The organism is Vibrio chagasii, assembly GCA_041879415.1.
GTDB lineage: Bacteria > Pseudomonadota > Gammaproteobacteria > Enterobacterales > Vibrionaceae > Vibrio.
Genome location: CP090851.1, coordinates 2,304,825 through 2,362,495, shown reverse-complemented (window position 1 = coordinate 2,362,495; position 57,671 = coordinate 2,304,825). Strand labels below are relative to the sequence as shown.

The 57,671-nt window shown below is 45.3% G+C and carries 50 protein-coding genes, 3 tRNA genes and 3 rRNA genes (2 of these 56 cut by a window edge); 43 read left to right on the top strand and 13 right to left on the bottom strand.

All coding sequences use genetic code 11. From position 1 onward, the window contains the following. The 9 genes from clpB to L0991_10635 form a co-directional block, all read left to right on the top strand. Positions 1-47: the final stretch of an ATP-dependent chaperone ClpB gene (clpB, locus tag L0991_10675; protein XGB61872.1), read on the top strand. The gene continues 2,527 nt to the left of window position 1, outside the view; the window shows 47 of its 2,574 coding nt (coding positions 2,528-2,574); its start codon lies beyond the left edge, outside the window; the stop codon is at positions 45-47. A gap of 539 nt (positions 48-586) precedes the next feature. Continuing rightward, positions 587-2,141: ribosomal RNA gene (locus L0991_10670) — 16S ribosomal RNA — on the top strand. Between the two features lie 78 nt (positions 2,142-2,219). Then, positions 2,220-2,295: transfer RNA gene (locus L0991_10665), tRNA-Ala, on the top strand. Between the two features lie 295 nt (positions 2,296-2,590). Next, a 23S ribosomal RNA gene (locus L0991_10660) occupies positions 2,591-5,481 on the top strand. 93 nt (positions 5,482-5,574) lie between these two features. After that, positions 5,575-5,690, top strand: a 5S ribosomal RNA gene (rrf, locus tag L0991_10655). The 16S, 23S and 5S rRNA genes sit together here with 3 tRNA genes alongside, the layout of an rRNA operon. A gap of 81 nt (positions 5,691-5,771) precedes the next feature. Further along, positions 5,772-5,848: transfer RNA gene (locus L0991_10650), tRNA-Asp, on the top strand. A 34-nt stretch (positions 5,849-5,882) separates the two neighbouring features. Then, positions 5,883-5,959, top strand: a tRNA-Trp gene (locus tag L0991_10645). A 311-nt stretch (positions 5,960-6,270) separates the two neighbouring features. Then, complete coding sequence (gene mepA / locus L0991_10640) at positions 6,271-7,110, top strand: penicillin-insensitive murein endopeptidase (protein ID XGB63888.1); 840 nt, start codon at positions 6,271-6,273, stop codon at positions 7,108-7,110. A 264-nt stretch (positions 7,111-7,374) separates the two neighbouring features. Further along, positions 7,375-7,683 carry a hypothetical protein gene (locus L0991_10635; GenBank protein XGB61871.1) on the top strand — a complete coding sequence of 103 codons (309 nt, stop codon included), beginning with the start codon at positions 7,375-7,377 and terminating at the stop codon, positions 7,681-7,683. Between the two features lie 42 nt (positions 7,684-7,725). Here L0991_10635 and L0991_10630 read toward each other — a convergent pair whose 3' ends face one another. The 3 genes from L0991_10630 to rdgC form a co-directional block, all read right to left on the bottom strand. Continuing rightward, positions 7,726-7,980: a YfhL family 4Fe-4S dicluster ferredoxin gene (locus L0991_10630; GenBank protein XGB61870.1), complete on the bottom strand. Its 255-nt coding sequence runs from the start codon at positions 7,978-7,980 to the stop codon at positions 7,726-7,728. Between the two features lie 28 nt (positions 7,981-8,008). Further along, positions 8,009-9,412, bottom strand: coding sequence for a tRNA 5-hydroxyuridine modification protein YegQ (gene yegQ / locus L0991_10625; protein XGB61869.1), 1,404 nt, complete (start codon positions 9,410-9,412; stop codon positions 8,009-8,011). A 204-nt stretch (positions 9,413-9,616) separates the two neighbouring features. Then, on the bottom strand, positions 9,617-10,531 hold the full coding sequence (gene rdgC, locus L0991_10620) for a recombination-associated protein RdgC (GenBank protein ID XGB61868.1): 915 nt from the start codon (positions 10,529-10,531) through the stop codon (positions 9,617-9,619). 194 nt (positions 10,532-10,725) lie between these two features. Here rdgC and phoB point away from each other — a divergent pair, with 194 nt between their 5' ends. The 3 genes from phoB to L0991_10605 are packed head-to-tail and all read left to right on the top strand — an operon-like array spanning position 10,726 to position 13,721. Next, positions 10,726-11,415: a phosphate regulon transcriptional regulator PhoB gene (phoB, locus tag L0991_10615; protein ID XGB61867.1), complete on the top strand. Its 690-nt coding sequence runs from the start codon at positions 10,726-10,728 to the stop codon at positions 11,413-11,415. A gap of 33 nt (positions 11,416-11,448) precedes the next feature. Beyond that, positions 11,449-12,747 carry a phosphate regulon sensor histidine kinase PhoR gene (gene phoR / locus L0991_10610; protein ID XGB61866.1) on the top strand — a complete coding sequence of 433 codons (1,299 nt, stop codon included), beginning with the start codon at positions 11,449-11,451 and terminating at the stop codon, positions 12,745-12,747. A gap of 17 nt (positions 12,748-12,764) precedes the next feature. After that, positions 12,765-13,721 carry a phosphate ABC transporter substrate-binding protein gene (locus L0991_10605; GenBank protein ID XGB63887.1) on the top strand — a complete coding sequence of 319 codons (957 nt, stop codon included), beginning with the start codon at positions 12,765-12,767 and terminating at the stop codon, positions 13,719-13,721. 46 nt (positions 13,722-13,767) lie between these two features. Here the strand turns inward: L0991_10605 and ppx are convergent, their stop codons facing one another. Both ppx and ppk1 read right to left on the bottom strand, forming a co-directional pair. Continuing rightward, complete coding sequence (gene ppx, locus L0991_10600) at positions 13,768-15,279, bottom strand: exopolyphosphatase (protein ID XGB61865.1); 1,512 nt, start codon at positions 15,277-15,279, stop codon at positions 13,768-13,770. Continuing rightward, the gene (gene ppk1, locus L0991_10595) at positions 15,270-17,366 is read right to left on the bottom strand and encodes a polyphosphate kinase 1 (protein ID XGB61864.1); all 2,097 of its coding nucleotides are present in this window, start codon (positions 17,364-17,366) and stop codon (positions 15,270-15,272) included. The genes ppx and ppk1 overlap by 10 nt, the downstream gene beginning before the upstream one ends. A 200-nt stretch (positions 17,367-17,566) precedes the next feature. Between ppk1 and L0991_10590 the strand changes: the two genes are divergently transcribed. From L0991_10590 to phoU, 4 genes are all read left to right on the top strand, one after another. Continuing rightward, on the top strand, positions 17,567-19,783 hold the full coding sequence (locus L0991_10590) for an ABC transporter permease subunit (GenBank protein XGB61863.1): 2,217 nt from the start codon (positions 17,567-17,569) through the stop codon (positions 19,781-19,783). A gap of 101 nt (positions 19,784-19,884) precedes the next feature. Further along, a complete protein-coding gene (gene pstA / locus L0991_10585) occupies positions 19,885-21,594 on the top strand; it encodes a phosphate ABC transporter permease PstA (protein ID XGB63886.1) in 1,710 nt (569 codons plus the stop codon). 1 nt (position 21,595) lies between these two features. Then, positions 21,596-22,414: a phosphate ABC transporter ATP-binding protein PstB gene (pstB, locus tag L0991_10580; protein XGB61862.1), complete on the top strand. Its 819-nt coding sequence runs from the start codon at positions 21,596-21,598 to the stop codon at positions 22,412-22,414. Positions 22,415-22,488: 74 nt separating this feature from the next. Beyond that, positions 22,489-23,187, top strand: a complete 699-nt coding sequence (gene phoU, locus L0991_10575; GenBank protein ID XGB61861.1) for a phosphate signaling complex protein PhoU — start codon at positions 22,489-22,491, stop codon at positions 23,185-23,187. A 9-nt stretch (positions 23,188-23,196) separates the two neighbouring features. Here the strand turns inward: phoU and L0991_10570 are convergent, their stop codons facing one another. The 5 genes from L0991_10570 to L0991_10550 all read right to left on the bottom strand — a co-directional run bounded on the left by L0991_10570 (position 23,197) and on the right by L0991_10550 (position 27,287). Continuing rightward, entirely contained in the window at positions 23,197-23,688 is a 492-nt protein-coding gene (locus L0991_10570) for a hypothetical protein (protein ID XGB61860.1), read from the bottom strand. A gap of 190 nt (positions 23,689-23,878) precedes the next feature. Next, positions 23,879-24,433 carry a YadA-like family protein gene (locus tag L0991_10565; GenBank protein XGB61859.1) on the bottom strand — a complete coding sequence of 185 codons (555 nt, stop codon included), beginning with the start codon at positions 24,431-24,433 and terminating at the stop codon, positions 23,879-23,881. 138 nt (positions 24,434-24,571) lie between these two features. Further along, the gene (locus L0991_10560) at positions 24,572-25,519 is read right to left on the bottom strand and encodes a LysR family transcriptional regulator (GenBank protein XGB61858.1); all 948 of its coding nucleotides are present in this window, start codon (positions 25,517-25,519) and stop codon (positions 24,572-24,574) included. A 100-nt stretch (positions 25,520-25,619) separates the two neighbouring features. Further along, entirely contained in the window at positions 25,620-26,363 is a 744-nt protein-coding gene (locus L0991_10555) for a copper homeostasis protein CutC (protein XGB61857.1), read from the bottom strand. A 315-nt stretch (positions 26,364-26,678) separates the two neighbouring features. Then, positions 26,679-27,287 (bottom strand): peroxiredoxin C, encoded by a 609-nt coding sequence (locus L0991_10550; protein XGB61856.1) that lies wholly within the window; start codon positions 27,285-27,287, stop codon positions 26,679-26,681. Between the two features lie 210 nt (positions 27,288-27,497). Between L0991_10550 and L0991_10545 the strand changes: the two genes are divergently transcribed. Further along, positions 27,498-28,403, top strand: a complete 906-nt coding sequence (locus L0991_10545) for a hydrogen peroxide-inducible genes activator (protein XGB61855.1) — start codon at positions 27,498-27,500, stop codon at positions 28,401-28,403. Positions 28,404-28,482: 79 nt separating this feature from the next. On the opposite strand, the gene L0991_10540 is transcribed toward L0991_10545, so the two are convergent. Then, a complete protein-coding gene (locus L0991_10540; protein ID XGB61854.1) occupies positions 28,483-28,929 on the bottom strand; it encodes a CBS domain-containing protein in 447 nt (148 codons plus the stop codon). Between the two features lie 258 nt (positions 28,930-29,187). Between L0991_10540 and queA the strand changes: the two genes are divergently transcribed. The 5 genes from queA to secF all read left to right on the top strand — a co-directional run bounded on the left by queA (position 29,188) and on the right by secF (position 34,838). Continuing rightward, the gene (gene queA / locus L0991_10535) at positions 29,188-30,240 is read left to right on the top strand and encodes a tRNA preQ1(34) S-adenosylmethionine ribosyltransferase-isomerase QueA (protein XGB61853.1); all 1,053 of its coding nucleotides are present in this window, start codon (positions 29,188-29,190) and stop codon (positions 30,238-30,240) included. Between the two features lie 181 nt (positions 30,241-30,421). Continuing rightward, on the top strand, positions 30,422-31,558 hold the full coding sequence (gene tgt, locus L0991_10530) for a tRNA guanosine(34) transglycosylase Tgt (GenBank protein XGB61852.1): 1,137 nt from the start codon (positions 30,422-30,424) through the stop codon (positions 31,556-31,558). 111 nt (positions 31,559-31,669) lie between these two features. Next, positions 31,670-31,999 (top strand): preprotein translocase subunit YajC, encoded by a 330-nt coding sequence (gene yajC, locus L0991_10525; GenBank protein ID XGB61851.1) that lies wholly within the window; start codon positions 31,670-31,672, stop codon positions 31,997-31,999. Positions 32,000-32,052: 53 nt separating this feature from the next. Continuing rightward, positions 32,053-33,876 carry a protein translocase subunit SecD gene (gene secD, locus L0991_10520; protein XGB63885.1) on the top strand — a complete coding sequence of 608 codons (1,824 nt, stop codon included), beginning with the start codon at positions 32,053-32,055 and terminating at the stop codon, positions 33,874-33,876. A gap of 14 nt (positions 33,877-33,890) precedes the next feature. Further along, on the top strand, positions 33,891-34,838 hold the full coding sequence (gene secF, locus L0991_10515; protein ID XGB61850.1) for a protein translocase subunit SecF: 948 nt from the start codon (positions 33,891-33,893) through the stop codon (positions 34,836-34,838). Between the two features lie 308 nt (positions 34,839-35,146). On the opposite strand, the gene suhB is transcribed toward secF, so the two are convergent. Beyond that, positions 35,147-35,950 (bottom strand): inositol-1-monophosphatase, encoded by an 804-nt coding sequence (gene suhB, locus L0991_10510; GenBank protein ID XGB61849.1) that lies wholly within the window; start codon positions 35,948-35,950, stop codon positions 35,147-35,149. Positions 35,951-36,131: 181 nt separating this feature from the next. On the opposite strand from suhB, the gene trmJ reads away from it, so the two are divergent. From trmJ to L0991_10405, 21 genes are all read left to right on the top strand, one after another. After that, positions 36,132-36,860 (top strand): tRNA (cytosine(32)/uridine(32)-2'-O)-methyltransferase TrmJ, encoded by a 729-nt coding sequence (trmJ, locus tag L0991_10505; GenBank protein XGB61848.1) that lies wholly within the window; start codon positions 36,132-36,134, stop codon positions 36,858-36,860. Positions 36,861-36,977: 117 nt separating this feature from the next. Further along, entirely contained in the window at positions 36,978-37,499 is a 522-nt protein-coding gene (gene iscR / locus L0991_10500; GenBank protein XGB61847.1) for a Fe-S cluster assembly transcriptional regulator IscR, read from the top strand. Positions 37,500-37,526: 27 nt separating this feature from the next. Then, positions 37,527-38,741 carry an IscS subfamily cysteine desulfurase gene (locus L0991_10495; protein ID XGB61846.1) on the top strand — a complete coding sequence of 405 codons (1,215 nt, stop codon included), beginning with the start codon at positions 37,527-37,529 and terminating at the stop codon, positions 38,739-38,741. Between the two features lie 33 nt (positions 38,742-38,774). Continuing rightward, positions 38,775-39,152 (top strand): Fe-S cluster assembly scaffold IscU, encoded by a 378-nt coding sequence (iscU, locus tag L0991_10490; GenBank protein ID XGB61845.1) that lies wholly within the window; start codon positions 38,775-38,777, stop codon positions 39,150-39,152. Positions 39,153-39,249: 97 nt separating this feature from the next. Further along, on the top strand, positions 39,250-39,573 hold the full coding sequence (iscA, locus tag L0991_10485; protein XGB61844.1) for an iron-sulfur cluster assembly protein IscA: 324 nt from the start codon (positions 39,250-39,252) through the stop codon (positions 39,571-39,573). A gap of 84 nt (positions 39,574-39,657) precedes the next feature. Then, a complete protein-coding gene (gene hscB / locus L0991_10480; GenBank protein ID XGB61843.1) occupies positions 39,658-40,173 on the top strand; it encodes a co-chaperone HscB in 516 nt (171 codons plus the stop codon). A gap of 22 nt (positions 40,174-40,195) precedes the next feature. Further along, the gene (gene hscA, locus L0991_10475; protein ID XGB61842.1) at positions 40,196-42,046 is read left to right on the top strand and encodes a Fe-S protein assembly chaperone HscA; all 1,851 of its coding nucleotides are present in this window, start codon (positions 40,196-40,198) and stop codon (positions 42,044-42,046) included. A gap of 20 nt (positions 42,047-42,066) precedes the next feature. Continuing rightward, complete coding sequence (gene fdx, locus L0991_10470; GenBank protein XGB61841.1) at positions 42,067-42,405, top strand: ISC system 2Fe-2S type ferredoxin; 339 nt, start codon at positions 42,067-42,069, stop codon at positions 42,403-42,405. A 118-nt stretch (positions 42,406-42,523) separates the two neighbouring features. Further along, the gene (gene iscX / locus L0991_10465; GenBank protein ID XGB61840.1) at positions 42,524-42,724 is read left to right on the top strand and encodes a Fe-S cluster assembly protein IscX; all 201 of its coding nucleotides are present in this window, start codon (positions 42,524-42,526) and stop codon (positions 42,722-42,724) included. 206 nt (positions 42,725-42,930) lie between these two features. Then, positions 42,931-44,226: an aminopeptidase PepB gene (gene pepB / locus L0991_10460; protein XGB61839.1), complete on the top strand. Its 1,296-nt coding sequence runs from the start codon at positions 42,931-42,933 to the stop codon at positions 44,224-44,226. A gap of 106 nt (positions 44,227-44,332) precedes the next feature. After that, a complete protein-coding gene (ndk, locus tag L0991_10455; GenBank protein XGB61838.1) occupies positions 44,333-44,767 on the top strand; it encodes a nucleoside-diphosphate kinase in 435 nt (144 codons plus the stop codon). A 441-nt stretch (positions 44,768-45,208) separates the two neighbouring features. Further along, positions 45,209-46,351 (top strand): bifunctional tRNA (adenosine(37)-C2)-methyltransferase TrmG/ribosomal RNA large subunit methyltransferase RlmN, encoded by a 1,143-nt coding sequence (locus L0991_10450; GenBank protein XGB61837.1) that lies wholly within the window; start codon positions 45,209-45,211, stop codon positions 46,349-46,351. A gap of 440 nt (positions 46,352-46,791) precedes the next feature. Further along, the gene (gene rodZ, locus L0991_10445) at positions 46,792-47,745 is read left to right on the top strand and encodes a cytoskeleton protein RodZ (GenBank protein XGB61836.1); all 954 of its coding nucleotides are present in this window, start codon (positions 46,792-46,794) and stop codon (positions 47,743-47,745) included. A gap of 7 nt (positions 47,746-47,752) precedes the next feature. After that, the gene (ispG, locus tag L0991_10440) at positions 47,753-48,874 is read left to right on the top strand and encodes a flavodoxin-dependent (E)-4-hydroxy-3-methylbut-2-enyl-diphosphate synthase (GenBank protein XGB61835.1); all 1,122 of its coding nucleotides are present in this window, start codon (positions 47,753-47,755) and stop codon (positions 48,872-48,874) included. Between the two features lie 70 nt (positions 48,875-48,944). Then, the gene (gene hisS / locus L0991_10435) at positions 48,945-50,213 is read left to right on the top strand and encodes a histidine--tRNA ligase (GenBank protein XGB61834.1); all 1,269 of its coding nucleotides are present in this window, start codon (positions 48,945-48,947) and stop codon (positions 50,211-50,213) included. 79 nt (positions 50,214-50,292) lie between these two features. After that, the gene (locus L0991_10430; GenBank protein ID XGB61833.1) at positions 50,293-50,907 is read left to right on the top strand and encodes a YfgM family protein; all 615 of its coding nucleotides are present in this window, start codon (positions 50,293-50,295) and stop codon (positions 50,905-50,907) included. A gap of 10 nt (positions 50,908-50,917) precedes the next feature. Continuing rightward, positions 50,918-52,078, top strand: coding sequence for an outer membrane protein assembly factor BamB (bamB, locus tag L0991_10425; protein XGB61832.1), 1,161 nt, complete (start codon positions 50,918-50,920; stop codon positions 52,076-52,078). Between the two features lie 158 nt (positions 52,079-52,236). Continuing rightward, the gene (gene der / locus L0991_10420) at positions 52,237-53,718 is read left to right on the top strand and encodes a ribosome biogenesis GTPase Der (protein ID XGB61831.1); all 1,482 of its coding nucleotides are present in this window, start codon (positions 52,237-52,239) and stop codon (positions 53,716-53,718) included. 133 nt (positions 53,719-53,851) lie between these two features. After that, positions 53,852-54,751 (top strand): alanyl-tRNA editing protein, encoded by a 900-nt coding sequence (locus tag L0991_10415; GenBank protein ID XGB61830.1) that lies wholly within the window; start codon positions 53,852-53,854, stop codon positions 54,749-54,751. A gap of 289 nt (positions 54,752-55,040) precedes the next feature. Next, the gene (locus tag L0991_10410) at positions 55,041-56,042 is read left to right on the top strand and encodes a sensor domain-containing diguanylate cyclase (protein ID XGB61829.1); all 1,002 of its coding nucleotides are present in this window, start codon (positions 55,041-55,043) and stop codon (positions 56,040-56,042) included. A 36-nt stretch (positions 56,043-56,078) separates the two neighbouring features. Beyond that, the gene (locus tag L0991_10405; protein ID XGB61828.1) at positions 56,079-56,306 is read left to right on the top strand and encodes a zinc ribbon domain-containing protein; all 228 of its coding nucleotides are present in this window, start codon (positions 56,079-56,081) and stop codon (positions 56,304-56,306) included. Between the two features lie 89 nt (positions 56,307-56,395). Here L0991_10405 and xseA read toward each other — a convergent pair whose 3' ends face one another. Continuing rightward, positions 56,396-57,671: the 3' portion of an exodeoxyribonuclease VII large subunit gene (gene xseA / locus L0991_10400; protein ID XGB61827.1), read on the bottom strand. It continues 65 nt past the right edge of the window; 1,276 of the gene's 1,341 nt are visible here — the last part of the coding sequence; the start codon falls outside the window, past its right edge; the stop codon is at positions 56,396-56,398.

Sequence of the window (57,671 nt, the reverse complement as noted above, 5' to 3'; positions counted from 1 at the left end):
AAGTGCAGTTATTAGTTAATAACGACAGAATTATTGCTCACCAGTAATTGGCGCCGAAACAATAGGTACGATTCGCTAAATTTAGGCTAAATCGTACCTATTTCGAACGCTTTGTATAAATACTATTCGAACAGTCGCCAGTGGCGGCTTTTTTTCGTTTTAAGCCTTGTGCACAAGATTATTCTCTCTATAATGCGCCTCCGTTGTCAGGGATAACCAAGCGGTTTGAACAAAGCAACGAAACGGCAAATAAGCATTTAAGATGCTTGAAAAAATTAGCAGGAAAAAGTGTTTGACACTTAATCCTAATTCGCTAGAATGACCGTCCACTTCGAGAGGCTCCTTACTAAAAGGAACATTTAAGAAGTTAAGCTCTTTAACAATTTAAACCTATCAATCTGTGTGGGCACTCGTTGATGAATATCACTAAGTTTGTTTTCGCTTTTTAAAAGCAAAGACAAATGTGAAACTTCGGTTTCAACTTGATTTCAATGAACTGAGTGACCAATTCGAATCGTAAGATTCGGCACAGTCAATTCAACATTACTATGTAATGTAATCAGTATTCATTGAGTCACAAAATCTTAAATTGAAGAGTTTGATCATGGCTCAGATTGAACGCTGGCGGCAGGCCTAACACATGCAAGTCGAGCGGAAACGAGTTATCTGAACCTTCGGGGAACGATAACGGCGTCGAGCGGCGGACGGGTGAGTAATGCCTAGGAAATTGCCTTGATGTGGGGGATAACCATTGGAAACGATGGCTAATACCGCATAATGCCTACGGGCCAAAGAGGGGGACCTTCGGGCCTCTCGCGTCAAGATATGCCTAGGTGGGATTAGCTAGTTGGTGAGGTAATGGCTCACCAAGGCGACGATCCCTAGCTGGTCTGAGAGGATGATCAGCCACACTGGAACTGAGACACGGTCCAGACTCCTACGGGAGGCAGCAGTGGGGAATATTGCACAATGGGCGAAAGCCTGATGCAGCCATGCCGCGTGTATGAAGAAGGCCTTCGGGTTGTAAAGTACTTTCAGTTGTGAGGAAGGGGGTGTCGTTAATAGCGGCATCTCTTGACGTTAGCAACAGAAGAAGCACCGGCTAACTCCGTGCCAGCAGCCGCGGTAATACGGAGGGTGCGAGCGTTAATCGGAATTACTGGGCGTAAAGCGCATGCAGGTGGTTCATTAAGTCAGATGTGAAAGCCCGGGGCTCAACCTCGGAACTGCATTTGAAACTGGTGAACTAGAGTACTGTAGAGGGGGGTAGAATTTCAGGTGTAGCGGTGAAATGCGTAGAGATCTGAAGGAATACCAGTGGCGAAGGCGGCCCCCTGGACAGATACTGACACTCAGATGCGAAAGCGTGGGGAGCAAACAGGATTAGATACCCTGGTAGTCCACGCCGTAAACGATGTCTACTTGGAGGTTGTGGCCTTGAGCCGTGGCTTTCGGAGCTAACGCGTTAAGTAGACCGCCTGGGGAGTACGGTCGCAAGATTAAAACTCAAATGAATTGACGGGGGCCCGCACAAGCGGTGGAGCATGTGGTTTAATTCGATGCAACGCGAAGAACCTTACCTACTCTTGACATCCAGAGAAGCCAGCGGAGACGCAGGTGTGCCTTCGGGAGCTCTGAGACAGGTGCTGCATGGCTGTCGTCAGCTCGTGTTGTGAAATGTTGGGTTAAGTCCCGCAACGAGCGCAACCCTTATCCTTGTTTGCCAGCGAGTAATGTCGGGAACTCCAGGGAGACTGCCGGTGATAAACCGGAGGAAGGTGGGGACGACGTCAAGTCATCATGGCCCTTACGAGTAGGGCTACACACGTGCTACAATGGCGCATACAGAGGGCGGCGAACTTGCGAGAGTGAGCGAATCCCAAAAAGTGCGTCGTAGTCCGGATTGGAGTCTGCAACTCGACTCCATGAAGTCGGAATCGCTAGTAATCGTAGATCAGAATGCTACGGTGAATACGTTCCCGGGCCTTGTACACACCGCCCGTCACACCATGGGAGTGGGCTGCAAAAGAAGTGGGTAGTTTAACCTTTCGGGGAGGACGCTCACCACTTTGTGGTTCATGACTGGGGTGAAGTCGTAACAAGGTAGCCCTAGGGGAACCTGGGGCTGGATCACCTCCTTATACGAAGATATTTACGATAAGTGTCCACACAGATTGATACGGTTTAGAAAGTTAAGAGTAGGAAATACTTTTCCAGATGGGGCTATAGCTCAGCTGGGAGAGCGCCTCGCTGGCAGCGAGGAGGTCTGCGGTTCGATCCCGCATAGCTCCACCATCTTTAAGTATTCTTCCTTAAGAATCTTTAAAAATGGTTATTTCTTTTGAAATATCTAGCTCTTTAACAATTTGGAAAGCTGACTGATTAACTCTTAGAGTTAATCAAATTAAAAGTTCTCAATGTTTATCTTTTAGATAAACACAACACAAACACATTCAAGTGTCTTGTATTCGAATCAAACTTAGTTTGATTCACCATTGAGTCCGGCAAACACGTAATAAGAATTAACCCTTCTTGTTACAATCAAAAACCTTGGTTGTTTACCATACATAAAGACCTCTTCGGGTTGTATGGTTAAGTGACTAAGCGTACACGGTGGATGCCTTGGCAGTCAGAGGCGATGAAGGACGTATTAACTTGCGATAAGCCCAGATTAGACAGTAAAAGTCATTTGAGTCTGGGATTTCCGAATGGGGAAACCCACTTACATAAGTAAGTATCTTGTTGTGAATACATAGCAACAAGAGGCAAACCGGGGGAACTGAAACATCTAAGTACCCCGAGGAAGAGAAATCAACCGAGATTCCGAAAGTAGCGGCGAGCGAAATTGGATTAGCCCTTAAGCTTTTAATGAGACAGACGAAGGCTCTGGAAAGTGCCGCAATAAAGGGTGATAGCCCCGTAGTCGACATCTCATCATCAGTGAAAACGAGTAGGGCGGGACACGTGATATCCTGTCTGAATATGGGGGGACCATCCTCCAAGGCTAAATACTACTGACTGACCGATAGTGAACCAGTACCGTGAGGGAAAGGCGAAAAGAACCCCTGTGAGGGGAGTGAAATAGAACCTGAAACCGTGTACGTACAAGCAGTAGGAGCACCTTCGTGGTGTGACTGCGTACCTTTTGTATAATGGGTCAGCGACTTAATTTTAGTAGCAAGGTTAACCGTTTAGGGGAGCCGTAGGGAAACCGAGTCTTAACTGGGCGTACAGTTGCTAGGATTAGACCCGAAACCAGGTGATCTAGCCATGGGCAGGTTGAAGGTTGAGTAACATCAACTGGAGGACCGAACCGACTAATGTTGAAAAATTAGCGGATGACTTGTGGCTAGGGGTGAAAGGCCAATCAAACCTGGAGATAGCTGGTTCTCCCCGAAAGCTATTTAGGTAGCGCCTCGGACGAATACTACTGGGGGTAGAGCACTGTTAAGGCTAGGGGGTCATCCCGACTTACCAACCCTTTGCAAACTCCGAATACCAGTAAGTACTATCCGGGAGACACACGGCGGGTGCTAACGTCCGTCGTGGAGAGGGAAACAACCCAGACCGCCAGCTAAGGTCCCAAAGTATAGCTAAGTGGGAAACGATGTGGGAAGGCTCAGACAGCCAGGATGTTGGCTTAGAAGCAGCCATCATTTAAAGAAAGCGTAATAGCTCACTGGTCGAGTCGGCCTGCGCGGAAGATGTAACGGGGCTAAGCTATACACCGAAGCTGCGGCTACACACTTATGTGTGTGGGGTAGGGGAGCGTTCTGTAAGCCGTTGAAGGTGGTCTGTAAGGGCTGCTGGAGGTATCAGAAGTGCGAATGCTGACATGAGTAACGATAAAGGGAGTGAAAAACTCCCTCGCCGGAAGACCAAGGGTTCCTGTCCAACGTTAATCGGGGCAGGGTAAGTCGACCCCTAAGGCGAGGCCGAAAGGCGTAGTCGATGGGAAACGGGTTAATATTCCCGTACTTCTTACAATTGCGATGGGGGGACGGAGAAGGCTAGGTGGGCCTGGCGACGGTTGTCCAGGTTCAAGTACGTAGGCGGAAGAATTAGGTAAATCCGGTTCTTCTTAACGCTGAGATACGATGTCGAGCTACTACGGTAGTGAAGTCATTGATGCCATGCTTCCAGGAAAAGCCTCTAAGCTTCAGATTGTAAGGAATCGTACCCCAAACCGACACAGGTGGTCGGGTAGAGAATACCAAGGCGCTTGAGAGAACTCGGGTGAAGGAACTAGGCAAAATGGTACCGTAACTTCGGGAGAAGGTACGCTCTTATCAGTGAAGTCCCTTGCGGATGGAGCAGACGAGAGTCGCAGATACCAGGTGGCTGCAACTGTTTATTAAAAACACAGCACTGTGCAAAATCGTAAGATGACGTATACGGTGTGACGCCTGCCCGGTGCCGGAAGGTTAATTGATGGGGTTAGACTTCGGTCGAAGCTCTTGATCGAAGCCCCGGTAAACGGCGGCCGTAACTATAACGGTCCTAAGGTAGCGAAATTCCTTGTCGGGTAAGTTCCGACCTGCACGAATGGCGTAATGATGGCCACGCTGTCTCCACCCGAGACTCAGTGAAATTGAAATCGCTGTGAAGATGCAGTGTACCCGCGGCTAGACGGAAAGACCCCGTGAACCTTTACTACAGCTTGGCACTGAACATTGACCCTACATGTGTAGGATAGGTGGGAGACTTTGAAACCGCGTCGCCAGATGTGGTGGAGTCGTCCTTGAAATACCACCCTTGTAGTGTTGATGTTCTAACGTTGGCCCCTGAATCGGGGTTACGGACAGTGCCTGGTGGGTAGTTTGACTGGGGCGGTCTCCTCCCAAAGAGTAACGGAGGAGCACGAAGGTGGGCTAATCACGGTTGGACATCGTGAGGTTAGTGCAATGGCATAAGCCCGCTTGACTGCGAGAATGACAATTCGAGCAGGTGCGAAAGCAGGTCATAGTGATCCGGTGGTTCTGAATGGAAGGGCCATCGCTCAACGGATAAAAGGTACTCCGGGGATAACAGGCTGATACCGCCCAAGAGTTCATATCGACGGCGGTGTTTGGCACCTCGATGTCGGCTCATCACATCCTGGGGCTGAAGTCGGTCCCAAGGGTATGGCTGTTCGCCATTTAAAGTGGTACGCGAGCTGGGTTTAGAACGTCGTGAGACAGTTCGGTCCCTATCTGCCGTGGGCGTTGGAAAATTGAAGGGGGCTGCTCCTAGTACGAGAGGACCGGAGTGGACGAACCTCTGGTGTTCGGGTTGTCATGCCAATGGCATTGCCCGGTAGCTAAGTTCGGAATCGATAACCGCTGAAAGCATCTAAGCGGGAAGCGAGCCCTGAGATGAGTTTTCCCTGACGCTTTAAGTGTCCTAAAGGGTTGTTCAAGACTAGAACGTTGATAGGCAGGGTGTGTAAGCGCTGTGAGGCGTTGAGCTAACCTGTACTAATTGCCCGTGAGGCTTAACCATACAACACCCAAGGGGTTTTGATGGACTCAAAGATACAAACGCTTGAATGAGTTTGAAGAGAACAAGAAACAGCTTTCCGAATTTTAAAATTTGCTTGGCGACCATAGCATTGTGGACCCACCTGATTCCATGCCGAACTCAGAAGTGAAACACAATAGCGCCGATGGTAGTGTGGGGCTTCCCCATGTGAGAGTAGGACATCGCCAGGATCCAAATTTATTTTCACTTTTCAAAAGTGAAGACAAAAAGTGTTATGAACGACTTGTCAGCGACGACAAGTAGTCCACTGCGGAGTGGTAGTTCAGTTGGTTAGAATACCGGCCTGTCACGCCGGGGGTCGCGGGTTCGAGTCCCGTCCACTCCGCCACTTATTCAGAGTTTCAGCTCTTTAAAACTGAAATAGGGGTGTAGCTCCAATTGGCAGAGCAGCGGATTCCAAATCCGCGTGTTGGGAGTTCGAATCTCTCCACCCCTGCCATATTTAAGGCTCTAGTCGAAAGACTAGAGCCTTTTTGCTTTCTGGTGTTGATAAATTACCAATAAAGTAGCGGATTCCTCGGTTAACCAAAATAATGCGTGTTGGGAGCTCAATCGCTAGCCCGCATATTTAAGGCTCTAGTAGAAAGACTGGAGCTTTTTGCTTTCTGATGTCGAAATACTTCATTGCTCCATTCAGCTTCTCCCATCTCAAATAGCTCCCGTCTATCCCCAAAAAAGTAGCCAATAATCGGCAACTATTCATTAATGCCGACTAATATAGATAATATGCATCACTTACATGGAATGGTTATGAGGTTATCTTTTGTTTTGCTTGTCCTGTTTTATTCATTTTCTGCTTTGGCAACATCTTGGGAGAAAGAGAAAAGCCCGACGACAAACTCAACCTCATCGATAGGCAGTTATGCTAATGGCTGCCTGGACGGTGCACAGGCCTTGCCGATTGATGGTGTTGGCTATCAGATTATTCGTCCTCAAAGAGAGCGTTACTATGGTCATACAGAGGCTATTAAGTTTGTTGAAAGGCTCGGCGTGACAACAAGTGAGCAATTGAACACGAATCTATTGATTGGTGATATCTCACTTCCTCGTGGTGGGCGCTTTTCATCTGGTCATTCGAGCCATCAAACCGGATTGGATATTGATATATGGCTGAGGTTAACGGACAAAAGACTCTCTGAGAACGAACTCGCGGTTCCCAAGCCAGTCAGTGTTGTCGATCTTACTAACTACAAGCTTCGCAAGTCCAATTGGACAGACGACCACTTCCAGGTCATTCGCCATGCCGCTAAAGATGAAAAAGTGGTGCGCATTTTTGTTCATCCAGTGATTAAGGAGGCTCTTTGCGATCAGGAAGTCTCTGATGTTAAAGAAAGAGACTGGTTAGGCAAAATCAGGCCATGGTGGGGACATCACTCTCACTTTCATGTTCGCTTAAAGTGCCCAGAAGGTAGTGCCAATTGTATCCCTCAAGCTAAACCTCCTAAAGGTGATGGTTGTGGCGAAGAGCTCGCGAGTTGGGCGCCAAAAACAATCCCTGTCCCTCCACCTAAAAAGGTAGTTACCAAGAAGAAAAAAAAGAAAATTAAAGTCATGCCTAGTCAATGTTTAGCCTTGATTTCGAATAAGTAATCGAATTATCAATGGCTTATTAAGGTGGTAATGCCACTCGTTTTGTCGACTCTAAAAACTGGAGAAATGTCACACTTTTGTCTAGAGTTTATAAATACGAAATTAAGAATATCGTTTGATATTGAGAGCATTAATTTGAGAAAAACAGCGGCAATTTGACTGGGCTAGGTCAGGAGTATGTGTTTGGGGTGAAAGATGCGGCTTATGTGTAGTATGTGAAATCAGAGTCTGATGCCCGTAGATAGATAATTCAAGGATAAGACTATGACTATGATTTGTGCAAAGGAATTTTCAGAATGGTTAAGACATAGGTTCAGCACTGAGAATGCGGGTATTTCTATTTCAAGAGATGACATCAACCTATTAACAGGTAGGCAGCGATTAGATCCTAGCTTTGTTAACGATGTACATTATGAATTGATGCAGTATGGAATGGCATTTGTGACCGATACTGGGCGGGAAAACTTTTATCTAGTACCAGTATCACAGTCGATAAATTGGCGAGAGCGACTCGAATATCAGTTCGAAAAAGAGTTATTCTGCAACATTTATCCCATGGAAAAATCCGGATAAGAAAAAGGTTCAACTTATTGATTAAGTTGAACCTTTTCTCTTTTAGGTCAAGCCTTGAATGATAACAAACTTTTCTAGCAGCTCGTCTTCAGTTTCAATGTGGTTTGGATCAGTGATGATGCATTTGGTAATTGGGCATACAGACTGACACGTTGGCTTCTCATAGTGACCTTTACATTCAGTACATAAATCTGGGTCGATTTCGAAGATGCTGTCGCCCATAGTGATTGCGCCGTTTGGGCATTCAGGGTCACACATATCGCAGTTTATGCACTTGTCAGTGATTAACAGAGCCATTGCTTACTTCTCAGTTTTCTAAGTAAAGTTACTTACCAGATGCGTTGCGTGTGTCTTGGCCTTCGCTCAAGTTACGCATCAACAAGCCGTACTCTAAGTTTAGATCAGCTGGTACTGGGATGAATACAAAGTGACCGTTACCTTTTGCGTCTTCAACGGCTTCAGACTTACGGTTTTCCATCATCTCTAGTGTGAAAACAACGTTACCTTTCGGTGTCATCATTTCTAAGCTGTCACCTACTAGGAATTTGTTCTTCACTTCCACTTCCGCTAGATCGCCACGGCGTTTACCTGTGAATTCACCAACAAATTGTTGAGTATCAGAGATAGAGTAACCGTACTCGTAGTTTTGGTAAGTATCATGAGTGTGGCGACGTAGGAAGCCTTCAGTGTAGCCACGGTGCGCCAGGCTCTCTAGTGTACCCATTAGACTTTCATCAAATGGCTTGCCTGCTACAGCGTCATCGATAGCCTTACGGTAAACTTGTGCAGTACGAGCACAGTAGTAGAAAGACTTAGTGCGGCCTTCGATTTTCAGTGAGTGAACACCCATCTTCGTTAGACGTTCAACGTGTTGGATTGCGCGAAGGTCTTTAGAGTTCATGATGTAAGTACCATGCTCATCTTCAAACGCAGCCATTTTCTCTTCAGGCTTGTGCGACTCTGAAAGTAGAACCACTTCATCTGTTGGTTTACCTAGACCTAGTGTGTTGTCTGGACGTTCGTCTTGAACTTCAACATCCTGAATCTCAACACCAGTAGGGTTTGCTTCAACGATCTGACCGTTTTCGTCTTCTTTTGCCGCTTCTGTTTTGTATTCCCAACGACAAGCGTTAGTGCAAGTACCTTGGTTAGGATCGCGCTTGTTCATGTAACCAGAAAGTAGACAACGACCAGAGTACGCCATGCAAAGTGCACCGTGAACAAAGATCTCTAGCTCTGTCTCTGGACAGTGTTCGCGGATCTCTTCGATCTCTTCAAGTGATAGCTCACGAGATAGGATTACACGCTCAACGCCTTGTGTAGCCCAGAATTTTACCGTTGCCCAGTTTACAGCGTTAGCTTGAACTGAAAGGTGGATAGGCATTTCAGGGAATGCTTCACGAACCATCATAATAAGACCAGGATCAGACATGATAAGAGCGTCTGGGCCCATATCAACAACTGGTTTAAGGTCGCGAATGAAAGTTTTTAGTTTAGAGTTGTGTGGCTGAATGTTACATACAACATATAACTTTTTGCCTTGAGCATGAGCTTCATCGATACCGATTTGTAGGTTTTCGTGGTTGAACTCATTGTTACGAACGCGAAGGCTGTAACGTGGCTGGCCCGCGTAAACTGCATCTGCGCCGTAGGCGAATGCGTAACGCATGTTTTTAAGGCTTCCTGCCGGTGATAATAGTTCAGGTACAAATGGTTTTTGTGTAGTCATTGCTTCGTTCTCTAATCTGATCTCAAGTCAGGTTGATACCACCAAGTGATATCAAAGGGGCGCAAATTTTACGCTAAAATGAGTCTGGTTGATAGCCCTAAAGATAGCAATGATATTAAGAAGAGAGTGAAGGGATAAATATACAGCGGGAAATGTAGGGAAAATAAGCTCAGGTACGGAGCACCTGAGCTTTGGAGATACCGATTAAGCGTTCGGTTGAGTTAATCCACCTAGTGATTCGAATAGATTCGGAAGGAACACGCTGAACTCACCACATAGCAGTGAGAAATCTGCATCAAAGCGTGCAGCTTGGTCTTCGCGAGGAATATCGTCGTTCTCATCTTTAAGTTCATCGCTGAACTTCAGGCGTTTGATACTGCCGTCTTCAGCCAGGATGAATTCAATGCGATCTTGCCAGTTGATAAGCAGCTTGGTTACCACTTTATTTGCTTCGATGTGGTTTTTAATCTCGTCGGTTTCTAGCTCTTGTTTCTTTACTCGAACAATACCACCGTCTTCTTGGATTGATTTAAGCTCAGCTTCGTCAAGCATAGTAATGCCTTGAGGAGTATCGCCCGACTTAACCCATTCGGTTAGTGTTGTTTCGATCGCTTGCTCAGGAATTGCAGGAACAACAGGTAGGCTACCCATTGTTTTACGCAGCAGAGCTAACACGTCTTCTGCTTTTTTGTAGCTGCTTGCATCAACCACAATGAAGCCTTCTTTTGGCATGATCAGCGCGTATGTGAAGTTACTGCGGCTAAATGCACGAGGAAGAAGGTCAATGATGATGTCTTCTTTTAGGCTGTCTTTCTCTTTCTTTTTAAGAGGAGTGCCAGATTCTGCTTCAAGTGTTTCGACTTTTGCATTCAGTGACTCTTTAATCACAGATGCTGGAAGCATTTTCTCTTCTTTCTTTGCACAGATTAGAATGCGGTTCTCTGATACGTGCGTCATCATATCGCCATGTTTACCCATTGCGTGCACCCAGCCAAACTTCTGTTTGTCTTGGCTACCACACGGAGTAAAGCGGAATTCTTCAAGTTGTTTCTCTAGCTGATCTGCGTTGAAATCAATATCACGGTTGAAGCGATAGACTAGGCAATTTTTAAACCACATATATTTTTCTCATACCTTTTTAGAAGTGCCTCATGATATGAGATCTAATTCGATTTGTCCTTAGCTCTGTATCAAAAGTTATAAAGTGAAACGTTTGAGACAGTTATATGAAAATTTGTTTTCAAAGGTCACAAAAGTGTCATAATTAACTCAGATAATGCAATGCGTTGATTAAATACAAAGGCTATTCAATTATGTCGAGAAGGATTCTGGTCGTTGAAGATGAAGCACCTATTCGTGAGATGCTGTGTTTTGTACTTGAACAAAAAGGCTACCAAGCAGTAGAGGCTGAAGATTACGATACAGCGGTAAACAAGCTATGTGAACCTTTCCCAGATCTAGTATTACTAGATTGGATGCTACCTGGTGGTAGCGGGATAAACTTTATCAAGCACATGAAGCGTGAAGAGTTAACTCGCAACATCCCAGTGGTGATGCTAACGGCTCGTGGTGAAGAAGAAGACAAGGTTCGTGGTTTAGAAGTTGGTGCTGACGACTACATTACCAAACCATTTTCACCAAAAGAGCTTGTGGCTCGCCTAAAAGCGGTTATTCGTCGTGTAACACCAACGGCATTGGAAGATGTGATTGATGTTCAAGGTCTTAAATTAGACCCTGTATCACACCGCGTGACCGCTAGCGAAGGCCCGGTTGATATGGGACCAACAGAGTTCAAAATGCTGCATTTCTTTATGACACACCAAGAGCGTGTATACAGCCGAGAGCAGCTGCTTAACAATGTTTGGGGTACCAACGTTTATGTTGAAGACCGCACCGTTGATGTACATATTCGACGCCTGCGTAAAGCGCTTGAATCTGCAGGTCACGATAAGCTAATCCAAACGGTTCGTGGCGCTGGCTACCGTTTTTCTACAAAGGCTTAATGTGGCTTCGCTGCCCAGTTTACGGAGTCCTGAATGGTTGAAAAGTTAACCTGGAAAAAGCTGGCTTGGGAGCTGGCTTTTTTTTACGCACCATGGGTTTTAGTCGGATGGATATTCGGTTATCTACCTTGGTTACTGCTGGCTGCTACGGTATTGCAGCTCGGCTGGCATCTACACAACCAAATGCGTTTGTCCGCATGGCTGTGGGATGAGAAGCGTCTAACTCCACCTTCAGGCTCTGGTAACTGGGAATCTCTGTTTAACGGCATCTATCGTATGCAGCAGAGACAGCGTCGTAAACGCAAAGAGCTGACCAACCTTATTCGCCGTTTCCGTAATGGTGCAGAATCGCTTCCCGATGCCGTTGTGGTATTTCGCGGTGAAGGCAATATCGTTTGGTGTAACAAGCTGGCTCAGTATTTGTTGGGCTTTCGTTGGCCAGATGATTCAGGTCAACCGATCTCGAATTTGATTCGTACTCCAGATTTTATTAAGTACCTAAATAAGCAAGATTTCTCTGAGCCATTAGAGATGCCTTCTCCACTGAATGTGGAACGTATGCTAGAACTGCGTATTGTGCCGTATACCGAGGGTGAGCACCTGATGGTGGTGCGTGATGTGACCCAGCTTAAGCAACTAGAGGGCATGCGCCGTAACTTCTTCGCTAACGTTTCTCATGAGTTGCGTACACCAATGACCGTCCTTCAAGGTTATCTTGAAATGACGGAAGACCCAGACATGATCGTTGGCCCAATGTGGACCAAGGCGCATGGTGTCATGACTGAGCAGCTCAATCGAATGAACAGTCTGGTTAATCAGTTGCTCACGCTTTCAAAAATCGAAGCAGCGCCAATGCATGAGTTGGATGAAGTGGTCAACGTTCCTGCGATGCTGGAAGTTCTTGAGAAAGAGGCGGCGAGCCTTAGTGGTGAGCGAGAACATAAGCTTGAGTTTGATATCGATAAGAGTCTGCGAGTTCTTGCCGACGAAGACCAATTGAGAAGTGCGATTTCGAATTTGGTTTATAACGCGGTTAAATACACACCCGCAGGGGCAACGGTTAAAGTTCGTTGGTATCAAACCAGCCAAGGCGCATGCTTAGATGTGTCAGATACTGGTGATGGCATTGAACCTCAGCACTTACATCGACTCACAGAGCGCTTCTATCGTGTCGATAAAGCCCGCTCTCGTGATACCGGTGGTAGTGGTCTTGGATTGGCGATTGTAAAGCACGCACTTAGCCACCACGATTCACACCTCGAAATTCAAAGTGAAGTGGGCGTCGGCAGTCGTTTCCATTTCACGTTGCCAAACCGATTGACCGTGTCATGAGTGACTTAATACGCAGGATGCGTTTTCCTATTGGTTCTATGTTAGCGATGGTATTGGCGTGGCCAAGCTTCGCTGAACAGAGTGTTGAATCACTGCCTGATTATTCCAAGGTTCCAGGTATATCTGGAAGCTTGTTGTCGGTCGGTTCTGATACTTTGGCTGGGATGACAACACTCTGGGTTGAGGAGTTTAAATCCTATTATCCGAATGTGAATGCTCAAGTCCAAGCATCAGGTTCTTCTACTGCGCCTCCCGCATTGACGGAAGGGACAGCACACCTTGGCCCTATGAGCCGACCAATGCGCCTGCGTGAAGTGGAAGCTTTTGAAAGAGAGCATGGCTATAAACCAACTGCATTACGAGTCGCAATTGATGCAATAGGGCTATTTGTCCACCGAGATAACCCTATTGAAGGGCTTAACTTTCGTCAGATTGATGGCATCTTTTCTGAGACTTTACGGTGCGGAGCAACGAAGCCCCTCAATAACTGGCAAGATCTTGGAATCGATCAGCCATGGGCAAAACATAGATTCCAACTGTTCGGTCGCAATTCTGTATCGGGCACTTATGGATACTTCAAACAGAATGCACTGTGTGGTGGTGACTTTAAAAATCGCGTGAATGAGCAACCAGGTTCGGCTTCTGTCGTTCAGTCGGTCGCCTCATCCATTAGTGGGATTGGCTACTCAGGCATTGGCTACCGCGTAGCAGGGGTTAAGTTGATTCCTATTGCAGAGCACGGCTCTAATTATGTTGAGCCTACGCGTGCGAATATCTTGAGTGGTGATTACCCTTTATCTCGTTTTCTCTATGTGTATGTGAATAAGCACCCGGATAAACCACTTTCTCCGGTTGAGAGAGAGTTCCTTACTTTTGTATTCTCAAAGCAGGGACAGGAGCTTGTAGAAAAAGATGGCTATCTAGCGATACCGTCTGAATTTGCAGAACAAGAACTCGCGAAAGTTGGGTTATAGCTCAAACTCAATATACAGATAGCCTACTTGCGGTAGGCTATTTCCCTCATTTCAAATCTAAACACCAACCGGCACTTTTCCAGCGCTGCTGTTCTTCTTTTAACTCGTAATTGAGTAGTTGGTTTGTATCTAACCAGTCACTCTTTTTACCAGTCAAACACCAATGGTCATCCATCTTTATGGTTAGTTTTATATTGGGCACTGGTGCTTGGCTGCGTTGTCGATTGAGTAAGATTGCCAGCCTAAGAATTCGAATCATCAGCGTCACTTGTTGCAACGAAAACAGTGATAATGTTGGCAAGTCTTGCGGCTTGATCGCTTTTCTTTGACATCGAACGACGATAGAAATTAGACGTTGTTGCTCGGTATTAAAACCGGGCATGGTGGTGTGTTTAATTAGATACGCTGAATGGCGGTGATATCCTTGGAATGCCACGCTTTGGCCTACTTCATGTAGCAGTGCAGACCAACCAAGTAGGTCAAATAACTCAGAGTCTATAGTGCCTTTTAGTTGTGGTTTTGCTTGTAGTAATAGGGCGTTGGCTGTCTGTTTGACTTTTTCGGCATGTGTTAAGTCAACATGATAGCGAGAGAGTAATGTTTCTGCGGTACGAGACCTTATATCAAGGCTCTTGAACTTATCTTCCATGTCATAAAGCACGCCTTCTCTTAATGCTCCATCAGAGACATACAGCTCATCTATATTTAAGCTATCCATAACAGCGGAAAGAATCGTAACACCGGCAGCAAACACGGGCTTCCGCTCATCGCTCAAACCCAACAGTTTGATGCTCTCTACAGATGAAAACTCCGCTAGATGGTTTTTTAGATAAGTAAGCCGTTGTGGCGTGATGTGCTCATCGACAAAGCCCAAACCCTTGAGTACCTCTTTAATTGATTTCGCGGTGCCAGATGAGCCAAAAGCGATCTCCCAAGAGGCGGCTTGGTAGTTCTTAATGACAGGTGTTAACAGTTGAATCGCTGCGGTATACGCGGTAGCAAAATGCTGAGAAGTTAGCTGGTTATCACTGAAGAAACGTTGAGTAAAGCTGACGCACCCCATAGGTAAACTATGTATGACTTCGGGTGTGAAGCCCTGTCCGGTCACTATCTCAGTACTTCCTCCACCAATATCGATAACGAGCTTTGATTTGGATGCGGTCTGAGTATGTTCAACCCCGTTGTAGATCAATCGCGCTTCCTCTTGCCCTGAAATGATCTCGATGGGAAAAGGAAAAATGAGTTTGGCTTGTTCTATGAAGGTATTTGAGTTCTTTGCTTTTCGTAGAGTATGAGTAGCAACGACTCTAACATCATCTATCTCAAAATCAGTGAGTCGTTCTGCGAATACTTTTAGACAATCTAGCCCGCGATTAATCGCTTGATCTGATAGCTGGTGGCGATCATCCAGCCCATCGCCTAAGCGTACTTTCTGTTTATGTCGGCTGACGAGTTGTAGATGTTTGCCAAACACTTGAGCGACCACCATATGAAAGCTGTTCGAACCTAAATCGATGGCAGCAATGCATCTTGATTGTTTGTCGTCACTTAGCGGCATGATTTCTTCTCTTGCTTGTACTTCTTACGAGCTTGCTTCTCTATATGTTTAATATAGTGGTAAGTGGCGAGTTGTGATGTGGAATGCGTAAGTTGAGTGTTGGGTGACGGCTTATACTGATTGCTCATCGCATGATCGATCATCCGCGCCTTACGTTTATCGTCAAAATGAAACTCGGTGATATCGATGATGGTTTGCTTGATCTTCGAGTCTAGGATTGGTGTTGCTACTTCAATCCTATGGTCAAAGTTGCGAGTCATCCAATCAGCGGAAGATATGTAAACCTTAGGCTTTCCAGCATTGTGAAAGATCATCACTCTTGGGTGCTCAAGAAAACGATCGACGACACTGATGATCTCAATGTTGTCACTTATGTTGGGTATTCCCGGAACCAGTGAGCACATACCTCGAATGATCATTTTAACTTTTACGTTGGCTTGACTGGCTAGATAGAGCTTTTCAATGATTTCACGATCCACCAAGTTATTGAGCTTTAAAGTTATGCTCGCAGGCTTACCCTCTGAGGCATGCTGAATCTCTTTGTCGATCAGTTGATATAGACGCTTTCTAGTATTTTTAGGTGAGACTATCAGTTGTTTGAACTGCGTTTTCTGGTAAGGATTTTCGATGTATTTGAAGACTTGGCGAACTTCATCCGTGAGCTCTGGATTTGCGGTAAGCAAGGAGAAGTCGGTATAGATACGAGCGGTGATTTCATGAAAATTACCTGTACCTATATGAACATAATTCTCCATAGCCTTGCCGTCCTTACGCCTGATGAGCAGTAATTTTGAGTGTATTTTTAGGCTGGGGATGCCATAAACCACCTTCACTCCGGCTTCTTGAAGTGTCTTTGCCCACTGAATGTTAGCTTGCTCGTCAAAACGGGCTTGAAGCTCGACCACTACGGTGACTTTCTTGCCATTGTGGGCTGCATCAATGATCGAGTTAAGTAACTTAGAACCTTCAGCAACTCGGTAAACGTTGATTTTGATGACCGTTACCTTGGGATCAAACGAAGCCTGCCTGACCAGTTCGGTAATGTGATCGAAAGTATGGTACGGGTAGTGCAACAAGATATCGCGAGCTTTGATTGCTTCAAAATAGTTACTGTAATGAGCAAACGGCGCACACTTAATCGGTGAGAGAGGCACATTAACGAGATCATCTCGATTAAGGGCTGGGAAATCACAGAAGTGCTTAAAGTTTTGATAACGACCGCCAGAGAGTACGCTGTCATAATCGGATAGTTTGAGCTTGATTCGTAAGAAATTCAGCATCTCTTGTGGCATCTCGGATTCATAGATCAAGCGTATCGGCAGCGCTGTTAAACGTTGCTCAATGCCAATCGACATCGATTCTAAAAGGCTGCAGTTACTGTCTTCTTGTAGGTCATAGTCTGCATCTCGTGTCATTTTGATGGCGAAGCAACGCAGCGAATCGTATTCGAAAAAGCCTTTAAGTAAGTCGTCTAGGCAGAAGCGAACTATATTATCTAATAAGATCAGGGTAGTACGTTGTGAGTCTGACGGACTCGGCAGTTTGACAAATCGAGGTAAAGCGTCACATGGAATCTCTAACAGAGCGTATTGAGATGACCCATTGTGCTCAATATCGATAGCTAAGTAACTTTGTTCGTCTTTGAGGATATTGAGCAGTTGGCTATCTTCGTTGAGTAGCAAAGGCGTGAGATGCGGGAGTATTTTCTTTCTAAAGTATTTTTTAAGCCAATCACTCTGCTCGGTATTAATTTGCTGTTCATTAACCAAAAAAATACGATTACGTGCTAATTCGAGCAACAACTCTTTGTAAAGTGAATGAAAATGAACATCCAGCTCATTCGCCTTGTGTTGCATCTGAGTCAGCAAGTTTTTTGAGGTATCAGAGTTTGACTCAGGATCTTGCAATAAGATCTTGCGTTTTACGTCGGAAAATCGGACTTTGTAGAACTCATCGAGGTTTTTCGAGTAGATCCCCAGAAACCGAACTCTTTCGATCAAAGGGACAGACTTGTCAGCGGCCTCTTGAAGCACTCTTTCGTTAAACGATAACCAGCTAAGTTCTTTTGCGACATAGTCTTTTTCCATCGTATTGTTGATCCTTGAATGCTGACTATTGGGGTGACTAGTTTAATTTATAACGTTAGCGCTCACAAAAGTAATGATCTTTGGATAATAAAAAGGGTGAACAAAGTTGTTATTAGTTTCAGTTGTTTAACGTAGCTTGTAATATAATTGTCATCTAAGATACATATTATGTCAGCAGCTAAAAAAAGGTAGATAAACAGATGGCTTCAGCCCAATTTTCATTGAAAGAGCGCGACAAAAAAAGATGGTTGAAAGATCGTCTCGTCCGTTTTTCGGTGACATGTGGTGGTGTCAGTGTTTTAGCTGCCTTGGTTTTGATCTTCGTATATCTAGCAATGGTCATTTTACCGGTATTTTCCGATACTGGTTTAGAGACGGATCAAGCGGTTAAAACCGTAGCGGTAGATAAGCCTATCGCACTATCGGTTGATGAGTACGGTCAACACGCCTTTACTGTCGAAAAGTCTGGTTTGGTTCAGTTTTGGGACTTAGACTCGCAAAATACACACTCTTATTTCGAACGAAGTGTATTAGCAGATCCTATTGCGTTCTCTCGAAATACCCCTGCTGAAAATTGGTTTGCTTTTGCCGATAGCGCAAGCAATATCACTTTCTTCTACCCTGAGTATAGTGCGCCAGTACTCCAAAAGGGCGCTGAAGCTGAACCAAAAATCGAGCAAGTTGCTCTGCCTCACCCCTTCTTAGCCGACGAAACTGCGAACGGCGCGTTGATTGATAAATTCGTATTCTCTAAAAGCGGGCGCGATATTACTGTTGCCGCTCAGTTAACTGATCAACGAGTGCTAGTAAAGTGGTACCAAAGCGACTTAGCTGGTGGCTATGTATTAAAGAATAGTCAATGGTTATCGGATAAGCTTGGCGCGCAGCAGCAGTTATTGATGACACCTGACGGGCAGAGTTTATACCTTCGAGCAAAGTCTGACTTAGTGGTGCTAAAGCTCGCTGAAAAAGGGTTTGATGTTCGTGAGGTGATCGATCTGAGTTTGAATGACGCCAAACACGATGTGAAAAGTATCGATTTGTTGTCTGGTGCTTATTCGTTGTTGGTTACGCATCAGGATGGACAAGTCTCCCAGTGGTTTGATGTGCTGAAAGATGAAAAGCGTAGCCTAACCCATATTCGAGATTTCCAGCTCGCTGAAGAAGTACAATTTATCCTGCCAGATACCTACCGAAAAGGGTTCTACAGCTTCTACAAAAACGGCACATTACAGAGCCATTATACGACCAGCGAAAAGTTGTCTCTGTTTGAGCGTGCGTTTGATAAGTCACCTCAGTTAGCTGCTATGTCGGCCAATGAGCTACATTTGGCGACACTGATTGATGATAAAATCAGTGTGGCGAAAGTCGACAATGAATACCCTCAGATTTCATTCTCTTCACTATGGCAAAAAGTTTGGTATGAGAGTTATCCAGAGCCGCAGTATGTATGGCAATCAACCTCTGCCAATGATGACTTTGAAGAGAAGTTCAGTTTGGTTCCTATCACTTTTGGTACCATCAAAGCTGCGCTATTTGCCATGATGTTTGCGGTGCCTGTTGCAGTGTTAGGTGCAATTTATACCGCTTACTTTATGTCGCCACGCATGCGACGAGTAGTGAAGCCGTCGATTGAGTTAATGGAAGCTTTGCCTACCGTAATCATTGGTTTCCTCGCGGGTCTATGGTTTGCGCCAATCGTTGAAACTCACTTAACCGCTGTATTCTCTTTGATGGTGATGTTGCCTCTGAGCGCTTTGATTACAGGGCTTGTTTGGTTCTGTTTACCTAAGGTTGTGACAAGTCGTTTCTCTAATGGTTGGCACGCACTCATCTTGATTCCGGTACTGATTGCAACGGTCGTTATAGTATTCGCAGCGGGCAACAGTATCGAAGCCTTGTTGTTTGACGGTGATATACGCACTTTCCTAGCAGGCTATGGGATCGATTTTGACCAACGTAATGCTCTAGTAGTCGGTTTCGCTATGGGTTTTGCTGTTATCCCGACCATTTTTACGATTGCTGAAGATGCGATTTTCTCTGTGCCGAAGCACTTGTCTGATGGTTCACTCGCGCTTGGTGCAACCGCGTGGCAGACCCTGATTTATGTCGTTTTACTGACAGCCAGCCCCGGTATTTTTTCGGCGGTCATGATGGGATTAGGGCGAGCCGTTGGTGAAACCATGATCGTCCTGATGGCGACAGGCAACACGCCAATTCTTGATTGGAATATTTTAGAAGGGATGAGGACACTATCCGCGACCATTGCTGTCGAACTTCCAGAATCGGAAGTGGGTGGGTCGCATTTCCGTTTGCTGTTCTTAGCTGCGCTATTGCTGTTTATTTTTACCTTCGCTGTGAACTCGCTAGCGGAGTGGGTTCGACAAAGATTGAGAGATAAATATCGTGCTTTATAGTGTTAATGTGTCACCTCAATCTGAATCTATGCTTATAAATTTTGGGGGCTTGGCGAACTGCGTGCATCGTTACTCGCTGAATCACTCTCAGGTAGCACATGATGAATAGGCTCAAGTCATTGCTATCATGGGTTAAATCTGGCTCGCCGTGGATCTGGCTAACCGGTGGGGCAGTGAGCATCAGTATGCTTTCGGTTCTTGGGTTGATGCTGTTGATCGGCTGGAAAGGGCTGACCTACTTTTGGCCTGCGCCTTTGTATCAGTGGCAAGTCGACTCTAAAGATCTATCTTTGGTTGTGGACCTCGATGAAACCGTATCTCAACAAGATGTGTTGATCGGTCAGCTGTATGAACGCAAATACATTCCAATAGAGCAAGTTCCGCAAGCTCACGATCTACTATCACCCCAGAACATTGCTACAGGGTTGATACAACGTTTGAGCATCAAGGTGGCGAATAGAGAACTCTATCCTGCTGATTTTGTCTCGATTCTGGATGTGAATTTACTCGAGCCTACTACTCCCCGAGATTGGGCGGTGATAGAGCGTAGCCGAGGTGGTTACTTTTTTGGTAAGCCGGTTGGTTTTAAAACAGCATCGGGAACTTTTTACACCGATATCGACCAAAAGCTTAAAGATGGTTTAGCTTTCGCTGACACCTTGCGTGCTGAAACGTCACGCGTGGTAAACCAAGAGATTCGTAACATCAGCTGGCAGTTGGAAAACTTACGTCTAGAAAAGCGTAAGTTAGAACTTAATGAGTCTGTGAGCGATGAGTACCTTAAAACTTATACCGCAACTAGGCTTGAGCTCAATAAGCAGTTAGATGAAGCCGAAATCAAGCTAGAGCACCTCAGAACACAGTTGAATGTTGAGAGTTTACTTGTTGAAGATATGACGGGTGAGCAGGTTGAAATCTCGCTCAGTCATATTCTGGATTACTGGTATCCGAACAATATGTCTTACCTTGAGAAGGTAGGGCACTGGGGTCACCAAGTGTGGAAGTTCTTATCAGAAAACCCACGCGAGTCTAATTCAGAAGGCGGCGTCTTCCCAGCTATCTTTGGTACAGTGTTACTGGTTATTCTGATGTCGATTGTGGTGATGCCTCTTGGGGTGGTGGCGGCGATCTACTTACATGAATACGCGAAAAACAATGCGCTTACCCGTTTGATTCGAATTGCGGTTATCAACCTAGCCGGTGTGCCTTCAATCGTGTATGGCGTTTTTGGTTTAGGTTTTTTCGTTTATACCATTGGTGGCTCGATCGATACTCTGTTTTATGCAGAGCGACTACCTGCCCCTACCTTTGGGACACCAGGCTTACTTTGGTCTGCACTGACTTTGGCTGTGTTGACACTCCCTGTCGTGATTGTGACGACCGAAGAGGGTTTAACTCGTATCCCAAGCTCGGTAAGGCATGGCTCTTTAGCGCTCGGCGCGACTCAGTTTGAGACCTTGTGGCGCATTGTTCTGCCTATGGCAAGCCCTGCGATCATTACCGGCTTGATCTTGGCGATTGCAAGAGCTGCGGGTGAAGTGGCTCCATTAATGCTGGTAGGTGTTGTAAAACTTGCATCAAGCTTGCCTGTTGATAGTCAGTTTCCGTACATACACTTAGATAGAAAGTTCATGCATTTAGGCTTTCATATCTATGATGTTGGATTTCAAACATCGAATATAGAGGCTGCGCGTCCATTGGTGTATGCGACTTCGTTTTTATTGGTTACGGTTATCGTGGGGCTGAATTTAACGGCGATTAATATCCGTAATAACTTACGTGAAAAGTACCGAACCTTAGGACAAGATTAAGATGTTCTCAATTAATGAAACCTTGGGTTACCAAGCACCTTTAGATGTACATAATCTAAAGGAAGAACAAATTGCTATCTCGATTGAAGGGCTCAATCTTTACTACAAAGAAAGCCAAGCGCTCGATGATATCTCTATGAAGATACCCAAAGGGCAGGTGACGGCATTTATCGGTCCTTCGGGGTGTGGTAAGTCGACCTTACTACGTTGTATCAATCGTATGAACGATCTTGTCGAAGGCTGCAAAGTTTCCGGAAAAGTGAAGCTTCATGGCAAGAATATCTACCATCCTAAAGTTGATGTTGCGACTCTGCGTCGCCGTGTCGGTATGGTGTTTCAGCGCCCAAACCCGTTTCCTAAATCTATCTATGAAAATGTGGTTTATGGACTGAGGCTGCAAGGTGTGAGCAACAGCCGAGATCTTGATGATGCCGTAGAACGATCACTGCGTGCTGCTGCATTGTGGGATGAAGTAAAAGATCGTTTACATGAGAATGCTTTCGGTTTGTCTGGTGGTCAGCAGCAGCGTTTGGTGATTGCACGTGCTGTCGCGATTGAGCCGGAGGTCTTGTTGTTGGATGAGCCGACATCGGCATTGGATCCTATTTCAACATTGACGATTGAAGAGCTAATCAACGACCTCAAGACGCAATATACGGTTGTCATCGTAACGCATAACATGCAGCAGGCTGCGCGTGTGAGTGACCATACTGCCTTTATTCATATGGGAAAATTGATCGAGTACTCAGATACGGATTCAATATTTACGTCGCCATTGAAAAATCAAACGGAAGACTACATTACTGGTCGATACGGTTAACTGTACCGTTCTCATCATTGGAGCTAAGTCACTCCAATATAAATGACTTATCCATTTCTTTTTAAGGAGCTGACATGCAATTTGGTCGCCACATCTCAGGACAATTCAACGTCGAGTTAGAGTCTATCCGTACCCATGTATTGACTATGGGTGGGTTGGTGGAGCAGCAACTCTCTTTTGCGATGCAGGCACTCCATAAAGATGATTTGGAACTAGCGAAGAAAGTGATTCGTGATGACCATAAAGTTAATGCGATGGAAGTGTCGATTGATGAGGCATGTACTCGTATTATCGCTAAGCGTCAGCCAACGGCAAAAGATCTGCGTTTGATAATGGCGATCATCAAGACGATTACTGACCTGGAGCGTATTGGTGATGTTGCTTCGAAGATCGCACAGGGTGCTATTGATATCCCTTCGACAAAAGAACAAAAATTCCATGTATCGCTAGAGCCTCTATGCCGACAAGCAATCACCATGCTACACCAAGTTTTAGACGCATTTGCTCGCATGGATGTGGATGCGGCAGCAGAGGTACATAAACTTGATGACAAATTGGATGCTGAATACGAAGCGGTGATTCGTCAATTGATGACTTATATGATGGAAGACCCGAAGAATATTCCTAACATCTTGCAAGTGATGTGGTCTGCGAGAGCCATTGAGCGAGTGGGGGATCGTTGCCAGAATATCTGTGAGTACATTATCTACTTCGTTAAAGGCAAAGATGTGCGTCACCTTGGCGATCAGAGCCTAGATGACGCACTAAAGTAAACAGCTTAGCTAGAAGCTCAGTATAGCGCCTAGGTTTAAGTTGATAGTGGTGTTGTAAGGTACAAAAGTCTTATTGTGATCAAACAGATTCAAGTCGGCCCCCGCTCTGAGTGCGAGTATTGGCGTTGCTTGATACACATAGGCACCACCTAAACTTAAGCCTGTCGCAGTCTTACTTTCCGTAATGTCAGAACGTGTCTTTTCACCGTCGTAGTCGGCAAATCCAATCTCAGCTTGAAAGCCGTGAATTTGCTGTGAACCAAACATGTTCTGGATACCAATCCGATACGAGTTTACCGTTTCATCATAACGACCACTCTCGTACCAAATATCTGAGTAGCTTACGTAAAGCGCACCTAGATCCGCGACATCAGTCAAGCCAACCTGAACACCAAATCCATGATAAGGGCCTATTTTAAATTCTGGTGAAAGGTGAAGACCGGTTGAAAAAGCTGAGGTTGAGAATAAAGCTGACACTAGGAGAAGAGTTCTAAATTTCATAGTACCACCGAGGTAAATTGATGCACTCCTTAGCATTAACTTATCCTTATGAAGATCTAATTAAAAGAATGGCTTAGTGGGGATGAAGGCTCATGACAAGCTAACTTGTGCTATTTATCATTCAACACTCCAATCACACTAACCTTTTATTTGTTGAAGTCCCCACCATCCATAGCAGGGAGAGAGTGCTCTATTTAAAGCTGTACTGAAGGCCAACGCCGCCAGCAACATCTGAAGATGAGTATTTACCTGATGTTTCATAGTGGAAAGTGCCAGAAACACTTAGGCTTTCATTGATTCCGTATGCGCCGCCTAACGCAAGTGCTTCTTTCGATCCTGCAAAGCCAACACCCGCACCAATAGCAAATTCACCGTTGGTAACGAATGGACGAGCATTCGTTACAGCGTGCAAACTTGCACGAATACCATCCATTTGTTCAGCATGATCATTGAACTTCGCATTATATTCTGCGGCCATTGCATTGAAGCTTAATTCAAGAGCAGATGCTCGCTCAGCTTCAGTTGGGCCTGAGATGTCTGGAAGTTCACCATCTATAGGTGGCTGCCATGGTGTATTTTCAATTGGCTGAGACGGCTCAGGTAATTTAGGTTGAGTTGGGGTCTGTTCAATCGGATTTATTGGTTTTGGTAATTCAATTGGGTTTGATGGCTGTTCATTCCAGATAGGGTTTTGAACATCAACATCTGCGATCGCAGGAAGTGAAAATACAGTAGCTAGTGACACTGCAATAATTGACTTTTCATTGAATACACTCTCAATAAGATTAAATATTGAGCATCCTTACTATGGTTTAATTTATTGACTCCGTGTCGATGGAGTAAATATTAAACAGTGTATTATTTTTAGGCTAAGTAGGTGTTTTTATACTTGTGATAAGTCTTGCTTATTAACCTGTTCTATCAGGGCTTGTTTGATCTCTGAAAATAGCCAGAGAGTTATTGGAGCGTTCCGGTTTTTGATATGCATGTGAGCATGAATTGGAATTTGGTAATGCTCCCCTTCAACTAACACATCAATCGCTCTTAAGCCTGGGTAATTCTCCACTGGAAATATATTGGAGTGGGGCATGTACATGTCGGTGTGTAAGATCACATCGATAATGGCCATAATAAGTTCTGAACGAAAACCAACTTTGTGTTCAATAGAGTAGCTCTCAAGTAACTTTGCTGCGTAACTATAATTATCATTCCAACCAGGAGAAATCATTGAAGCTATTTCAAAACCAGCCATGTCCTTTGGTTCTATTAGGGACTTTTTGATTGGATGGTCTTGCCTAACAAAAATGCGCCCAGTTAGGTCTAGGAGCTTCTTAGCGTAAACCTCTTTTGTTGAATTGGGAATGACATAACTAACACCTAAGTCGATGATGCCTTTTTGTATATCTTCTTGCGTCGATAGGTTCCAACTTAATAGTTCCAGTTGAGCGTTAGGTGCTTGCGCTTTTATCCGCGCATATAGAGAGCCGGAAAGACAAGTAAGTACTACAGGAGAGAGTGCTAGGCGGATCTTATAATCAATATCGCTAGGTTGAAATTGAATCGATTTATTGAGTGCTGATTCTAATCCATGAAAGTAAGGGGTTATTGTATTGGCAAGGTCTTCACAAAACGCAGTAGCTTGCAGTCCTCCATGCACTTTCACGAATAGATCATCTGAAAAGTGATGACGTAGTTTCTGTAGAGCTTGACTCACTGCTGGCTGAGAGACGAATAAACGCTCTGCTGCCTTTCTGGTGTTTTTTTCCTGGTAAACAATCAAAAAGGTACGCAATAGGTTTAAATCAAGAGAGCTGAATAGATCCTTAGCCATAACATTCCATGAGTTGCCATATTGAGTTTACTAATATACGTGACTTCTAAGCTTTTACTAGCCATGTTGTGTTGGTGTTTAGTCAGCTCTCGGTGTTTATCTATTTGTTAAGCGAGGCTATCAGGTTTTGAATCTTTGCCGTGCTCGTTACTGGGATTAAGTAATCGTCTACATCATCATGCCCCATTTGAGCTTGAGAGGCTTGTGTTATTAAGCTTGGTCTTGTCGACTTGCCAGATAGATGCAGTGCTTGAACGCCAGTGTGCTTAAGAATTTCTCGGCCATTTTCAGCGGTAACGCCTGCCCCAGCCATAATGTCTAAGCGGCCTTGAGTGAGCTTAACCATTTCCTTGAGAATATCTTTTCCTTGCTCCGCGTTACTTGCTAAACCTGAAGTTAAAACACGTTCACAACCAAGTTCGACAATCTGTTCTATGGCTTTTTGGTAATCCTTAAGTTGGTCTATAGCACGATGAAAGGTCACGCCAAGTTTTAGCTGGTGGGCTTTTGAGGTTAGTGCTTTCATAGCAGCCATGTCTATTTCACCTTGAGCGGTAAGCACACCTAATACCACACCATCTAAACCAGCATCGGCAGCGGCTTGGATATCATCAAGCATGCACATCATATCGTCATTATCGAAGATGAAGTCGCCTTGTCTTGGGCGAATCATGGCATACACGGGGACCGATGAGATGCGAGCGGCTTGCTTCATCATTCCTAGGCTTGGAGTTAATCCACCAAGTGCTAGTGAAGAGCAGAGCTCAATACGATTTGCTCCGCCTGCTAGAGCATTATGTAGAGATTCTAGGTTATCGATACAAACTTCAATTTCGATGTTCATGATATTTAACTCGTTCAAATTGAGACTGAGGAAATCATAGCAATCTTGAGACGATTCTGAATAGGTAGTGATAGAGGAAAATAGAGGTAAAGTTTCGCTTTGCGGTTACCCCTATTCATAGTGGAGGTGAGCAAGGAATAAATCATTGTGGAAGCAATAGGTGCAAAAAGCCCGAAGCGTTAACTTCGGGCTTTGGATAAGACTTTACTTCTTAACTGATTGGCGGTGCGCTTTGCGCTGTAGCTTATGCTTTATTTCTCTTTATAGAGAGTCATCCAACCATTCACCCGTGTTGAGTCGGGCTTAAGAATGTAATTACTTGCTTAGGTCGTCAGCGTGCTCAGATAGGAATGCTGCAACACCTTTTGGAGATGCGTCCATACCTGATTTACCTTCTTCCCATTGTGCAGGACAAACTTCACCGTTCTTCTCGTGGAAGTTTAGTGCATCTACCATGCGTAGCATTTCGTCGATGTTACGACCTAGTGGAAGATCGTTAACTACTTGGTGACGTACAAGGCCGTCAGCGTCGATTAGGAAAGAACCACGGAAAGCAACGCCTGCTTCTGGGTGCTCAACATCGTATGCTTTGCAGATTTCGTGCTTAACGTCAGCAACTAGTGGGTATTTAACTTGACCGATACCGCCGTCAGCGATAGCAGTGTTACGCCATGCGTTGTGAGAGAATTGAGAATCGATAGAAACACCGATTACTTCAACGCCTTTAGCTTGGAAATCTTCTAGACGGTTGTCGAAAGCGATTAGCTCTGAAGGACAAACGAAAGTGAAGTCTAGTGGGTAGAAGAAAACAACCGCTTTCTTACCTTTAGTGAATTCTGCGAAGTTGAAGTTATCAACGATCTCACCGTTACCTAGAACAGCTGCTGCAGTAAAGTCAGGGGCTTGACGACCTACTAGTACCATTTTGGAATCTCCTAAAAAATTAGTTGGCCCAACACATCTTTGTTTGGGCTCCGTTTCTACGCGACAAACTATAGTACAATCGGTACTATAGAAAAAAGCGAATTAAATAGATTAAGTTCATCGAAAAAAGCGATAAGCTTATTCTTTGTCCTTTTCTCAGGTCTTAGGACCTTCGTGTAACTTATCCTACTCATATTACAAAGTAATTTCATGAATAAATGGCCAAGTCTTAAGCAACTTCACTATCTTGTTACTCTTCACGAAACACGCCACTTTAGCGACGCCGCTGATCGCTGTTTCGTTAGCCAATCTACTCTGAGTAAAGGTATCCAAAACCTAGAAGAGCTGATCGGTTGCCCTTTGTATGAGAAGAAAGATAAAAAGAGCCCACTCGTTTTCACTCAAGCGGGAGAGCTGGTGGTTAAGCATGGCCGAGAGTTATTGGCGAAAGGGCAGGACTTGGTTGAACTCGGAAACCTATGTAATGGCGATGCGATGCAAGGTCAGCTGCGAGTAGGGTGCATTCCTACCATTGCGCCATTTCTTTTGTGCGATTTAGTACAAGAAGCCAACCAACGCTTTCCTCAATTAAATCTGCTGTTGCGCGAAGACACCACAACGAACTTACTCGCGGCACTGCGCCACGGTGAGTTAGATGTACTGATTCTGGCTCTGCCTGTTGATATCGACAACATGGAGAGCAAAGTGGTTGGACAAGATCCTTTTAGAATGGTGATCAGCCGTAATCAAGCAGATGGTATTAGTGTCCCTATTAAATATGACGACCTACCAGACGAATCGGTATTCTTGTTGGAGAACGAGCACTGTTTAACTGAGCACGCGGTGTCAGCGTGTAAGTTAACCGACAAAGAGAAAATAAACCCTTTCACCGCCACAAGCCTCCATACATTGGTGCAAATGGTCGCGAACGGTTTAGGAACCACCTTTATTCCACAAATGGCTATCGACCATGGATTGCTGGAAAATCAAAACCTAGTTGTGATCGATCCTCCTGGCCAGCAAGCGTACCGTGATATTGGCCTGGTGTGGCGCCCTAGCTCATCACGCCGTGAAACCTTCCACCAATTAGCGGATGTGGTGTCTGAGTTACTTTAAGAGACATCATTGAGAAGCGAATTTAATTTATACCTTTGAGCGGCAATTTAAGCCGCTCTTTGTTTTGCACACTCAACGGTTAATCCACTTCAGCTTCTTCTGGCTCTACTTCTTCTTGTAGTTCAAGCAAGTTAATCGCGATGGTGACGAAGTCACTGTCGGTGATGATGCCAACCAGTTCGCCGTGGCTGACCACTGGTAAGCAGCCCACTTTGTGCTTCTGCATGTAAATAGCTGACTCTTTTAACCCAGCTCGAGGCTCTACTGACATAACGTTTTTGTGCATGATGTCATTTAGGGGAGTAGATAGGGTAAAAGATTGAGCTGGTGGAATGTTTTGTAGGCTAGATTCTTGGGCGGCGAGAACGTCTCGTTGGGTCACTACACCCAATAGTTTTCTATCGGCATCGACGACAGGGATATGGCGGATATCAAGCGCTTCCATGGTGTGCTTAGCATCGGCCAATGAGTGTGAGCGCAATAAAGTATGAGGGTTGCGAGTCATCATATCTTCAACCTTGATCATACGAACCTCCTTATTATTTATTTGTTGTTCTCACTATAGTTTTTTATCCAAAAAATAACTGAGAGCTGGCGCATTTTTGGGTGAGTTTTACACAACTATTTCATTTCACTGGAGAGCGGATTAAGTCGCATAATTTTACGCCTCTTTACAATAATCCCTAGCTGTAAACCTTGCTATTGCGGCTCGTGTGCCTATACTAGCCCACTGCGAAATTTTTAGTCGCGTCTACTCATTCATCAACCAAACAAGACCAGAAAAATGCAAGTTTCAGATTTTCACTTTGACCTACCAGATGAACTCATTGCTCGCTACCCTCAAGAAGAGCGTACAGCAAGCCGCCTGCTTAAATTAGATGGCAATAACGGCAACCTAACTGATGGTTCGTTCAAGGACGTTTTAGATTTGGTGGAACCGGGCGATCTGGTTGTTTTCAATAACACGCGCGTTATCCCAGCTCGTGTATTTGGTCGCAAAGCTTCAGGCGGTAAGCTTGAGGTGTTGGTTGAGCGTATGCTGGATGAGAAAAGCATTCTGGCGCATGTTCGTTGTTCTAAATCACCAAAGCCGGGTACTAAGCTGTTCCTTGGTGAGAATGATGAGTACGAAGCAGAAATGGTAGCGCGTCATGATGCGTTATTTGAAATCCATTTCACATCAGATCAAAGCGTTCTAGAGATTCTGAACAGTGTTGGTCACATGCCATTGCCTCCTTATATTGATCGTCCAGATGAAGACGCAGATAAAGAGCGTTACCAGACGGTCTATAATGAAAAGCCAGGTGCGGTAGCTGCACCAACAGCGGGTCTTCACTTTGACGACAAGCTAATGGCCGACATGAAAGCTAAAGGTGTTGAGTTCGCTTATGTAACGCTACACGTTGGCGCGGGCACATTCCAGCCAGTAAAAGTAGACAACATCAACGATCACCACATGCATGCAGAGTACGTTGAAGTACCGCAAGAAGTGGTGGATGCGGTTGCGGCAACAAAAGCACGCGGCGGACGCATTATCGCAGTGGGCACGACATCGGTTCGTTCTTTAGAGAGTGCAGCACAAGACGCTCTGAAAAATGGTACAGAGTTAGTGCCGTTCTTTGGTGATACAGAAATCTTTATTTTCCCTGGTTATGAATACCAGTTGGTTGATTGTCTTATCACTAACTTCCACCTACCTGAATCGACACTGATCATGTTGGTGAGTGCGTTTGCAGGTTACGACCATGTGATGGCTGCATACGATCATGCAGTGAAGAGCGAATACCGCTTCTTCAGCTATGGTGACGCGATGTTCATCAACAAGAAAACGAGCTAATTTAAGCTGGTTATAAGCGATATAAATAAGAATTTACGGGTGCTAGCAGTAAGCTAGGAGTCGGGCAGGGTCTCTGTCTAATCTCTCGCAAGGAATACGCGACCGCTCCTCATAGAGTATTAAGGCTAACTTAAGCTCTGAATTAACAGTCAGATTGTTTCTCTGGCATATTGGAGGCTTCGTGAAATTAAAATACGAACTTAAAAAAACAAACGCTGGTGCACGTCGTGGTCAACTTCAGTTTGAGCGCGGTACTGTTGAAACACCAGCATTCATGCCTGTAGGTACTTACGGTACTGTAAAAGGTATGACTCCTGAAGAAGTAAAAGACACAGGTGCTGAAATCCTACTAGGTAACACGTTCCACCTATGGCTACGTCCTGGTCAAGAAATCATGAAAATGCACGGTGACTTACACGATTTCATGAACTGGCAAGGTCCTATCCTGACCGATTCAGGCGGCTTCCAAGTATTCAGCTTAGGTGCGATGCGTAAAATCACTGAAGAGGGTGTTCACTTCCGTAACCCGGTAAACGGTGACAAGATCTTCATGGACGCTGAGAAGTCTATGGAAATCCAAAAAGACCTAGGTTCAGACATCGTAATGATCTTCGATGAGTGTACGCCTTACCCTGCGACACATAAAGAAGCGAAAGACTCAATGGAGATGTCTCTTCGTTGGGCTGAGCGTTCTCGTAACCACTTCGACAAACTTGAAAACCCGAACTCACTATTCGGTATCGTTCAAGGTGGTGTGTACGAAGACCTACGTGATGTCTCTGTTAAAGGCCTAACTGAAATTGGCTTTGATGGATACGCAGTAGGTGGTCTAGCAGTAGGCGAACCAAAAGAAGACATGCACCGCATTCTTGAGCACACATGTCCTCAACTGCCAGAAGATAAGCCACGTTACCTAATGGGCGTAGGCAAACCGGAAGACCTAGTTGAAGGTGTTCGTCGTGGTATCGACATGTTTGACTGTGTAATGCCAACGCGAAATGCACGTAACGGTCACCTGTTTGTGACTGAAGGTGTGATCAAGATCCGTAATGCGAAGCATAAAACTGATACAACACCACTAGATTCAGAGTGTGACTGTTACACTTGTAAGAACTACAGCAAGTCGTACTTACACCATTTGGATCGTTGTAACGAAATCCTAGGTGCTCGACTGAACACGATTCATAACCTGCGTTTCTACCAACGAGTAATGTCTGACATTCGTCAGTCTATCGATGAAGACCGCTTTGAAGAGTTCGTTGCAGAGTTCTACGCAAGAATGGGGCGTGAAGTGCCGCCACTAGGTAAAGAATCTTAGTATTTCTTTTTTGCGAGCCCTGTCTCTCTTCGGAGGGATGGGGCTTGAAAATAAAGGGATACAACCCAATTAGACAAACAATTACGAAAATATAAATAGAGGATGTTTTAAATGTTTATTTCTCAAGCTCACGCAGCAGCAGAAGGTGCACCAGCAGGCGGCGGTTTCGAAATGCTTATCATGCTAGGTATGTTCGCTGTGATCTTCTACTTCATGATCTACCGTCCACAAGCTAAGCGCGTTAAAGAACACAAGAACCTAATGGCTTCTATGGGCAAAGGCGACGAAGTTCTTACTAGCGGCGGTCTGATCGGTAAAATCACTAAGATTGCAGAAGACAACGACTACGTTGCGATCGAACTGAACGCAAACAACGAAGTAGTTATCAAGAAAGACTTCGTTACAGCAGTGCTACCAAAAGGTACTCTGAAATCTCTATAAACAGCTAGAGGATCCTCGCTGTGCTAAACCGTTATCCGTTATGGAAGTACCTGATGGTGGTGTTTACCATTGCCGTCGCTGCGTTGTACGCACTTCCAAATATATACGGTGAAGATCCGGCAGTTCAAGTTACAGGGGCGCGTGGCGCCTCTGTAGATATGTCTACGCTGGATGCTGTCACCAATGCTCTTGAAGCAGAAAACCTTTCAACTAAATCCGTTGCTCTCGAAAACGGTTCCATTCTTGTTCGCTTTAACGACACAGACTCTCAAATTAGTGCTCGTGATGTTATCACTGAAGCATTAGATGAAGACGTTATCGTTGCATTAAACCTAGCGGCTTCAACACCGGATTGGCTTGAATCTATTGGTGCTGCACCAATGAAGCTTGGTCTTGACCTACGTGGTGGTGTTCACTTCTTGATGGAAGTGGATATGGACGCTGCAATGGAAAAGCTAGTTGGCCAACAAGAAGAAGCGTTCCGTAGTGAACTTCGTGAAGAGAAGATCCGTTACCGTGCTATTCGCCCATCGGGCAAAGATGCGGTAGAAGTGATTCTACGTAATGAAGAGCAGCTTGCTGAAGCGAAATCGCTACTGCAATCTAAGCACCAAGACATGACATTCGTAGACTCTGACTCGAATGGTCGTTTTTCTTTGATTGCTAACTTCACTGAAGCTCGTCTTCAAGAAATCCGTAACTACGCGGTAGAGCAAAACATTACCATTCTACGTAATCGTGTAAACGAACTTGGTGTTGCTGAGCCTTTGGTTCAACGCCAAGGCGCTAGCCGTATCGTAGTGGAATTGCCAGGTGTTCAAGACACGGCGCGTGCTAAAGAAATCCTTGGTGCGACAGCAACGCTTGAATTCCGTGAAGTTGATAGCAGTGCTGACTTAGCCGCTGCTGCTTCTGGTCGTGCCCCTGCAGGTAGCGAAATTAAGCAAGACCGTGACGGTCGCCCAGTGGTGCTTAAGAAGCGCGTTATCCTAGGTGGCTCTAGCATTACAGATGCAAGCTCAAGTGTTGATGAATATGGCCGTCCTCAAGTTAACATCTCGCTAGACAGCGAAGGTGGTAGCAAGATGTCTGCGTTCTCTCGTCAAAATATCGGTAAGCTAATGGCAACCGTATTTGCAGAGTACAAAGATAGCGGTCGTAAGACACCTGAAGGCAAAGTTATTCTTACTAAGCATGAAGAAGTGATCAACCAAGCGACGATTCAATCTGCTCTTGGCCGTAACTTCCGTATTACTGGTATCGACTCTACAGCTGAAGCTCATAATTTGGCACTTCTACTTCGTGCTGGTGCTCTGATTGCGCCTATCTCGATTGTTGAAGAACGTACGATTGGTCCATCTATGGGTCAACAAAACATCGATATGGGTATCATGGCGATGGTTTGGGGTATGGCTGCGGTAATGCTATTTACGCTACTTTACTACCGTAGCTTTGGTCTTATCGCGAACGTTGCGCTAATGGCGAACTTGGTATTGATTATTGGTGTGATGTCGATGATCCCAGGTGCAACCATGACGCTACCAGGTATTGCCGGTATCGTACTGACGGTCGGTATGGCAGTCGATGCCAACGTACTGATCTTTGAGCGTATACGTGAAGAGCTTCGAGAGGGACGCAGTCCACAACAAGCGATTCACCAAGGTTACGCGAACGCATTCAGCACAATTGCCGATGCGAACATCACCACGCTTCTAACAGCAATCATTCTATTTGCGGTTGGTACCGGTGCGATCAAAGGCTTCGCGGTAACGCTGTCTATCGGTATCCTGACTTCTATGTTTACAGCTATTGTCGGCACACGTTGTATCGTGAACCTGATGTATGGCGGCAAACGCGTTAAGAAACTGTCGATCTAAGGCTAGGAATTAATATGTTTCAGATTCTAAAAGCAGACAAAATGATCGACTTTATGCGTTGGTCAAAGGTTGCCTTCGTTCTTTCTATCTTGATGATTGGTACGGCTATCTTCACTCTTGCAACGAAATCGTTGAACTGGGGTTTAGATTTTACTGGCGGTACTCTGATTGAAGTTGGCTTTGAACAACCAGCACACCTTCCTGATATCCGTAGTGCACTTGAAGCCGAAGGCTTTGGTGATGCAACGGTACAGAACTTCGGTTCAGCTCGTGATGTAATGGTTCGTCTACGTCCTCGCGACGGCGTTGCAGGCGAGACACTTGGTAACCAAATCCTTTCAGCTATCGAGAAAGGCACAGGTGAGCAAGTTGAAATGCGTCGTATCGAGTTCGTTGGTCCTAATGTAGGTGATGAGCTAACAGAAGCGGGTGGCCTTGCTATCCTAGTTTCTCTTATCTGTATCTTGATCTACGTATCTGTGCGATTCGAATGGCGCTTGGCGGCAGGTGCGGTACTTGCACTGGCGCACGACGTTATCATCACGCTAGGCGTATTCTCTCTAATGCAAATTGAGGTCGACCTGACCATCGTAGCAGCCTTGCTAACGGTAGTCGGTTACTCCCTCAACGATACCATCGTTGTATTCGACCGTATTCGTGAGAACTTCCGTAAGATGCGTAAAGGCGAAGCCCCAGAAGTACTAAACAGCTCAATCACACAAACATTGAGCCGTACATTGATCACTTCTGGTACAACCTTGTTCGTAGTTATCGCACTGTTCGTTCAAGGCGGCGCTATGATTCATGGTTTCGCAACCGCACTTCTACTAGGTATTACGGTTGGTACTTACTCTTCTATCTACGTTGCATCTGCACTAGCGATGAAGTTGGGTATTACACGTGAACACCTAATGCCACCACAAGTGGAAAAAGAAGGTGAAGAGTTTGACGAAATGCCATAAGCCTTGGCTTAACAAGTTTCGTTAAACCAAAAAAACCGCTAGGTAACTAGCGGTTTTTTTATGCCTGCATTTTGTAGGAAAACTCAATACAAATTACGTTCGAGGTGAGTTGCACTTAATGTCATGAGCGCTATTCTGCTCGCATCTCGCATCTCGCATCTCGCATCTCGCATCTCGCATCTCGCATCTCGCATCTCGCATCTCGCATCTCGCATCCCTGAACCACAGATACAAAAAAGCCCCGCATGTGCGAGGCTTTGAATTTTTTAGCGCTCTATTAAATAGAGACTATTAACGTAAGGCCTGAATTATTTCAGCATACCTTCGTTTGCGTTCTCACGAACGTGCTTAAGAATAGCTTTAACACCACGTGCGCTAGAAGCTACAACGTTACCAGACTTCATGTAGTCAGTACCGCCAGCGAAGTCAGTTAGGATTGCACCAGCTTCACGTGCGATTAGGTCGCCAGCTGCTAGGTCCCAAGGTTTTAGGTCTAGCTCTAGGTAACCGTCAACACGGCCAGCTGCTAGGTAACATAGGTCAAGTGCTGGAGAACCAGTACGACGGAAATCAGAACAGTCGATGAATAGACCAGAGATGATCTTCATGAAAGACTCAGAGTGTTGCTTAGCTTTGAATGGGAAACCAGTTGCTAGAACAGTACCTTGAAGGTCTTTAAGTTGAGTAACACGCATACGAGCGTTGTTTAGTTGAGCACCAGCGCCACGTTGAGCTGTGAATAGCTCGTTTAGCATTGGGTCGTAAACACAAGCAACTTCTGTACGACCGTTCATACGAACAGCGATAGATACAGAGAAGTGAGGGAAACCTTTTACAAAGTTGTTGGTGCCATCTAGTGGGTCAACGATCCATTGTACGTCAGAGTCTTTACCTTCGATTAGGCCTTTCTCTTCAGAAATAATGCTGTGCTCTGGGTAAGATGCTTTGATTGTCTCAATGATCATGTACTCAGCTTCTTGAGCAATGTTAGTAACGTAATCGTTGTTACCTTTTAGAGACGTTTCGATCTTATCAGTTGTTTCTAGAGATTTAGCAATATGGTTGCCAGCTTTACGCGCAGCGCGTATCGCAATGTTTAGCATTGGATGCATATGGTTTTTCCCACAAGATGTTAAAGAACAATTTAAAGCGGCGGCGAGTATACCAAAGTTTTCCCAAAAGGGAAGTGGTTATTTTTTGAACTCTTAGATTCACATTACACGAAGGGTCTGACCATTTTACTTTGCGATGTGTTAATATCTCGCGATTATTTTTAAAGTGGTGTCATATAGCATGTTAGACAATGTAAAAGTCGTTCTGGTTGGTACGTCTCATTCGGGAAATATCGGATCAGCAGCTCGCGCAATGAAAGTGATGGGTTTAAGTCAGTTAGTTCTTGTAGACCCTCAGTGTGAAGTTGACGAGCAGACCTTAGCACTGGCTGCAGGCGCTGGTGACATCGCTGAAAACGCAGTGATCGTTTCTACGTTGGATGAAGCTGTAAAAGACTGCGGTTTGGTTGTCGGTTCAAGCGCTCGTTCACGTACCCTAGAGTGGCCAATGCTTGAGCCTCGTGAGTGTGGTGAAAAGTTTGCTGTTGAAGGCCAAAAGCACCCAGTAGCGTTAGTATTCGGTCGTGAGCGCACAGGCCTTACGAATGAAGAACTACAAAAGTGTCACTACCACGTATGTATTCCTGCAAACCCTGAATACAGCTCGCTAAACCTAGCGATGGCCGTGCAGACACTGAGCTACGAAGTACGTGTTGCGCACCTTGACATGGTGGCTAGCCAATACAAGCCACAGCCTCAAGATGAGTACCCTCGTCACGATGAACTAGAAATGTTCTATGAACACCTTGAAAAAGTCATCATTGATACCCAATTTATCTCTAAGGATAAACCAGGACAGGTGATGAATAAGTTACGTCGTCTGTTTAGCCGTGCGCGTCCAGAACTTCAAGAGATCAACACGCTTCGTGGTATTTTGACTTCTATCGAGAAGAGCAAAAATAGCCAGTAAAAGCCATGCTCACTGCAAGGATGAATACCTGACTAAAATAGTCAGGTAAAATACTTGACCAATTTAGTCGGGTATGGGAAGATTCCAACCACATAAACAATGTGGATACGGTGTGATATGAAACTTACATCTAAAGGAAGATATGCGGTAACGGCTATGCTAGATGTAGCACTGCATTCGCAAAAAAGCCCAGTTCCTCTGGCTGACATCTCAGAGCGACAAGGCATCTCGTTATCTTACTTAGAGCAACTTTTTTCTAAGTTACGTAAAGCTGGCTTAGTTGCTAGTGTTCGTGGCCCAGGTGGTGGTTACCGTCTTGGTGCTGAAGCGGGCGACATCGCTGTCGGAACTGTGATTGCAGCAGTTGACGAATCAGTAGATGCAACTAAGTGTCACGGTCGAGCAGATTGTCAAGGTGGCAGTCGTTGTTTAACTCACACTCTTTGGCGTGATTTAAGCTCCCGAATCAGCAGCTTCTTAAACGACATCACTCTTGGTGAGTTGATGAAAGATAACGAAGTTTTAGAGATTTCTGATCGCCAAGATATTGATCTTGCGGTTAATAATAGTTTTGCACATAAAAATACGAGCACTACAACGATTAGTGCAGCACCTCACGGTGTTAATGCCCGCTCATAGCGGTCAGTTTTTACATTGGAGTAGAAAATGAAACTGCCTATTTACTTTGACTATTCAGCTACATGCCCAGTCGATCCACGAGTTGCTGAGAAAATGGTTCAGTGCATGACGATGGATGGTAACTTCGGTAACCCTGCATCTCGTTCACACCGTTACGGCTGGCAGGCAGAAGAAGCAGTAGATAATGCTCGTGAGCAAATTGCTGACCTACTAAATGCAGACCCACGTGAAATTGTTTTCACTTCTGGTGCTACAGAGTCAGATAACCTTGCTATTAAAGGTGCTGCGCACTTTTACGAGAAGAAAGGTAAGCACGTAATCACGTGCAAAACAGAACACAAAGCGGTTCTTGATCCATGTCGCCAACTAGAGCGTGAAGGTTTTGAGGTAACTTACCTAGAGCCAGAAGCAAACGGCATCATCGATCTAGACAAGCTACAAGCTGCAATGCGTGAAGACACAGTTCTTGTTTCTATCATGCACGTAAACAACGAAATCGGCGTTATCCAAGATATCAATGCAATCGGCGAACTATGTCGTTCTCGCAAGATCATCTTCCACGTTGATGCGGCTCAGTCTGCGGGTAAAATCCCACTAGACGTTAAAGAGACTAAAGTTGACCTAATCTCACTTTCAGCTCACAAGATGTACGGCCCTAAAGGTATCGGTGCACTTTACGTTCGTCGTAAGCCGCGTATCCGTCTTGAAGCGCAGATGCACGGTGGCGGTCACGAGCGTGGTTTCCGTTCTGGTACGCTTGCTACTCACCAAATCGTGGGTATGGGCGAAGCATGTGCTATCGCTAAGCAAGACATGCAGAAAGATTTCGATCACGCACTAGCGCTTCGTGAGCGTCTACTGAAAGGTGTTCAAGATCTAGAAGCAGTAACAGTAAACGGTGACTTAGACCAACGTGTACCACACAACCTAAACGTGAGCTTTGCTTTCGTTGAAGGTGAGTCTCTGCTTATGTCTCTTAAAGACCTAGCGGTATCATCGGGTTCTGCATGTACATCAGCAAGCCTAGAGCCATCGTACGTTCTACGTGCTCTTGGTCTAAACGATGAACTGGCACACAGCTCAGTACGTTTCTCATTCGGCCGTTTCACAACGGAAGAAGAAATTGACTACGCGATTGCACAAATTCGTGTAGCGGTAAACAAATTACGCGACATGTCTCCTCTATGGGATATGTATAAAGAAGGGATTGATCTGGACACTGTTGAGTGGGCACATCACTAATCTCACGGATATAGAGGATTCGAGGTAACTATCATGGCATATAGCGAAAAAGTAATTGATCACTACGAAAACCCACGTAACGTAGGTTCGTTTGATAAAGAAGACCCAAGTGTAGGTAGCGGCATGGTTGGCGCACCAGCTTGTGGTGACGTAATGAAACTGCAAATCAAGGTAACACCAGAAGGTATTATCGAAGACGCAAAATTCAAAACTTACGGTTGTGGTAGCGCAATCGCTTCTAGCTCACTAGTAACAGAGTGGGTTAAAGGTAAAAGCATTGATGAAGCGGCTGCTATCAAAAACTCTGAAATCGCAGAAGAGCTTGAGTTGCCACCAGTGAAGGTTCACTGTTCAATTCTTGCTGAAGATGCAATCAAAGCAGCAGTTGCGGATTACAAAAAGAAGCGTTAATCGTCTCCTAAAGTAATCCTCCAAAATAAGTAATATTTGGGAGCATCCTTTGTGCTCCCCCTGAGTTCTCAATTTATATAAAACACAAGGTTGTAGTATGGCCATCACCATGACAGAGACGGCAGCAAGTCGAGTTCAAGCTTTCCTAGATAACCGAGGCAAAGGTATCGGGTTACGCTTAGCGGTTAAAACCACTGGCTGTTCGGGCATGGCGTATGTACTAGAGTTCGTTGACGAGCTTAACGAAGAAGACCAAGTGTTTGAGCATTCAGGTGTGAAGGTTATCATTGATCCAAAGAGCCTAGTTTACCTAGACGGTACTGAGCTTGATTACGTCAAAGAAGGCCTAAACGAAGGTTTTGAATTCAACAACCCTAACGCGAAAGGCGAGTGTGGTTGTGGTGAGAGCTTCAACGTATAAGCGATTGAATCGTTAAACGTTTATAGTGAGCGAAGAATAAAATTAGGCTCTGATTTAAGAGCCTAAACTTAGGACCACCGTTACATGAATCATTTCGAATTATTTGGGCTACCACTTCAGTTTCAGCTGGATGGTAGCCTTCTTTCTTCTCAGTTTAGAGATCTGCAACGCCAATTCCACCCTGATAACTTTGCTACAGCTTCTGAGCGAGACCGCCTACTAGCTGTGCAAAAAGCCGCGCAAATTAATGACGCGTATCAGGTGCTGAAGAATCCAATTAGCCGAGCAGAATACCTGTTAGTTCAACATGGTGAAGATATCCGTGGTGAGCAACAGACCATGCAAGATCCAATGTTCCTTATGGAGCAAATGGAACTGCGTGAAGAGCTTGAAGATATCGCCGACAGTTCTGATCCGGAAGATGCGTTGTTTGCATTTGAAGGAAAGGTTAGCAAAATGTATAAACAACAATTAAGCGCTATCCAACAAGAACTCGACAGCGAAGCATGGTTAGAAGCTGCCGACCGAGTAAGAAAGCTAAAGTTTATTGCAAAATTAAAGAATGAAATCGAGCTAGTTGAAGATCGTTTGATCGGCTAGTTGGTACAACAAGGACACATCCATGGCACTACTTCAGATTGCAGAACCAGGGCAAAGCGCCGCTCCTCACCAGCATAAGCTTGCTGTGGGTATTGATTTAGGTACAACAAATTCATTGGTTGCGTCAGTGCGCAGTGGTGAGGCGAGCACGCTCGTTGATCAAGATGGTCGTAGCATTCTGCCTTCCGTTGTTCATTATCAGTCAGACTCACATACGACTGGTGATGAAGCTCGTGCAAATGCACAGACTGATCCTAAAAACACCATTATCTCAGTTAAGCGATTGATTGGTCGCTCACTGGCTGATATTCAGCAACGATACCCATCTCTGCCATATCAGTTTGAAGAAAGTGATAATGGTCTACCTGTGATCCGTACAGAACAAGGCAACAAGAACCCGATTCAAGTATCTGCAGATATTCTGAAAGCACTAGGTCAACGTGCTGAGTCAACACTGGGTGGTGAGCTATCTGGTGCGGTGATTACCGTTCCTGCGTATTTCGATGATGCACAACGTGCTGGTACTAAAGACGCGGCGCAGCTGGCTGGTCTTCATGTGTTACGTCTTCTAAATGAACCAACGGCGGCAGCGATTGCTTACGGTCTGGATTCCGGCAAAGAAGGGGTGATCGCGGTTTACGACTTAGGCGGCGGTACGTTTGATATCTCGATTTTGCGCTTGTCTAAAGGTGTCTTTGAAGTTCTGGCAACTGGCGGTGATTCAGCATTGGGCGGTGATGATTTTGACCACCTTGTTGCTGACCACTTTCAAGAGCAAATTGGATTATCAGAGCTCACTGCTGAGCAGAACCGTGCACTTCTAGATGCAGCAACGGAAGCTAAAATTGGTTTGTCTGAATCTGAAAGTGTTGATGTTGAAGTATTAGGTTGGTCTGGTTCATTAACTCGTGAAGAGTTTGAAGAGATCATCAAGCCTCTAGTTAAGAAAACGCTACTTTCATGTCGTCGTGCTCTAAAAGATGCAGAAGTTGATGCGGATGAAGTGCTAGAAGTGGTAATGGTTGGTGGTTCAACTCGTACATTACTAGTACGTGAAATGGTGGGTGACTTCTTTGGTCGTACGCCATTAACCAGCATTAACCCTGATGAAGTGGTTGCTATTGGTGCGTCAATTCAGGCGGATATTCTCGTAGGTAACAAACCTGACTCAGAAATGTTGCTATTGGACGTAATCCCACTTTCACTGGGTATCGAAACCATGGGTGGCCTAGTAGAAAAGATCATTCCGCGTAACACCACGATCCCAGTAGCTCGCGCACAAGAATTTACTACGTTTAAAGACGGTCAAACTGCAATGACAGTGCATACCGTTCAAGGCGAACGTGAAATGGTTGACGACTGTCGCTCATTGGCTCGTTTTGCTCTGAAAGGCATTCCACCGATGGCTGCTGGTGCGGCGCATATTCGTGTGACTTACCAAGTGGATGCTGATGGCCTGCTATCAGTGACGGCTATGGAGAAGAGCACAGGTGTTCAAGCTGAAATCCAAGTGAAGCCTTCTTACGGTCTGAGCGATGATGAAGTTGCTAACATGCTGAAAGACTCAATGACGTTTGCAAAAGAAGACATGCAAGCGCGTGCTCTTGCTGAACAACGTGTAGAAGCAGACCGTGTTATTGAAGGTCTGATTGCAGCAATGCAAGCCGATGGCGATGAGCTACTTAACGAGCAAGAAAAACAGCAGCTTCTTCAGGCGATCGAAACCCTGATTGAAGCACGCAACGGCGACAATGCCGATGCCATTGAACAAGAAATTAAGAATACCGACAAAGCGAGCCAAGACTTTGCTTCACGTCGTATGGATAAATCAATTCGTGCTGCACTGTCAGGTCAGTCAGTCGATAATATTTAATAGTTAGAGAATAGATAAACATGCCAAAGATTATTGTTTTACCTCACGAAGATCTATGTCCAGAAGGCGCTGTTTTAGAAGCAAAAACTGGTGAAACGGTTCTTGATGTTGCACTAAAGGCCGGTATTGGTATTGAGCACGCATGTGAAAAATCGTGTGCATGTACAACATGTCACGTTGTGATCCGTGAAGGTTTCGATTCTTTAGAAGAGAGTGATGACCTAGAAGACGATATGCTTGATAAAGCATGGGGCTTAGAAATGGAATCTCGCCTAGGTTGCCAAGCGAAAGTCGCTGACGAAGACCTTGTTGTTGAGATTCCAAAGTACACGTTGAACCTAGCGTCTGAAGACCATTAAGAACTTCTCAGCAGTCATGGCGTTTGTCGCCATGACTGAGATAACGGTTTAACAAAACTGGCCTAGAATATAGATCATAAAAGTGACTAAGTGTCTCTGATAAATATAAGGAAGTGTTATGAGCTTGAAGTGGATTGATTCTCGCGATATCGCAATTGAGCTATGTGATTTGTACCCTGATACTGATCCTAAAACGGTACGTTTTACCGATCTGCACCAGTGGGTATTAGACCTTGAAGAGTTTGACGACGAGCCCAACCACTCGAACGAAAAGATCTTAGAGGCTATTATTTTGTGCTGGATGGATGAGATGGATTAATCATCACATCGATGATTTGGCTATGGAGTGAAATTACCCCCATATAAAACGCAGCCAAGTTAACAATTCTTACTAAAAAAAGCGGACCTTATGGTCCGTTTTTTTATCAAAATGACATTTTACTTCTACATAATGCTAACATCAGTGCGCTAATAAAAAATAATCAGGATCACTCAAGTAAGGTGGTTCTCAGACAAGGAGAAATCATGTCTACACAGATGTCAGTATTTTTAAGTCAAGAAGCTGCCCAGCCTCAGTGGGGAGCAAAAGCTATCTTATCGTTCTCGGAAGCAGGAGCGACAATTCACATTGGTGAAGGCCACGATCTTGGTGCCGTTCAACGCGCAGGTCGCACACTTGACGGACAAGGTATTTCATTCGTTTCACTAAGTGGTGAAGGTTGGGACCTAGAAAGCGTATGGGCTTTCAATCAAGGTTACCGTGGACCAAAGAAAAAGAATACATTGGAGTGGGACGCACTGCCAGAAGCAGACCAAGCTGAACTAGAAGCGCGTATCCGTGCTACAGATTGGACGCGTGACATTATCAATAAGACGGCTGAAGAAGTCGCACCTCGTCAACTGGCAACAATGGCAGCTGAATACATCAAGTCAGTTGCGCCAGAAGGCACAGTTAAAGCAAAAATCGTTAAAGATAAAGACCTACTAACTGAAGGTTGGGAAGGCATCTACGCGGTAGGCCGCGGCTCTGAGCGTACTTCAGCAATGCTTCAACTGGACTTCAACCCAACAGGCGATGAAAACGCACCTGTATTTGCTTGTCTAGTTGGTAAAGGTATTACTTTCGACTCAGGCGGTTACAGCATTAAACCAGGTCAGTTCATGACTGCAATGAAAGCGGACATGGGTGGCGCAGCGACTATCACTGGTGGTTTAGGTCTTGCGATTGAGCGTGGCCTGAACAAGCGCATCAAGCTTATCCTATGTTGTGCAGAGAACATGATCTCTGGTCGTGCATTGAAGCTTGGCGATATCATCACATACAAGAACGGTAAGACAGTTGAGATCATGAACACCGACGCAGAAGGTCGTTTAGTTCTAGCTGATGGCCTGATGTACGCAAGTGAGCAAAATCCTGAGCTTATCATCGACTGTGCAACGCTGACGGGCGCTGCTAAAAATGCTTTAGGTAATGACTACCACGCGCTAATGAGCTTTGATGACGAGCTGGCTCACCAAGCACTAACGGCGGCTAACCAAGAGAAAGAAGGCCTGTGGCCACTGCCTCTTGCGGATTTCCACCGTGGCATGCTGCCTTCAAACTTTGCTGACCTTTCGAACATCAGCACGGGTGATTACACTCCAGGTGCAAGCACGGCTGCAGCATTCCTGTCTTACTTCGTAGATGACTACAAAAAAGGCTGGATGCACTTGGATTGCGCGGGTACTTACCGTAAATCTCCAAGCGATAAATGGGCGGCAGGTGCAACGGGCATGGGTGTTCGCACACTGGCTCGCATTCTTATCGACCAAGCAAAATAATAATAACAATGAGCGGTGTTTCGATACCGCTCATTGATTACCTTAGATCGAATGATCTTAGTAATTTCAGTATTTAATAACAAAAAAATGAAGTGAAGGAATCCCTATGGCTCTAGAAAGAACGTTCTCAATTGTTAAGCCGGATGCAGTTAAGCGTAACCTTATAGGTGAAATCTACCACCGCATCGAAAAAGCAGGTCTAGAAATTATCGCTGCTAAGATGGTTCATCTGACTGAAGAGCAAGCGAGCGGCTTCTACGCGGAACACGAAGGCAAAGAATTCTTTGGTCCACTAAAAGAGTTCATGACTTCTGGTCCTATCATGGTTCAAGTACTAGAAGGCGAAAACGCAATTGCTCGTTACCGTGAACTTATGGGTAAAACAAACCCAGAAGAAGCGGCGTGCGGCACTATCCGAGCTGATTACGCAATCAGCATGCGTTACAACTCAGTACACGGCAGCGACAGCCCAGAGTCAGCAGCTCGTGAAATCGAGTTCTTCTTCCCAGAATCTGAGATTTGCCCACGTCCAGCTCAATAAGCGACACAGCAAATGATTCTAAAGGCTTCACTTCGGTGAGGCCTTTTTTGTATGTGGCTTTACCTTAGAGGTCGCTTACTTGGTCGTCATTCCCGAAAGCGACGAAGGAGCGTAGTCGGGAATCTCTATTCGTTGTAGGAGATTCCAGATACTTCGTTCCTCAGTTCTGGAATGACGAGATTTGAGGGACTAGTGAATTGATGACTATGAGTGGAAAGTTACTGAGTAAGTTTTCACGTTATTCCTGATAGCGACGAAGGAGTGTAGTCGGGAATCTTGTTCTTATTTCCTGAATTGTAAGTAACGAAAGGTGGTTGTGTAAATTTTAATCACTTAAGTTTGAATGTCTTAGTAAACACAGGGTTTTACAGCCCTTGTTGAACATGCATAAAGGCTGTACAATTCGCGCCCTTAATTATTGTTCCGTCATTGAGAGGCATCATGACCACAGCTAAAGTCAATCTACTCGATTTTGATCGTAAAGGTCTTCGTAAATTTTTCACAGAAGAATTGAATGAGAAAGCTTTTCGCGCAGATCAAGTGATGAAGTGGATGTATCACTTCGGTGTCGATGACTTCGAAAAAATGAACAACATCAACAAAAAGCTGCGTGAAAAACTTCAACGCCGTTGTGAAATTGTTGCTCCTGTTGTTTCTGAAGCTCAACACTCTTCAGACGGCACAATTAAATGGGCGATGAGCGTTGGCGACCAAGACGTTGAGACGGTATACATCCCAGACGGTGACCGTGCGACTCTATGTGTATCTTCACAGGTTGGCTGTGCGTTAGAGTGTAAATTCTGCTCGACTGCTCAACAAGGCTTTAACCGTAACCTAAAAGTTTCCGAGATCGTGGGGCAAATCTGGCGTGCATCTCGTGAAATCGGTCTAGAGAAAGAGACTGGCCGTCGTCCAATTACTAACGTTGTAATGATGGGTATGGGCGAGCCGCTACTTAACATGAAAAACCTAATGCCATCATTAGAGATCATGCTTGATGACCTAGGTTTCGCACTGTCTAAGCGTCGCGTAACAGTATCTACTTCAGGTGTTGTATCTGGCCTTGATCAAATGACAGACAACATCGACGTAGCACTAGCTATCTCTCTGCACGCGCCAAACGACGAGCTTCGTAGCCAAATCATGCCGATCAACGACCGTTGGGATATCCAAGATTTCCTAGCGTCTGTACGTCGCTACATTGCTTCTTCAAATGCTAACCGCGGTAAAGTAACGGTAGAGTACGTTCTATTGGATCATGTGAATGACGATATGGACCACGCTCGTGAACTTGCAGAGCTGATGAAAGACACGCCATGTAAGATCAACCTGATTCCATTTAACCCTTACCCAGGTTCACCATACAAGAAGCCAAGCAACTCTCGTATTGACCGCTTCCAAAAAACGCTAATGGAATACGACTACACAGTAACGGTTCGTAAAACGCGTGGTGACGATATTGATGCAGCATGTGGCCAGTTGGTTGGTGATGTTATCGATAGAACTAAGCGTACTAAAATGCTTAAAGCGGCTTCAGAAGCTAACTTGGTTGCCGGTGGTGTGATTGAAGTAAAAGCGGTTTAAAACTCGATTTGAATCTAAACAAGCCAGAAGTATTACTTCTGGCTTGTTGCGTTTTTGGGACTTCGTTTTTTATTTTTTGGACTTCTTGCCCACGCTTTCTTACATTTTTCGTCAATTTTTGGACAAAAGCATGAGCTGACGGTAAATTTTGTTGAAAGTATTTTTGCCTTGTAATGGCATTAGCTTATGATTAACTAATCTTAAATTAATTTAAGTGCTCGCTTGTTACCGACCATCAATATGTCTATTTAGGTTGGCTACTTGATAAACTAGCTTCCTGAGAACGCCACTAATAATAAAATGCATGTCGTTCGTCTTTAAGGGTTGATGAGTTGGGTAACAGGACAAATTCCACATAAAGTGGGTTGCTAGAATGAGCTTAAACGACAATAAAAAACGCTCTCGTCGACCTGCGATAATATTTTAGAAGTTCACTCTCTATGAACACAGAACACGACACACAATCGCAAGAACCAATCGCTCCAGCTTTAGAAGCGGGGACGCTACTGAAAAATCAACGAGAAGCTCTTGGTTTAACACAAAAGCAGATCTCGGATCGCCTAAAACTACGCATCTCTTTAATTCAACAAATTGAAGAAAACCAATTTGAGTCAGACCAAGTCGCAACCTTTATGCGTGGTTACATCCGTTCATACGCGAAATACGTCAATCTTGATGAAAAAGTGGTACTGAATGCGCTTCGCCATTCCGGTGATGCTCAACATGAAGATCAAGAAATGTTGAGCTTTTCTCGCAAGACGAAAACAGAAAAGCACAACAGCCGTATTATGCTGCTCACTTGGGGTATCTTTGCTGTTATCGTTGGTATCTCTTCACTGTGGTGGTGGCAGAATCAACAACAAGACACCCTGTCTCAATCTCTGGCTAACACTGAAAGTTCAGAAGAGCTTGCGGTGGAAGAGTCGCTGGACCCTGAGTTCGCCTCTTTAGAAGTGATTGAAGCTGAGCAGAACGACGCAGCGGCTTCTGTGATTGAAGATACTGAAGGCCTTGCTGCAATCAGTGATGCGGCAGATACTTCAGCTGCACTTGACGTGACTGATGAACAACCAGCAGTCGACGCAGAACCAGCTGTTGAATTAGAAACTGTTGAAGCAACAACTGCTCCTGAAACAACACCAACACCTGAAGTGGCAACCAAAGCTCTAACGATGCAGTTTACTGCAGACTGTTGGATTCAAGTTAAAGATGCGACCGGCAAAACCTTGTCAACTGGCATCAAAAAAGCGGGTCAGTCACTAAATCTATCAGGAACAGCGCCATATAAAGTGATTCTAGGTGCGCCAGAAGGCGTATCAATGACATTTGCAAGTGAACCTGTCGACCTTTCTGGGTATACTTCAGGCAAAGTAGCCAGAATAACCTTACCTTAGAGTTAATATGCAACACGAATCTCCTATTATTCGTCGCAAATCAACCCGTATTTATGTGGGTGATGTGCCGATCGGTGATGGTGCACCTATTGCTGTGCAATCCATGACCAACACAAGAACAACAGACGTAGCCGCAACCGTTGCTCAGATCCGAGCTTTGGAAAATGTGGGCGCTGATATCGTTCGCGTATCTGTACCGACTATGGATGCCGCTGAAGCATTTAAGCAAATCAAGCAGCAGGTTTCTGTTCCTTTGGTCGCTGACATTCACTTTGACTACCGTATCGCGCTGAAAGTGGCTGAGTACGGTGTAGACTGTCTGCGTATCAACCCAGGTAACATCGGTAACGAGAGCCGTATTCGCTCAGTTGTTGATTGTGCTCGTGATATGAATATTCCGATTCGTATTGGTGTTAACGGTGGTTCTCTTGAAAAAGAGATCCAAGAGAAATACACAGAGCCAACAGCAGAAGCGCTTGTTGAATCAGCAATGCGTCACGTCGATATCTTAGACCGTCTCAACTTTGACCAATTTAAAGTGAGCGTTAAAGCATCTGACGTATTCCTAGCTGTAGGTTCATACCGTTTACTGGCAAAACAGATTGACCAACCGCTTCACCTTGGTATTACCGAAGCTGGTGGTGCACGTGCTGGTGCGGTTAAGTCTTCTGTTGGCTTAGGTATGCTTCTTTCTGAAGGTATTGGCGATACGCTACGTATCTCGCTAGCTGCGGATCCTGTTGAAGAGATCAAAGTTGGCTTCGATATTCTTAAATCTTTGCGCATTCGCTCGCGTGGTATCAACTTCATCGCGTGTCCAAGCTGTTCGCGCCAAGAGTTCGATGTTATTAACACCGTAAACGCGCTTGAAGAGCGTCTAGAAGACGTAATTACCCCAATGGATGTTTCTATCATCGGTTGTGTGGTGAATGGTCCTGGTGAAGCAGAAGTATCTCATCTAGGCCTAGCGGGTAGTGCGCGTAAGAGTGCCTTCTACGAAGATGGTAAGCGTCAGAAAGAGCGCTTTGACAACAACGACCTTGTTGATCAGCTTGAAGCTAAGATTCGAGCAAAAGCATCGGTGCTTGATAAAGCAAATCGCATCGATGTAGAAAACCTAGAAGATTAATAAAACGCGATGAGGTGCGGTTGTCTATTCGCATCAACACCTGGTCGTGAGAAATTACGGAATAAATATTGTGGCTAAAAATATCCAAGCAATCCGAGGCATGAACGACTGCCTACCGACTCAATCACCACTGTGGCAGAAAGTAGAAAACGCAGTTAAAAACGTGGTGAGTGCACACGGTTACAACGAAGTGCGTATGCCTATCGTTGAAGAAACAAACCTATTTAGCCGCGCAGTGGGTGAAGAGACAGACGTTGTTTCAAAAGAGATGTACACCTTTGATGACCGTAACGGCGATAGTCTAACGCTACGTCCAGAAGGCACAGCGGGTTGTGTACGTTCATGCATCCAAAACAGCCTTATTAACCGTGATGAGCAACGCTTATGGTACATGGGCCCAATGTTCCGTCACGAGCGCCCTCAGAAAGGTCGCTACCGTCAATTCCACCAATGTGGCGTGGAAGTGTTTGGCCTAGACGGTCCAGACGTTGACGCAGAACTTATCATGATGACTGCGCGTCTATGGCGTGAGCTAGGTATCGACAAGCACGTTCGTCTAGAGCTGAACTCGATCGGTTCTACTGAAGATCGCGCGAACTACCGTACAGCACTTGTTGCTTTCCTAGAACAGCACATTGATGTGCTAGACGAAGATTGCAAACGTCGCATGCACACCAACCCACTTCGTGTACTAGATACTAAGAACCCAGACGTTCAAGCTATCTTAGGTGACGCACCTCGACTTTCTGAGTACTTGGGTGAAGAGTCGAAGCAACATTTTGCTGGTTTGTGTGAACTTCTTGATGCCGTTGGTATCGAATACCAAGTTAACGAGCGTCTAGTACGTGGTTTGGACTACTACAACCGCACAGTATTTGAGTGGATCACTGAAAGCCTAGGTGCTCAAGGTACCGTATGTGGCGGTGGTCGTTACGACGGTCTTGTTGAGCAACTTGGCGGTAAAGCAACACCTGCTGTTGGTTTCGCAATGGGCCTAGAGCGTCTAGTCCTAATGATGGAAACGCTAGAGCTTACAGAAGTTCGTCGCAGTGTTGATGTTTACATGGTTGCGGCTGGCGAAGGCACTATGATCGCGGGCATGCAATTAGCGAATCAATTACGTGATACCGTTGAAGGTGTGCGTGTAATGAGCCACTTCGGTGGTGGTAGCTTCAAGAAGCAATTCAAACGTGCAGACAAAGTAGGTGCTGTAGTTGCTCTGGTACTGGGTGAAAACGAAGTAGCAGACAACACTGTGGTATTGAAAGATCTGGTTGGTGGTGAACAAGAAGTTGTTGCCCAAGCAGACGTTGCTGCAAAAGTAGCTGCGCTAATCTAATTAGCCTTAGAGCAAACGCTCATAACGAATACTAACGTCAGCACTATGCTGGCGTTTAAAGAATTAAAGAGGACAGGAAGTGGAACTTTACGATAGCGAAGAGCAGCAGGTTGAAGCCATTAAAGATTGGTGGAAAGAGAACGGTAAAGCCGTAATCTTCGGTGCGGTTATTGGTTTAGGCGGTCTATTCGGTTGGCGCTACTACCAAGATTCAGTAGTTGAGGCGCGTGAAGCTGCTTCAGAAAGCTACATGACAGTAATCTCTGCTTTAGATGCAAAAGGCGTTGATGCTCAATCTGATATTCAAGCTTTTATCGACGCAAACAAAGATGCTGAATACTCAGTACTTGCGGCGATGCAGCTAGCAAAAGCACAAGTACAAGCGGGTGATTTATCTGCAGCACTTGAACAGCTAGAGTGGGCAAAAGCGGCAACTAAGGATGCGGCACTTTCGCCACTACTGACTTACCGTGTTGCTCGTATCAAAGCTGAGCAAGGTGAATTTGATGCTGCTTTGTCTGATCTTGCAGCAGTAACGGACGAATCTTGGAAAGGCCGCGTGGCTGAACTACGTGGTGATATCTCACTTCGTAAAGGCGACACAGACGCAGCATACAGTGCTTACACAGAAGCACAGCAAGCTGTTGATGCGAGCCAAACGCTTCAAATCAAACTTGACGACCTAGCTAAATAAGGCGCTTTGAATGAAGAAGATGTTTCCAAAAGCGGCGTTGTGTGCGATTGCTCTTGGCCTATTAGCTGGCTGTGCGGGTGAAGAAGACACCGTAATCATGGCGCCAGTACCAACGGTAAACAGTGAGTTCACTCCTAAACAGGAATGGTCTACCTCAGTTGGTGATGGTGTTGGTCACTACTTTTCAAAACTGACGCCTGAGCTGGCTTACGACAAAGTGTTTGTTGCAAGCCGTGAAGGTCTGGTTAAAGCGCTGGATCCTGAAACGGGTAAAGAGCTGTGGAAAACAGACCTTGAGAAAGATGTACTGGCTCGTTTGTCTGGTGGCTTAACTGCAGCTTACGGCAAAGTGTTTGTTGGTTCTGAAAACGGTGAAGTAATCGCACTGGATGAATCGACTGGCGAAGAGCTGTGGCGTGTATCGGTAAACGGTGAGGTGCTAGCATCTCCTGCTACTGACAACAACATGGTCTTGGTTCACACTAGCCGCGGTATGATGCTCGCGCTAGACCAAGAGACCGGTGAACAGAAGTGGACAATCAGTACTGAAGTTCCAAGCCTGACGCTACGTGGCGACAGTGCTCCTGTTGCGGTTTCTGGTGGTGTGTTCTGGGGGACGGCAAATGGTCGTCTAGCAGCTGCTATTGTTGAGCGTGGTCAGCTGATTTGGCAACAACCAGTTGGTACACCAAAGGGCGCGACGGAAATTGATCGCTTGGTTGATGTGGATGCATCGCCAGTAGTACTGGGTGGTACTTTGTACACGGTTGGTATCAATGGTCAGTTGATTGCCATTGATCTACGCTCTGGTAAGCCAGTTTGGAAACGTAACTACTCATCAGCGATTGATTTAGCAAGTGACGGTAGCCGTTTATTCCTTGTAACAGATAAGGATCATGTGGTTGCGGTTGATGCTCGTAGCGGTACTGAACTGTGGAGCACTCCATTGTTAGAAAACCGTCTACTTACAGCACCTGCTATCATTAACGGATACGTTGTTGTGGGTGACACAGAAGGTTATCTACACTGGTTAGATCGTTCAACAGGTGAGTTCGTTGCTCAGCAGTTGGTTGATGACAGCGGCTTTGCTGTAGCGCCAATTGAACTGCCTGAAGGCTACTTAGTGACGACTCGCAACGGCGATGTAAAGAAACTGACGATTAGCCAATAAAAGCGTGATATAATTCACAGTCGGCTCCTGGTTGGTAACAGCCAGGAGCCGTTTTGTTGTTAAAAATTAATAAACCATGTGGTTATAGGTAAGAGTTTAAACTTGCGAACAAGTGCTTACCTATAACTACATTAAGAGAAGAAATTGTAGAGGTTGTTATGGTACCTGTTGTTGCTCTAGTAGGGCGTCCGAACGTAGGTAAATCTACGTTGTTTAACCGATTGACTCGAACTCGTGATGCATTGGTTGCGGATTTCCCTGGCTTAACGCGTGACCGTAAATATGGCCATGCTCAACTTGGTGAGCATGAGTTTATTGTTATCGACACTGGTGGTATCGACGGTACTGAAGAAGGTGTTGAAACTAAAATGGCAGAGCAGTCATTAGCAGCGATCGACGAAGCTGATGTTGTACTGTTCATGGTAGATGGCCGTGCTGGTCTAACACCATCTGACGTTGCTATCGCGAAGCACCTTCGCCAACTAGAAAAGCCTTCAATGCTTGTAGTAAACAAGGTTGATGGTATTGACCCTGATGCAGCAAGTGCTGACTTCTGGCAGCTAGGTGTAGAAGACATGTACCAAATCGCTGCAGCGCACGGTCGTGGTGTTACAGCACTGATTGATCTTGCTCTAAACCCATTTGCTGAAGCACTTAAAGCTGAGCAGGGGGAAATTAGCGATCTAACTGAATTTGAAGACGAAGAAGCAGAGCAGGTTGATTTCACTGAAGAAGAAGCGGAACAAGAGTTCAAGCGTCTTCAAGATCAGCCAATCAAGCTTGCTATTATTGGTCGTCCAAACGTAGGTAAATCAACGCTAACTAACCGTATCCTAGGTGAAGAGCGCGTGGTTGTTTACGATATGCCAGGTACTACTCGTGATTCAATCTACATCCCAATGAGCCGTGACGAGCGTGAGTACGTTCTTATTGATACCGCGGGTGTACGTCGTCGTAAAAACATCAACGAGACTGTAGAGAAATTCTCGGTTGTTAAAACGTTGAAAGCGGTTGAAGACGCGAACGTTGTTCTACTTGTGATTGATGCTCGTGAGAACATCTCAGATCAAGACTTGAGCTTACTCGGCTTTGCATTGAACGCTGGTCGTTCAATCGTGATCGCAGTAAACAAGTGGGATGGCCTAGACAACGACGTGAAAGAACGCGTTAAGAAAGAGCTAGACCGTCGTTTAGGTTTCGTTGATTTCGCACGTATTCACTTCATCTCTGCACTTCACGGTACAGGTGTTGGTCACTTGTTTGAATCGGTTCAAGAGGCTTACAAGTCAGCGACAACCCGTGTTGGTACGTCTGTCCTAACTCGTATCATGAAGATGGCGACTGATGATCACCAACCACCTATGGTTCGTGGCCGTCGTGTGAAACTGAAATACGCGCACGCGGGTGGTTATAACCCACCAATTATCGTTATCCACGGTAACCAAGTTCGTGACCTGCCAGATTCATACAAGCGATTCCTGATGAACTACTACCGTCGTTCACTAGAAATCATGGGTACGCCAATTCGCATTCAATTCCAGAACAGCGAAAACCCATTTGAAGCTAAGACGAACAAGCTAACTATCTCTCAAGAGCGCAAACGTAAGCGTATGATGAGCATGGTTAAAGGACGTAAATAGTCCTTTTGAATAGATTTGATACCCGAGCCTGTCTCGGGTATTTTTTTAAGCAAAATTTACGTTATCTGATAACCGCACCTTGCGAGCAGTTATCAGTAAAGCGACACAGACTAGATTCCAAAAGAAGAACAACATGACAACGAGCGACTTGATTACACCAGCAGCAATCACACCGACCATCACCCAATTCTGCCACCAGACTTGGCAGCTTGAGGCAAAGGTTCTCCATGTTGAAAGTGATGAGAACAAAACCTACCTGATCACAGATGTGACTCCTTTTCACCCTGTTAGCCATATTTGGCCAGATCACCCAGCGGATAAAGGTACTGTTAACTTTGGTGACCTGCAATATACCGTTGATGATTGCCTAGTGGGCGCGATAGAGCAATCTACTGGAAAACTTTATGTAGCAGCAGATATCCCTGTTAAGCGAGATACAGGGGGTTGGGTATTTGTGGTGGTTCATCAGCTATCTGCATCTGCTTCTACGATAAGTATTAACGAGCAGGTGTCGTTGTCGGTTGATAAAGAGTACCAAGCAAGCCTTAGCCGTGGTCATAGCGCGGGACACGTCGCCTTCTTAGCGTTGAATAAGGTCTTAGCTGATAACTATTGGCGCAAAGATGCAGACCGCAAAGATCCATTGGGCAGCTATGACTTTAATAGCTACGCCCAAGTCACCAGCTTTGTAACGCCTGAACAATGTAAAGACACTTATCGCTTGGGTAAAACCTTGAAGAAGCGCGGCCTTAATGTGGCAGATATGCTAGCGAACCTTGAGGTCATTGAAGCCGATGTTAATGAGCTGATTTCTGTTTGGTTAGCACAACCAACGGCGGTTACGATGAGGTTAGAGGGCGAGGCGTTAACAGACTCTCGTTACTGGGAGTGGCAGCTTGACGCAGATACTCAGGTGACCATTCCTTGTGGTGGTACACACATTGGGAATACCGCAGAATTTGGTGCGCTGTCCGTTAAGTTAACCCAGTTAGATGACCAAAATATTGAAATGCTGACGCATGTAGTTCGATGATTTGAGTAATAGATCGAAATGACTTGTGCTGCTTATTCTGTTTTGGGTTGTCACTTTTAATATAATTAACTGTTTAAAATTGAAATGCAGCACATGTAACTTATGCTTTCGGTATGTGGTGATATAAATATTCTTTTTGGGGTAGATCGCTGATCAAAATAGATAAAGCGAAAGATCAACCTATGATCTTCGATTGTGTGTCGTGGTAATTAAGTGTGTTATTATTAACCAATAACAAGCTTGCATAAGAACAAGCTGTACCCGATTAAATAATTGAAAGCTTTAGTGAATGGAACAACATTTTTTATTAGAAGGCCACCGAGCAGTCAATAGGTTGCTTCGGAAGCTTGCCCTTGGGATGGATCGCAAGGACTTAAACCGCAAGATCATAGAGCTCACAGAGCAGCTTTTTGGTCAGCGTATGGCTTCAATTTTACTGCTCAACGCTGAGTCTCAGACTTTGCATCTCGAATATGCTCCAAATTTGCCTGATTTCTATAATCAACAGATTGAGGGCGTTGGTATAGGTGTTGGAGTTGGTTCGTGTGGTGAGGCAGCTGCGCTTAAAAAAGCAGTGATGGTCTCAGACATCAATACCCACCCTAACTGGGCACCTTTCTTGGCGTTAACAAACCAAGCTAACCTTCATGCGTGCTGGTCTGTGCCAATTCTTTCTTCAAACGGTCACGTGCTTGGTACTTTCGCTATATACAGCCAATATGTTTCCGAACCACATGAATTCGAGCTTGAGATCTTAGAGCTGCTCGCTTCTCTATATTCGGTGGCATTAGAAAAGTACGAGCTGGAAAACCAGCTTAACTTTTTCGCTAATCGTGATTCTCTTACCCACTGCTTGAATCGTCGTGCTTTGTTCAATGAAGCTGAAAAGGTCTTGGCCAAACGCTGTTTTGCACAGAAGGTGATGGCGTGTCTGTTTGTCGATGTCGATAAATTCAAATTAATCAATGACACCTACGGTCACAGCTTTGGTGATGATGTGCTATTGGCGGTTGCTAGAGTGCTTGATGATGCTACTACGGCGTGTGCCAAGATAGGCCGTTATGGTGGTGATGAATTTGTGGTGTTCTCTTGTTTTGATGACAAAGATAGCGTTGTTAGCTTTTATCACCGACTAGAACAAACACTACAACAAGCGCTTTATATTAACGATGTGCAGTTCTCAGTGAGTGTTGGCCTTGCTTGTGAAAAAGATCCACAGGGGTTAGATCAGTTGATCGCACAAGCTGATAAGAACATGTACCAAATCAAACAAGCGAAATCAAAGCAGTAGTAGATTGTAAAGAGAATCGTGAATTAGGAAATACTAATGAGTGAAAATATCTGCCCCAAGTGTCAGTCAGAGCTTGGTTGGGACGGACAATACCACTGTGAAAATTGTCAGGTACATTTTACTAAAGTAGGGTTCTGCCCAGACTGCAGCAGCCAGTTAGAGAAACTTCAAGCTTGTGGTGCCGCGAGCTATTTTTGTAATGGTGACTGTAACGAGCTTAAATCTAAGTCGCGAGTGAAGCTCGAGTTCCAAGCTGTGGAATAATCTTTTACTGAGTTTCTTATTAGATACAAAAAAGCCCTGTCGATTATTGATAGGGTTTTCTCGTTTTTAACGTTCGAATTAGTTCTAAACTAGCCCTTAGTTACTCTTGCCGTCACTTGCGACTCAATCACGCCATCTTCAACCTGAGTGGTGATCACTTCACCGGCTTCGACATCGTTAATTGATGACACAGTCTTGCTCGATGCTGAATGAGTAATGCTGTAACCACGCTTTAGGGTTGCCAGTGGACTAACGGTCTCTAATTTCTCGGCAGCCATCGCAAGCTGGTGGCGAGTGGTTAGCAGTGTTTTATCCATCGCATCTAATAGTTTTTGCTCTGAACGTTGCAGATGCAGTTTTTGTTCACCCAAACGTTTAACAGGTGAGTTCAATTGAAGTTGATGTTGCTTACGTTCGACACGCTGTGCATGCTGCTTTAGGTATTGAGCCATACCGCGACGCAGGCGCATGTCTAGATCATCTAGCTGCTGGCTCTGTTTTTGCAGTTGGTAGCTAGGGTGCTGTCTTTCTAAGCGGTGTTTCAGTGCTTGAGTCGACTGTGCTTGCTTGATTAATACGTGGCGAATCGCACTCACTAAGCGAGCACGTTTAGAAGCGAAAGCTTGCTCTTTATGACTGTTGTCGCGGCTAATCAATTCAGCCGCAGCTGATGGCGTAGGGGCGCGCATATCGGCAACGAAATCGGCAATAGTGACATCCACTTCGTGGCCGACGGCGCTGATGATTGGAATCTGGCTTGCAGCAATAGTGCGAGCAACGATCTCGTTGTTGAAGCACCATAGGTCTTCTAACGAACCGCCACCACGGCCCACGATTAACACATCACACTCATTGCGTTCATTAGCACGGCCAATCGCCTGAGCAATCTGAATTGCAGCCTCTTCGCCTTGAACCATGGTTGGGTACACCACAACCGGTAGCGAAGGATCGCGCCTTTTTAAGACATCCAGAATATCAAACAGTGCAGCACCAGTTTTAGAGGTGACAACACCAACGCACTTTGGGTGCTCAGGAAGAGGTTGTTTACTCGATTGAGCGAACAGCCCTTCTGCGGCGAGGTTCATCTTTAGCTTTTCAAACTCTTGCTGAAGTTTACCGTCACCTTCTGGCTGCATGCTTTCGATGATAAGTTGGTAGTCACCGCGAGGCTCATAGAGAGACAGGCGAGCTTTAACTAATACTTGATTGCCGTTTTGAGGCCTAAAGGTGACTCGGCGGTTATTGCCACGAAACATGGCACACTTAACTTGAGCGCGAGAATCTTTAAGAGTGAGGTACCAGTGACCAGAGACAGGTGCAGAGAAGTTTGAGATTTCACCAACGAGCCACACTATTCCCATTTCG

Excerpts from the sequence above, each read along its gene's own strand:
- L0991_10540 (XGB61854.1), bottom strand. The coding sequence starts at position 28,929 with ATGATCAAGGTTGAAGATATGATGACTCGCAACCCTCATACTTTATTG.
- rdgC (XGB61868.1), bottom strand. The coding sequence starts at position 10,531 with ATGTGGTTTAAAAATTGCCTAGTCTATCGCTTCAACCGTGATATTGAT.
- L0991_10450 (XGB61837.1), top strand. The coding sequence starts at position 45,209 with ATGACCACAGCTAAAGTCAATCTACTCGATTTTGATCGTAAAGGTCTT.
- mepA (XGB63888.1), top strand. The coding sequence starts at position 6,271 with ATGAGGTTATCTTTTGTTTTGCTTGTCCTGTTTTATTCATTTTCTGCT.
- secD (XGB63885.1), top strand. The coding sequence starts at position 32,053 with ATGGTGGTGTTTACCATTGCCGTCGCTGCGTTGTACGCACTTCCAAAT.
- L0991_10410 (XGB61829.1), top strand. The coding sequence starts at position 55,041 with ATGGAACAACATTTTTTATTAGAAGGCCACCGAGCAGTCAATAGGTTG.
- iscA (XGB61844.1), top strand. The coding sequence starts at position 39,250 with ATGGCCATCACCATGACAGAGACGGCAGCAAGTCGAGTTCAAGCTTTC.
- phoB (XGB61867.1), top strand. The coding sequence starts at position 10,726 with ATGTCGAGAAGGATTCTGGTCGTTGAAGATGAAGCACCTATTCGTGAG.
- ppx (XGB61865.1), bottom strand. The coding sequence starts at position 15,279 with ATGCCGCTAAGTGACGACAAACAATCAAGATGCATTGCTGCCATCGAT.
- suhB (XGB61849.1), bottom strand. The coding sequence starts at position 35,950 with ATGCATCCAATGCTAAACATTGCGATACGCGCTGCGCGTAAAGCTGGC.
- der (XGB61831.1), top strand. The coding sequence starts at position 52,237 with ATGGTACCTGTTGTTGCTCTAGTAGGGCGTCCGAACGTAGGTAAATCT.
- bamB (XGB61832.1), top strand. The coding sequence starts at position 50,918 with ATGAAGAAGATGTTTCCAAAAGCGGCGTTGTGTGCGATTGCTCTTGGC.
- yajC (XGB61851.1), top strand. The coding sequence starts at position 31,670 with ATGTTTATTTCTCAAGCTCACGCAGCAGCAGAAGGTGCACCAGCAGGC.
- L0991_10570 (XGB61860.1), bottom strand. The coding sequence starts at position 23,688 with ATGAAATTTAGAACTCTTCTCCTAGTGTCAGCTTTATTCTCAACCTCA.
- L0991_10590 (XGB61863.1), top strand. The coding sequence starts at position 17,567 with ATGGCTTCAGCCCAATTTTCATTGAAAGAGCGCGACAAAAAAAGATGG.
- fdx (XGB61841.1), top strand. The coding sequence starts at position 42,067 with ATGCCAAAGATTATTGTTTTACCTCACGAAGATCTATGTCCAGAAGGC.
- phoU (XGB61861.1), top strand. The coding sequence starts at position 22,489 with ATGCAATTTGGTCGCCACATCTCAGGACAATTCAACGTCGAGTTAGAG.
- phoR (XGB61866.1), top strand. The coding sequence starts at position 11,449 with ATGGTTGAAAAGTTAACCTGGAAAAAGCTGGCTTGGGAGCTGGCTTTT.
- trmJ (XGB61848.1), top strand. The coding sequence starts at position 36,132 with ATGTTAGACAATGTAAAAGTCGTTCTGGTTGGTACGTCTCATTCGGGA.
- ispG (XGB61835.1), top strand. The coding sequence starts at position 47,753 with ATGCAACACGAATCTCCTATTATTCGTCGCAAATCAACCCGTATTTAT.
- secF (XGB61850.1), top strand. The coding sequence starts at position 33,891 with ATGTTTCAGATTCTAAAAGCAGACAAAATGATCGACTTTATGCGTTGG.
- L0991_10635 (XGB61871.1), top strand. The coding sequence starts at position 7,375 with ATGACTATGATTTGTGCAAAGGAATTTTCAGAATGGTTAAGACATAGG.
- queA (XGB61853.1), top strand. The coding sequence starts at position 29,188 with ATGCAAGTTTCAGATTTTCACTTTGACCTACCAGATGAACTCATTGCT.
- iscX (XGB61840.1), top strand. The coding sequence starts at position 42,524 with ATGAGCTTGAAGTGGATTGATTCTCGCGATATCGCAATTGAGCTATGT.
- ndk (XGB61838.1), top strand. The coding sequence starts at position 44,333 with ATGGCTCTAGAAAGAACGTTCTCAATTGTTAAGCCGGATGCAGTTAAG.
- rodZ (XGB61836.1), top strand. The coding sequence starts at position 46,792 with ATGAACACAGAACACGACACACAATCGCAAGAACCAATCGCTCCAGCT.
- pstA (XGB63886.1), top strand. The coding sequence starts at position 19,885 with ATGAATAGGCTCAAGTCATTGCTATCATGGGTTAAATCTGGCTCGCCG.
- L0991_10405 (XGB61828.1), top strand. The coding sequence starts at position 56,079 with ATGAGTGAAAATATCTGCCCCAAGTGTCAGTCAGAGCTTGGTTGGGAC.
- L0991_10630 (XGB61870.1), bottom strand. The coding sequence starts at position 7,980 with ATGGCTCTGTTAATCACTGACAAGTGCATAAACTGCGATATGTGTGAC.
- L0991_10495 (XGB61846.1), top strand. The coding sequence starts at position 37,527 with ATGAAACTGCCTATTTACTTTGACTATTCAGCTACATGCCCAGTCGAT.
- L0991_10605 (XGB63887.1), top strand. The coding sequence starts at position 12,765 with ATGCGTTTTCCTATTGGTTCTATGTTAGCGATGGTATTGGCGTGGCCA.
- L0991_10555 (XGB61857.1), bottom strand. The coding sequence starts at position 26,363 with ATGAACATCGAAATTGAAGTTTGTATCGATAACCTAGAATCTCTACAT.
- L0991_10550 (XGB61856.1), bottom strand. The coding sequence starts at position 27,287 with ATGGTACTAGTAGGTCGTCAAGCCCCTGACTTTACTGCAGCAGCTGTT.
- iscR (XGB61847.1), top strand. The coding sequence starts at position 36,978 with ATGAAACTTACATCTAAAGGAAGATATGCGGTAACGGCTATGCTAGAT.
- L0991_10415 (XGB61830.1), top strand. The coding sequence starts at position 53,852 with ATGACAACGAGCGACTTGATTACACCAGCAGCAATCACACCGACCATC.
- hscA (XGB61842.1), top strand. The coding sequence starts at position 40,196 with ATGGCACTACTTCAGATTGCAGAACCAGGGCAAAGCGCCGCTCCTCAC.
- pstB (XGB61862.1), top strand. The coding sequence starts at position 21,596 with ATGTTCTCAATTAATGAAACCTTGGGTTACCAAGCACCTTTAGATGTA.
- ppk1 (XGB61864.1), bottom strand. The coding sequence starts at position 17,366 with ATGGAAAAAGACTATGTCGCAAAAGAACTTAGCTGGTTATCGTTTAAC.
- L0991_10560 (XGB61858.1), bottom strand. The coding sequence starts at position 25,519 with ATGGCTAAGGATCTATTCAGCTCTCTTGATTTAAACCTATTGCGTACC.
- yegQ (XGB61869.1), bottom strand. The coding sequence starts at position 9,412 with ATGACTACACAAAAACCATTTGTACCTGAACTATTATCACCGGCAGGA.
- iscU (XGB61845.1), top strand. The coding sequence starts at position 38,775 with ATGGCATATAGCGAAAAAGTAATTGATCACTACGAAAACCCACGTAAC.
- L0991_10545 (XGB61855.1), top strand. The coding sequence starts at position 27,498 with ATGAATAAATGGCCAAGTCTTAAGCAACTTCACTATCTTGTTACTCTT.
- pepB (XGB61839.1), top strand. The coding sequence starts at position 42,931 with ATGTCTACACAGATGTCAGTATTTTTAAGTCAAGAAGCTGCCCAGCCT.
- hscB (XGB61843.1), top strand. The coding sequence starts at position 39,658 with ATGAATCATTTCGAATTATTTGGGCTACCACTTCAGTTTCAGCTGGAT.